We start from the raw sequence: 57,007 nt of genomic DNA, 5'->3' as shown, positions 1-57,007 counted from the left end.
TCCGATGTGGTTCAGTCGCTGGCTGACAAATTCGAACTGACAGAGGACGAGCGATCAGAACTATTGCCATCTGGAAAGCAGACCACTTTTGCAAACCGTGTGCATTGGGCCAAAAGCTATCTGGGCAAGGCTGGACTGGTGGAGTTGACCAAACGAGCACACTTTAAGATTAGTGACCGCGGGCGTGAGGTATTAGCCAATCCTCCTGAAAAGATCGACATTCACTTTCTCGACCAATTTCCGGAGTTCGTGCTGTTCCGGGACGCCGGCAATGGTAGTGACAACGCAGGAAAAGACTCGCCCACAGTCGAAGCAGTCCAAGCGAGCGGCATGACGCCGGACGAAATCATCCGAAAGGCTCACGCAGAGTTGGACGATGAACTCAGTCTTGACTTGGTCGCCCGCGTTATTGCGGCACCGCCGGAGTTTTTCGAGCGCTTAGTGGTCCAGTTATTGTTGGCCATGGGTTACGGGGGTTCTACAAGCGACGCCGGCCGAGCGCTAGGCAAGAGCGGTGACGGCGGCGTTGACGGTGTTATCGATCAGGACGCGTTGGGCTTGGATCGTATCTACGTGCAGGCCAAGCGCTACTCTGACGGCAACAGTGTAGGGTCGGGCGCGATCCGCGACTTCTTCGGGTCACTGGATCGCTTCAAGGCAGCAAAGGGACTTTTTGTCACCACCTCGTCGTTCTCGCCTTCCGCCAGAGAAACGGCTGAATTCCTCAGCAAGCGCATCGTCTTAATTGACGGTCGCCAGCTGGCCAAGCTGATGATTCGGTTCAACGTCGGGTGTCGCGTTGAAGAAACCATTGAGCTAAAAAAGGTGGATGAAGAGTTTTTTGAGTGATCGCAGGACGGCCGCACCGCGGAGCAGGCATTCGGATCGCCGGAGGACCGGAAGGCTCAACGACGCGTTATGGCAGGTGACGCTGCGTGGCTACAAACAGACGCTTAGACGGTGCGACCGCGCTTGCTTACTGCGACGTAAGGCCGACGATCCGACTTTGCGCCGATTGGAACGCGCTGGAATACCCTTCAGCGCCATGAGCCATTCCGTCGGCTCGGATGGTTGAGCCGTCATCCATTCACCTACTGGCGAAGTCCGAAAAGGCCGATGTCTTACCAAATCTAGTCTGAACCTCAATGTCCGGTACCCGATCGTAGCTGCCATCTGAGCGTCTCAGCCACACTCCGCCCGACTGGCTGCTTGATGGCCGAATAGAGCCTATCGCGAACGGTTCCCCGGACACCCACGAAGGACCAAAAAAAACGCGCCCCGAAGGACGCGCTTTTCACCGAGAACGAACCGATCCGCCGCTCAATCTTCCCGACGAAGATGCGGGAACAGAATCACATCGCGGATGCTCGGGCTGTCGGTCAGCAGCATCACCAGACGGTCGATGCCGATGCCGCAGCCGCCCGTCGGCGGCATGCCGTATTCGAGCGCGCGGATATAGTCGGCGTCGAAGTACATGGCTTCTTCGTCGCCCGCGTCTTTCTGGTCGACTTGCTTCTGGAAGCGCGCGGCCTGATCTTCGGGATCGTTCAGCTCGGAGAACCCGTTCGCAATCTCGCGGCCCGTAATGAACAACTCGAAGCGCTCCGTGATGCCCGGCACCGAATCCGACGCCCGCGCGAGCGGCGAGACCTCGATCGGATAATCGACGATATACGTCGGCTCCCACAACTGCGATTCCGCGGTCTCTTCGAAAAGCGCCAACTGCAATGCGCCGATGCCTGCGTTCAGAAAAGCGGGCTGTGTCGTGTCGACGCCGAACTTCTTAAGTTCCGCGCGCAGGAACACGGCGTCGGCAAGCTGCGCGTCGGTGTACTGCGGCGCGTACTTTTGAATCGCCTGATTGATGGTCAGGCGATGGAACGGCTTCGACAAATCCAGCTCGCGCCCCTGATACGTGATGGTCGCCGTGCCGAGCGCATCGACGGCGGCCTGGCGGATCAGTTGTTCGGTGAAGTCCATCAGCCAGCGGTAATCCGTATAGGCCGCGTAGAACTCCATCATCGTGAATTCGGGGTTGTGGCGCGGCGACACGCCTTCGTTCCGGAAATTACGATTGATCTCGAATACGCGCTCGAAGCCGCCGACGATCAACCGCTTCAGATAAAGCTCCGGCGCGATGCGCAGGAACATCTGCATATCCAGCGCGTTGTGATGCGTGACGAAAGGCTTGGCCGCCGCGCCGCCCGGAATGGGATGCAGCATCGGCGTTTCGACTTCCATGAAGTTCGCCTGCGCCATGAAGTTGCGGATCGACGTGACCGCCTTCGTGCGCGCCATGAACGTCTTGCGCGACTCCGGCGTGACGATCAGATCGACGTAACGCTGGCGATAGCGCATTTCCTGATCGGCGAGGCCGTGGAACTTGTCCGGCAGCGGACGCAGCGCCTTCGACAAGAGCCGCAGTTCCGTGCAGCGCACCGACAGTTCGCCCTTGTTCGTGCGAAACAGCACGCCCTTCGCGGCGATGATGTCGCCCAGGTCCCACTTCTTGAATGCCTCGTAGACGTCCGCGCCGACGTCGGCAGGCGTCACGAAGAACTGAATCTGGCCGCTGCCGTCCTGAACCGTCGCGAAGCTCGCCTTGCCCATCACGCGCTTGAGCATCATGCGGCCCGCGAGCGCGACGGGCAGGGGATTCGCTTCCAGCGTCTCCTTGTCGGTCTCGGTGTAGTCGCTTTGCAGCGCGGCCGCCTGATGCGTCGGGCGGAAATCGTTCGGATAGGCGACGCCTTGCTCACGCAGCGAGCGCAGCTTGTCGCGGCGCTCGGCGATGATCTGGTTGTCTTCCAGTTCGGGAGCGGCGCTCGTCTGAGTCGGTTCGGTCATGATGATTCTTGGCTTGTGATGCTGCGGATGTGCGGTAGATGCGCGGCGGATGAAACGAAGGCGGCGCGACCGGAAGCCGCGCCGCTCGAAGACTTAAACGCCTTGTTTCAGGCTCGCGCTGATGAAGTCGTCGAGGTCGCCGTCGAGCACGGCGCGCGTGTTGCTCATTTCGACGTTGGTGCGCAGGTCCTTCACGCGGCTCTGGTCGAGCACGTAGGAGCGGATCTGATGGCCCCAGCCCACGTCTGTCTTGCTCGATTCGAGCTTGTCCTGCTCCGCCTGACGCTTGCGCATTTCGAATTCGTACAGACGCGCCTTCAGCATCTGCATGGCTTCGGCGCGGTTGCGGTGCTGCGAGCGGTCGTTCTGGCACTGCACGACAATCCCGGTCGGCGCGTGCGTAAGACGCACGGCAGAGTCCGTCTTGTTGATGTGCTGGCCGCCCGCGCCCGATGCGCGATAGGTGTCCGTGCGGATATCGGCCGGATTGATCTCGATCTCGATGGAATCGTCGATTTCCGGATACACGAACACCGACGAGAACGACGTGTGCCGGCCGCCCGACGAATCGAACGGCGACTTGCGCACGAGCCGGTGAATTCCGGTTTCGGTGCGCAGATAGCCGTACGCGTACTCGCCTTCGACCTTGATGGTCGCGCTCTTGATGCCCGCGACGTCGCCTTCGGATTCTTCGAGCACTTCGGTCTTGAAGCCTTTGCGCTCGCAATAACGCAGATATTGGCGCAGCAGCATGGACGCCCAGTCGCACGCCTCGGTGCCGCCCGCGCCCGCCTGAATGTCGATGAAGCAGTTGTTCGGATCGGCCGGGTTCGAGAACATCCGGCGGAATTCCATGTCTTCGACGCGCGCTTTCAGTGCGCCGGCGTCGGATTCGCAGGCGACGAGCGTGTCTTCGTCGCCTTCCTCGCGCGCCATCTCGAAGAGTTCTTCGGCGTCGCGCAGATCGTTGTCGAGGGCGGAGAGCGTCGACACCACGCCGTCGAGCAGTTTCTTTTCACGACCGAGCGCCTGCGCGTTCTTCGAGTCGTTCCAGACGTTCGGGTCTTCGAGTTCCTTGTTGACTTCGGCTAGACGCGCGGACTTGGCGTCGTAGTCAAAGATACCCCCGTAGCTCGCCCGCGCGGCGGCGCAGGTCGGCCAGAAGGCTTTCGATCGCGTTGAGACGTTCTGCTTCCATTGTCGATCTTCGGCTTCGTAAAAAGGTCAAATTATAGCCGATCGACACGCTTTTCCCGCGCGGGCGGCGCACGCGGACGCACGCCGCTACACGCGAAGCGGGGCGCTTTGTCGTCCGCGCGCAGGCGCTTCGCGCAGGGCTTCGGTGTTCGTTGCCAGCGGGAACGCCGGCCGTAATTGCGCGACCGTATTGGCGCAGCCGGCGATCAGCGGATGTTGTGCCGGCGGATGCCGAACCCGCTCAAGCCGCGTGCTCGACGATCAGCTGCACGCGCGCCACGCCGTTCCACGAATCGCTGACGAGCCGGTACGCGACGGTCGCGCGCGGCGGCAGCGGATCGACGTGGTTGAACCAGATCGCGTTGAAGCGCTGACGGCCGCGCATCAGTTGCAGCTTCAAGTGCTTGTCTTTCACGAGCGATTGCGACGCGACGTCGAACTCGCCCGAGAACGTCGGCGCCGGAAAGCCCTGTCCCCAGACCGCCGCGTCCAGCAGTTCGATGAATTGCGGCGTGAAGTACGCGTCTTCCAGTTCGCCGTCCGTCTCGATGGTCCGCGAGAGCGCGTCGGCCGTCAGCCATTCGCGGCCGACTGCTTCGAACGCGTCGGTGAAGCGCGGGATGTCGGCGGTGGCGAGCGTGAGGCCCGCCGCCATCGCGTGGCCGCCGAACTTGTGGATGAGACCGGGCTCGCGCTTGCTGATGAGATCGACGGCATCGCGAAGATGGAAGCCGGGAATCGAACGGCCGGAGCCTTTCGAGAGCGTGCCGGCGTCATCGGCGTGCGCGAACGTGAACGACGGCCGGTGAAAGCGCTCCTTCAGCCGTCCCGCGACGATGCCGATCACGCCCTGATGCCAGCTCGCGTCGTAGAGCGTGAGCGTCGCGCGTTCGCCGGCATCGAACGATTGCAGTTCGGCGAGCGCCTGCTGCTGCATGCCGGCTTCGATCTCGCGCCGCTCGCGGTTCATCGCGTCGAGCTGCTGCGCGAGTTCGCATGCGCGGCCGATGTCGTCGGTCGTCAAGCATTCGATGCCGAGCGACATGTCCGACAGCCGTCCCGCCGCGTTCAGGCGCGGCCCGAGCGCGAAGCCGAGATCGAAGCCCGACGCGGCGCGCGCGTCGCGGCCCGCCGCGCGGAACAACGCGGCGATGCCCGGCTGCATACGGCCCGCGCGGATGCGCTTCAAACCCTGCGCGACGAGAATCCGGTTGTTGCAGTCGAGCTTCACGACGTCGGCCACGGTGCCGAGCGCGACGAGATCGAGCAAGCCGTCCAGGCGCGGCTCCGGCGTGCTCTCGTACGCGCCGCGCCGGCGCAGTTCGGCACGCAGCGCCAGCAGCACGTAGAACATCACGCCGACGCCCGCGATGCATTTGCTCGGAAAGCCGCAGCCCGGCTGATTCGGATTGACGATCGCGCGGGCGGCGGGCAGTTCGTCGCCGGGCAGGTGATGATCGGTCACGACGACGTCGATGCCGAGCGCGTTGGCCGCCGCGACGCCTTCGACGCTCGCGATGCCGTTATCGACCGTAATCAGCAAGTCGGGCGCGCCGAGGGGCGAGCGTGCGGCCAGTTCGACGATTTCCGGCGTCAGCCCGTAGCCGTATTCGAAGCGGTTCGGCACGAGATAGTCGATCGTCGCGCCGAACATGCGCAGGCCGCGCACGGCCACCGCGCAGGCGGTCGCGCCGTCGCAGTCGTAGTCCGCGACGACGAGCATGCGCTTGCCCGCCGCGAGCGCATCGGCGAGCACGGCGGCGGCGGCGTCGCAGCCCTTCAGGCCGACGGGCGCGTGCAGGCGCTTCAACTCGGTTTCGACTTCGTCGGGCGACGTGACGCCGCGCGCCGCGTAGAGCCGCGCGATCACGGGATGCAGGCCGTGGCGCATCAGGGCTTCGGCGTCGGCGGGGGACGAGGCGCGGGTAACGATTCGCGTCATGCGGAAAGCCTTTATTCGATGAGAAGCGCCGCGATCGGCCGGCGGCGCCAGAACTTGCGCAAGTCGCCGCGCGTGACCGATAGCGTGACCGAGCCGGTATCGCCGCACAGCGTGAGACGAAGGCGCTTGAGCGAACCGCTCGATAGCGCATCGAGCGCCGGCGCGAACCACGCGTCTTCGAGCGTCTTCAGCGCGGCGTTCCAGCGCGCCCAGTCCTGCTCGATGAACGGCGCCGAGAACGGGTCCAGTTCGACGAGCGTCGCGCCTTCCCCGCCGTCTTTCGCGAGCGCTGCGAACGACTCCGGCGGCGTCGACGGCTTCACGCCCGAAGCGAGCGAGAGGCCGCGCGTGGCGGCGGCATCGGACATCACGGCGGCGAACGGGCGCGTGACCGGGCGCATCGCGCCTTGTCCGTGCAGCCAGATCGAATTGATCGGCGGCAGTCCGCGCGACTCGCGCTCCACGTTCAGCGGGTGCTCGAACCATGCCATCTGCACTTCGTTCTGCAGCTTCATCCACGGGCGCGAGCGTTCGCCGGTGCGGGCTTCGTGCGGCAGCCAGATTTCGATGTTGCGTCCCGCCGCGCGCAATGGCGACGCGCCCGCGAGCGCGCCGAGCGCATCGCCTGATACGTACCAGCGCAGCGGCGTTGGCGCCTGCACCGCGATGCCGAGGTCCTCGATGACCGGCCGCGCGGTGTCCAGCAGCGCGCGCGCTTCTTCGGTGCGCACGCCGAGCGTGGCGGGATCGATCAACACGAGATGATCGTGCGCGATGCGGACATGAACCGGCTCGATGCAGGCCCAAAGGGCGGCGTTGCCAGCATCGGGCGCGCCGGGATCGCCGCCATCGGCGAGCAGCATGAAGGGCGCGAGCGGGGCGTCGTCGGCATAACGTTGGCCCGCGTTCGGCGCAACGATGCCGAAGCGTTGCGCGATCCACCGCTCGTGCGGCAGCGTGCGCTGAAAGTCTTCGCCGATCACGCGTTCTTCAAGCGTCGCGCGGGCGAGCAGCGTGTCGAGCGCCGCGCTTTCCAGTCCGTGCAGCGCGGTTGCGGCGTCCGCCGCCGAGGGCAGGGCGAACGGCAGCAGAAGGTGAAGGTCGGGAACGGGCATGATGGTCGGCATTGTAGGCGAAAGCGGCAGGCGTCATCGGCGCAGGCGCGATGCGCCAAGCGCTGCGCGACCCGCGCTTGTTACGGCGCCGACCTGAGGTGTGGCAAACTTTCGCAAATTTCGCGGCGAATGGACCTGTCATACGCCGCCATATCGGGGCGAATTACCGCGGCATTCGTCATGCGCCGTCGTACAGCAACGCAGCAACACCAGACACAAGGATTCGCTTGAAACTTCCGTACGAATGGCAGATCGGCTGGCGCTACACGCGCGCCAGCAAACGCACCACAGGCAACGGCTTCATCTCATTCATCGCGCTCGTGTCGATGGCGGGCATCGCGCTCGGCGTCGCCGCGCTGATCGTCGTGCTCTCGGTCATGAACGGCTTTCAGAAGGAAGTGCGCGACCGCATGCTCTCGGTGCTCGCGCACGTCGAAATCTTCTCGCCGACGGGGTCGATGCCCAACTGGCAACTCACCGCGCAGGAAGCCAAGCGCAATCCCGAAGTGATTGGCGCGGCACCCTATGTCGAAGCGCAGGCGCTGCTGACGCGGCAAGGCGCGGTGAGCGGCGTCGCGCTGCGCGGCGTGGAACCGTCGCTGGAGCCGGAAGTGTCGGATATCGGCAAGGAGATGCGCGCAGGCAAGCTCGCGGACCTGGTTCCCGGTGAATTCGGCATCGTGCTCGGCGCCGATCTGGCGACCAACCTTGGCGTCATGACCGGCGACAAGATCACGCTCGTCGCGCCCGAAGGCACCATCACGCCTGCGGGCATGATGCCGCGCCTGAAGCAGTTCACGGTCGTCGGCATTTTCGAATCCGGTCACTACGAATACGATTCGACGCTTGCGCTCATTTCGATCCGCGACGCGCAGGCGCTCTTTCGCCTGCCCGCGCCGACCGGCGTGCGCCTGCGCCTGAAAGACATGCAGCGCGCGCCCGAAGTCGCGCGGCAACTGTCGCACACGCTTTCCGGCGAACTCTATATCCGCGACTGGACGCAGCAGAACAAGACGTGGTTCTCCGCCGTGCAGATCGAAAAGCGGATGATGTTCATCATTCTCACGCTGATCATCGCGGTGGCGGCGTTCAATCTCGTGTCGTCGCTCGTGATGACCGTCACCGACAAGCAGGCCGATATCGCCATCCTGCGCACGCTCGGCGCGCAGCCCGGCTCGATCATGAAGATATTCGTGGTGCAGGGCGTGACCATTGGCTTTATCGGCACGGCGCTCGGCGTGTCGCTGGGCTGCCTGATTGCGTGGAGCATTCCGTGGCTCGTGCCGATGATCGAGCATCTGCTCGGCGTGCAGTTCCTGCCGCCTTCGGTGTATTTCATCAGCGAGCTGCCGTCCGAACTCGTGCCGGGGGATGTCATGAAGATCGGCGTCATCGCGTTCTTGTTGTCGTCGCTTGCGACGCTCTATCCGAGCTGGCGCGGCGCGAAGGTTCGTCCGGCGGAGGCGCTGCGCTATGAGTGACCTGATTCCGGCAAACAACCTCGTGCTGCAGGCTTCGGCGATTTCGAAGACTTTTGTGCAGGGCGGCTCGAACGTGCAGGTGCTCGACAACGCGCAACTCGATGTCTATCGCGGCGAGAAGCTCGCGATCGTCGGCGCGTCGGGTTCCGGCAAGAGCACGCTTCTGCATGTGCTCGGCGGCCTCGACGAGCCGAGCGCGGGCAAGGTGTCGCTGCTCGGCAAGCCGTTCACCGAACTGAAAGAGAAGGAGCGCAACGAACTGCGTAATCGCGCGCTCGGCTTCGTGTACCAGTTTCATCATCTGCTGCCCGAATTCACCGCGCTCGATAACGTCGCGATGCCGCTGCGCATTCGCCGCATGAGCGAGGACGCCGCGCGCAAGGAAGCGATGGGCATGCTGGAGCGCGTCGGCATCGGGCATCGCGCGAAGCATCGGCCGGGCGCATTGTCGGGCGGCGAGCGGCAACGCGTTGCGATTGCGCGCGCGCTCGTCACGCGTCCGGCGTGCGTGCTCGCCGACGAGCCCACCGGCAACCTCGACGGCGGCACCGCCGACACGGTCTTCAACCTGATGCTGGAGCTTTCGCAGACACTGGAGACGAGCTTCGTGATCGTCACGCACGATCCCGATCTCGCCGCGCGCTGCGACCGCATCATGCGTCTGCGCGACGGCGTGCTGCACGAAGAGCCGCCGGTGCCGGTCTAAGCGCCGCGCCTCGGAGGACGCCATGTGGATCGACACGCACTGTCACCTCGATGCGTCAGAGTTCGACGCGGACCGCGACACCGTGGCCCGCGCGGCCCTCGATGCGGCAGTAACGCGCATCGTGATTCCGGGCGTCGAGCGGTCGAACTTCGATACGGTGCGCGCGCTGGCGCATCGCATCGAAGGCGGCGCGTATGCGCTCGGCATCCATCCGCTTTTCACGCCGCGCGCCACCGACGATGATCTGCGCGTGCTGCGCGAAGAGATCGCTGCGAGCATGGATGATCCGCGCTTCGTCGGCATCGGCGAGATCGGGCTGGATTACTTCGTGCCGACGCTCGACGACGCGCGCCAGCAGTTCTTCTACTACGAGCAACTGAAGCTCGCCCGCGAGTTCCAACTGCCGGTGATTTGCCACGTGCGCAAGTCGCAAGACAAGGTGCTGAAGGGCCTGCGCGTGCACGACATTCATTGCGGCATCGCGCATGCGTTCAACGGCAGCTTCCAGCAGGCCGAGGCGTTCATCGCGCAGGGCATGCGGCTCGGTTTCGGCGGCAATCTGACGTTCGAGCGGGCGCGGCAGATCAGACGGCTTGCGGCCGATCTTCCGCTCGATGCCATCGTGCTCGAAACCGATGCGCCCGACATTGCGCCCGCCTGGCGCTACAAGGGCCGCAATACGCCGGATCAGGTCGCGGGCATCGCGAAGGTGCTCGCGCAACTGCGCGGCATCGGCGAAGACGCGCTTTCACTAGGCACAACGGCTAACGCGCACGCCGCGCTGCCCCGGCTCGCGCTCGCGGCTTCATAATCGTTCACGGTTGCATTTGCTTCGGATCGCTGACTTTTGATCCGGGCGGATGCGTTTTGCGTGACGATAGAAGAGAGCGTAGGCGTGCGGGCGGTGTTGCTGTGTTTTGCATTGGGCGTCGCGTGGTTGCAGCAACAGGCGGCGTTGCCGGGCGTCGGCGGCTGGGCGGCTTGCTTCGCACTTGCTTGCGTGGCGGCGTACGTCGGTTGTGCGCTGCGCGGGCGGCGGCGCATCGCGGCTTTCGCCGTTGCGGCCGCTGCAATCGGCTTCGCGTATGCCGCCGTGCGCGCCGAAATGCGCTTGCAGCAGCACTTGCCGGTCGAGTTCGAGCAGCGCGATATTGAACTGACCGGCTTCGTGCGCGGTCTGCCGGAGCCGCAAGCGGAAGGCACGCGCTTTCTCTTCGAAGTGGAGTCGAACGGCGCGGGCTTGCGCAATTTCCCGCGTATCGTGAGGCTGCTTTCGATGGACTCGGCACTGCCCGCGCTGATTGCCGGTCAACGCTGGACGCTGACCGCGCGGCTCAAGCGCGCGCATGCCAACGCAAACTTCGCGTTGCGCGATGGAGAAGTGAGCTTGCTCGAACGCGGCATTCGCGCGACCGGCTCGGTGTCCGCCAGCCGGCCCGCGCGACGCCTTCGCGGCGATGCGATCGGACCGTGGCTCGCCATCGACCGATGGCGCGCGCGCATCCGGCAGCGCATCGAAACCGTGCTCGCGGATGCGCCGCATCGCGGGATCGTCGTCGCGCTGGCGGTGGGCGCGCAGGATTCTGTGAGCGATGCCGATTGGGCCGTTCTGCGCGCGACCGGCACGAGCCATCTCGTCGCCATCTCCGGCCTGCATATCGGCTTCGTCGCGGGGCTTGCGGCTTTCACCTGCGGCTTCGTATGGAAGCGCATCCGCTTGCGTGGCGTGCCCGCGCCGCTCGTCGTGGCAGCGCCGAAAGTGGCGGCACTCGGCGCGGCGTCGTTTGCGGCGTTCTATGCCGCGCTCGCCGGCTTCAACGTGCCCACGCAGCGTACGTTGTGGACGCTCGCCGTGTTCGCCGTCGCGTTCGTCGGCGGGCGGCGGCCGGCGGCGTCGGTCGTGCTCGCGTGGGCGCTCGCGTTGGTGTTGATCGTCGACCCGTGGGCGGTGACGTCGCCGGGGTTCTGGCTCTCGTTCGTCGCGGTAGCGGCGATTTTGCATGGCATTGCGGCGTACGGCAGGCACGCCAAGAAAGCGCCGTCCGATGACACCGACGACTGGCTCGCGGGCATGGAGGCGCGTGATCCGCTGCTGCCGGATGAAGTGGCGTCGGGGCAAGCCGTCGCCGATGCGCCGTCGCGTAAGCCCTCGCGCTCGCTGACAAGCGCGTGCCACCGCGCCGCTGACAAGATACGCGGGCATCTGGCATCGAGCGCACGCGTGCAATACGCCGTCACGCTGTCGCTCGCGCCGTTGACCGCCTACTGGTTCTCGCAAATCCCGCTCGTCGGCCCGCTCGCCAATGCGTTCGCCATTCCGTGGATCAGCTTCGTCGTGACGCCCGCGACGCTTTTCGCGCTGATCCTTCCGGCTCCGCTCGATGTACCGATGCTTCACCTAGCGCACGGCGCACTATGCATCCTCTTCGACGCGCTCGAACGGTTAGCCGACGCAGGCCCCGCATCGTCGCTCTGGCGCTTGCCGCAGCCCGGCATGTTCGCGCTCGCCGCGTCGCTTGCGGGCGCGGCGTGGGCGCTCGCGCCGCGCGGCTGGCCGCTGCGCTTCGCCGTGCCGCTCACGTGGCTGCCGCTTTTGGTACCCGCGTCGAGCGGCGTGCCACAAGGCGCGCTTCGCGTGACCGCGCTCGATATCGGACAAGGCTCGGCGCTCGTCGTCGAGACAGCGCGACACACACTGCTCTTCGACGCCGGCCCGGGCCCCGAGTCGACGCACGCGGGCGAGCGCATCGTCGCGCCGTATCTCATCGCGACGGGCGTGCGTTCGCTGGATGCGCTCGTCATCAGCCATTCCGATTCGGATCACGCGGGCGGCGCGCCCGCGGTGCTGCAGGCGGTCCCGGTGCGGCAACTGCTGGCGTCGCTGCCCGCGAGCCATCCGCTCTGGTCCGATGCCGGAAAGCGCGGCGGCGACAGGCTGCGTTGCGTCGCCGGTCAGCACTGGATATGGGACCGCGTGGACTTCCGCGTGCTGTGGCCGGACCCCGGGCCGCTCACCGGCACGCCGAATCATCAGGCGTGCGTGCTGAAGGTGACGAACGCGGCGGGGCGGGCCGCGCTTTTCACGGCGGATATCGAAGCGGACGTCGAACGCACGCTGCTCGCGCGCGATCCCGCCTCGCTGCGCGCCGACGTGCTGATCGTGCCGCATCACGGCAGCCGCACGTCGTCCACCGAGCCTTTCCTCGATTCGGTCGGGCCGCTCGCCGCGGTATTTCAGGTAGGCTATCGCAACCGCTTTCACCATCCGAATCCCACGGTGTACGCGCGCTACCGGTTGCGCGACATCGCGCTTACGCGCAGCGACGAGGACGGCGCGGCGCGCATCGACATGGGTGAGGAGATCGTGCTCGATCGCTACCGGCAAACGCACGCGCGTTACTGGATGGGGCGCTGAAAACAATACGACAAGAACGAGGAGCCGCTTGAAGGACATCATCCATTTCTCGCATGCGAACGGCTTTCCGGCGCCCACTTACCGCACCATGTTCGCCGAACTCGCGGACGACTACGAGATCCGCAGCATCGAACGATATGGCCACGATCCGCGCTTTCCGGTCACGCAGGGCTGGCCGCGTCTCGCGGATCAACTGATCGAGGACATGAGCCGCTACCGGCAAGACGCGCATCCGAAGGTGTGGCTCGTCGGGCATTCGCTCGGCGGCTATCTTTCGCTGATGGCAGCGCAGAAGCGCCCGCAGTGGGTGAAGGGCGTGGTGATGCTGGATTCGCCGATCATCGCGGGATGGCGCAGCGGCCTGCTGCGCGCGACGCAATGGACCGGACTCGACGAGCGCCTCTCGCCCGCGTCCGCGACGAAAAAGCGCCGCACGCACTGGGCGAGCCGCGACGAAGCGTGGCGGCATTTTCGCGCGAAGCCCGCGTTCGCGCGCTGGGACGAGCGCATGCTGGCCGACTACATCGACTTCGGCATTCCGCAGACGCAGGCCGACGGCACGCGCACGCTCGCGTTCGACCGGCACGTCGAATACCTGATCTATCGCACGCTGCCGCACACGCTCGGCGCGCGCTTCGGGCACGGCGCGCCGGTGCCGGTCGGCTTCGTCGCGGGCACGCATTCCACCGAAGTGCGGCAGGTCGGACTGCGCATGACGCGGCGCATCGCGGGCGGGCATTTCGAATGGATCGAAGGCAGCCATCTCTTTCCGATGGAGCGGCCCATCGAGACGGCGCGCGCCATTCGGCGGCTGCTTCACGCGATGAGTTGATGGCGCTCGAAAGGGCGCAAGCGTGCAGGAAATTGGTGCGCGCAAACAGCGCTCAAAAGGGATCGACGCGAGGCGTTGGGGCGCGTCGGCCGCTGGGTCACGGACGGCCTTTACGGTATAATCCGTTTTTCCCGCGAGCATCTAGCGATGACCAAATATGTATTCGTCACCGGCGGCGTAGTTTCTTCCCTCGGCAAGGGTATTGCCGCCGCCTCCCTCGCCGCGATCCTCGAATCGCGCGGTCTGAAAGTCACCCTCCTCAAGCTCGATCCCTACATCAACGTCGACCCCGGCACGATGTCCCCGTTTCAGCACGGCGAAGTGTTCGTGACGGAAGACGGCGCGGAGACGGACCTCGACCTCGGCCACTACGAGCGCTTTATCAGCACGAAGATGCGCAAGGCCAACAACTTCACCACGGGCCAGATCTACGAATCGGTGATCCGCAAGGAACGCCGCGGCGAGTATCTCGGCAAGACGGTGCAGGTCATTCCGCATATCACCAACGAAATTCAGGCGTTCGTCGAGCGCGGCGCGGCTGCGGCCACGTGCGGCCAGCCGGATGTCGCGATCGTCGAGATAGGCGGCACGGTGGGCGACATCGAATCGCTGCCGTTCCTGGAAGCCGCGCGTCAGATGAGCCTGCGCATGGGCCGCCACAGCGCGTGCTTCGTGCACCTGACGCTCGTGCCGTTCATCGCCACCGCGGGCGAACTCAAGACGAAGCCGACGCAGCACAGCGTGCAGAAGCTGCGCGAAATCGGTATCTATCCGAACGTGCTCTTGTGCCGCGCGGATCGCCCGATTCCGGACGACGAGCGCCAGAAGATTTCGCTGTTCTCGAACGTGCATGAGGAAGCGGTCATTTCGGTGTGGGATGTGGACAGCATCTACAAGATTCCGCAGATGCTCAACGACCAGGGCCTCGACGAAATCGTCTGCAACGAACTGAAGCTCTCGCCGAAGCCCGCCGACCTGAAGATGTGGTCGGACCTCGTCGAGAAGCTCGAGAATCCGAAGCACGAAGTGACCATCGGCATGGTCGGCAAGTATGTCGAACTCACCGAGTCGTACAAGTCGCTGATCGAAGCGCTGCGTCACGCGGCCATTCACACGTCGACCAAGGTCAACATCGAATATATCGATTCCGAGCAGATCGAAGCCGAAGGCGCCGATGGCCTGAAGCACCTCGACGCCGTGCTCGTGCCGGGCGGTTTCGGCCGTCGCGGCACCGAAGGCAAGATCAAGGCGATCCGCTATGCGCGCGAATCGAAGACGCCGTATCTCGGCATCTGCCTCGGCATGCAGCTCGCGGTCATCGAGTTCGCGCGCGACGTCGCCGGCCTCGCGGACGCGAACAGCACCGAGTTCGATTCCAGCACCACGAATCCGGTCGTCGCGCTCATCACCGAATGGTACGACCGCGCGGGGCGCATCGAAAAGCGCAGCGAAGAGTCGGATCTCGGCGGCACCATGCGCCTCGGCTCGCAGAAATGCCCGATCAAGCCCGGCACGATGGCCGAGCGCATCTACGGCACGGATGTGAACGAGCGTCATCGTCACCGTTATGAAGTCAATAACCGTTTCGTGCCCCAGCTCGAAGCGGGCGGCCTTATCATCAGCGCCCGTACGCCGAGCGAGGATCTGCCCGAGATGATGGAGTTGCCGCAGTCGATGCATCCGTGGTTCGTCGGCGTGCAGTTCCACCCCGAGTTCACCTCGACGCCGCGCGACGGGCATCCGCTCTTCAAGGCGTTCGTCGAAGCGGCGCGCACACACAGCCTCGCGGCGGGCGGCGAGAAGGCTGCGCCGGTCGCGGCAACGGCGGGAGCACAGGCATGAAGCTCTGTCACTTCGAAGCGGGACTCGACCAGCCGTTCTTCCTGATCGCGGGCACGTGCGTCGTCGAATCGGAGCAAATGACGATCGACGTCGCGGGCCAGCTCAAAGAAATCACGCAGAAGCTCGGCATCCCGTTCATCTACAAGTCCTCGTACGACAAGGCGAACCGCAGCTCGGGCAAGTCGTTTCGCGGCCTCGGCATGGACGAAGGCTTGCGCATTCTCGGCGAAGTGAAGAAGCAACTCGGCGTGCCCGTTCTCACGGACGTTCACGCCGAGCATGAGATCGAAGCGGTCGCATCGGTCGTGGACGTGTTGCAGACGCCCGCGTTCCTGTGCCGTCAGACCGACTTCATCCACGCGTGCGCGCGCTCCGGCAAGCCTGTGAATATCAAGAAGGGCCAGTTCCTCGCGCCGCACGACATGAAGAACGTGATCGACAAGGCGCGCGACGCGGCGCGCGAGGCGGGGCTCTCGGAAGACCGCTTCATGGCGTGCGAGCGCGGCGTGTCGTTCGGCTATAACAATCTGGTGTCGGACATGCGGTCGCTCGCGATCATGCGCGAAACCAACGCGCCGGTCGTGTTCGACGCCACGCACTCGGTGCAGTTGCCGGGCGGGCAGGGCACGAGTTCGGGCGGCCAGCGCGAGTTCGTGCCGGTGCTGGCGCGCGCGGCGGTCGCCACGGGCGTCGCCGGGCTGTTCATGGAGACGCATCCTGATCCGGCCTGCGCGAAGTCGGATGGTCCGAACGCGGTGCCGCTCGCGCGCATGGAATCGCTGCTGACGACGCTCATCGCGCTCGATCGTGCGGTAAAAAGCGGACCGTTTCTCGAAAACGACTTCAACTAGAGCCTGCGCAGGCTGTTCGGGCTGCGTCACAGGGCGAACGAGCCGCAGTGAACCGGCCGCGCGCCGGAAGGTCTGAGCCAGGCCAACGAAGCGAGGCCAGCGCAGCAGAGCAGTAAAGCCAGCGCTGGCCGCTTCGATCGTGACTGACAGAATTCATCGTCAATTTGAGGAAACCATGAGTGCTATCGTAGATATCATCGGCCGCGAGATTCTCGATTCGCGAGGCAATCCGACCGTCGAATGCGACGTGTTGCTCGAATCGGGCACGATGGGCCGGGCCGCAGTGCCGTCGGGCGCATCCACGGGTTCGCGCGAGGCCATCGAACTTCGCGACGGCGAAGCCGGCCGCTACGGCGGCAAGGGCGTGCTGAAGGCAGTCGAACACATCAACACCGAGATCTCCGAAGCCATCATGGGCCTCGACGCCTCGGAGCAAGCTTTCCTCGACAAGACGCTGCTGGAGCTCGACGGCACCGAGAACAAGTCGCGCCTCGGCGCCAACGCGCTGCTCGCGGTGTCGATGGCCGTCGCCAAGGCCGCCGCCGAGGAAGCCGGCTTGCCGCTGTATCGCTATTTCGGCGGCTCCGGCGCCATGCAACTGCCCGTGCCGATGATGAACATCGTCAACGGCGGCGCGCACGCGAACAACAGCCTGGACATTCAGGAATTCATGATCGTGCCGGTCAGCCAGCCGACGTTCCGCGAAGCGCTGCGTTGCGGCGCGGAAGTGTTCCATGCGCTGAAGAAAATCCTGTCGGATCGCGGCATGAGCACGGCAGTGGGCGACGAAGGCGGCTTCGCGCCGAACTTCGGCAGCAACGACGAGTGCCTGTCGACCATTCTGCAAGCTATCGAGAAAGCCGGTTATCGCGCGGGCGAAGACGTGCTGCTCGCGCTCGACTGCGCGGCGAGCGAGTTCTACCACGACGGCAAGTACCAGCTTGCCGGCGAGGGCTTGCAACTGTCGTCGGGCGAATTCACCGACTATCTCGCGACGCTCGCCGACAAGTTCCCGATCGTCTCTATCGAAGACGGCATGCACGAAAGCGACTGGGACGGCTGGAAGACGCTGACCGAGCGCCTCGGCAAGAAGGTGCAGCTCGTCGGCGACGATCTGTTCGTCACCAACACGCGCATCCTGAAGGAAGGTATCGAGCGGGGCATCGCGAATTCGATTCTGATCAAGATCAACCAGATCGGCACGCTGACGGAAACCTTCGCCGCGATCGAAATGGCCAAGCGCGCGGGTTACACGGCGGTCATCTCGCACCGCTCGGGCGAGACGGAAGATTCGACCATCGCGGATATCGCGGTCGGTCTGAACGCCGGCCAGATCAAGACCGGTTCGCTGTCGCGCAGCGACCGCATCTCGAAGTACAACCAGTTGCTGCGTATCGAAGAAGACCTCGGCGATATCGCGAGCTACCCCGGCAAGTCGGCGTTTTATAACTTGCGTTAAAAGTCCTCGCTAAAGCTTTTGCCGCTTTAGTCGATAAGGACGTTGATCTTATCTTCTGCCCGCCGCCCCGGCCTCGTGTCGAACGAGACCGAAGGGCGGCGCTTATTTCGGCTACTTGAATGCGGCTCGTAACTGTCGTTCTGGTCTTGTTGCTGGCGCTGATCCAGTACCCGCTCTGGTGGGGACACGGCGGCTGGCTGCGCGTGCATGAATTACAGCAGCAACTCGCGCAGCAGACGGACAAGAACACGAACCTGAAGCTGCGCAACGAACGCGTGCAAGGCGAAGTGCAGGACCTGCAAAGCGGCACCGCCGCCGTGGAAGAGCGGGCGCGCTACGAAATGGGCATGGTGAAGGACAGCGAGGTCTTCGTGCAGTTCGTCGCGCCCAATTCGACTGCGCCTGTGAATTCGGCGAACGTGCCGGGCATGAACGGCTCGACGCGCGGGCAGGTATCCGCCGCGCCGTTGCGCGTGGTGCCGAACCCGGTGTCGCGTTCGAAGCAGGAGTTGCGCGATCTGGATCGCAAGGCGCGCAAGGACAAGGCCGCCGAAGCCAAGAAAAAGCAGGGCGCGGGCGGGTGACCTAAAGCACTCAGCGGGCACTCATCGGGCAAATAAAAATGGCGCAGTCGTGATCGACTGCGCCATTTTTTTCGGTTCGCGCGAGCGGCCTACCACCACGTCCCGATGCCGACGCCCGTGCCCCAGTAAGGACCGCCCCAGCCGCCGCTCGAATACCCGCCGTACACGCTGATGGGCGGCGTGTAGTAGCCGGACATCATCTTCGCGTTGTTGCCGGCAGTCGCGGCTTGCTGCGATTCGCTCAGCGCCTGCTTGTCGATCTCGTTGTAGCGCTGCATCTGCTCCTCGGGCGTGAGCGTCTGCTGCGCCGTCGTCGGCGTATTCGGCAGCCGGCTGTAGATCGGCGACGGGCCCGGCGGGTCCATCATGCAGCCGGTGACAAGCAGCGCGGCGGCGGCACACGACGAAAGTTTCAACAGTGACGATGCGGTTTTCATTTGCGACCTCCAGCCGGTCGGACAACTCATCAAGCGTCAATCATAGCGCGCGGTGCGTGCTGCGAAACCCGCTCGCCGCGCGGTCGCTCTGGCCGTCCGGCGCATGTCCGGCGCGCGCAGAGGCCCGCCGGACAAGGCATCGAGCCGATCAGTGCCGCTGATCCGATGCCGGACTCACGCCCTGCGACAGCTCTTTTGCGACAAAAAGTTGCGCAACGTCGACCGGGTCGAACTCGTAGCGTTGATTGCAGAACTCGCAGTGCACTTCCACGCTGCCGCGTTCTTCGATCACGCTGTCCACCTCTTCGCGCCCGAGCATCTTCAGCATGCCGCCCACTTTCTCGCGCGAGCAGGTGCACTGGAAGCGCGCCGGCGCGGGTTCGAAGTGCTGCACGTTTTCCTGCCAGAAGAGCCGCCGGAACACGGTTTCGGGATCTTCCTTCAGCAGTTCTTCGTTCGACAGCGTGCTGCCGAGATGGCAGACGCGCTGCCACGTATCGGCGTCGTGCTCGCCCGGATGCGGGACGATGCCGCCATCCCCCGGCAGCTTCTGCAACAGCATGCCGACGGCGCGGTCCGTATTCGCGGCGAGCCACAGGCGCGTGTCGAGCTGCTCGGAATGATGCATGTACTGTTCCAGCACCTCGGCCATCGACGCGAGCGGTCCGTGCTCGCCGGACAGCGGCACGATGCCCTGATACGGCTGCTGGCCGGGCTTCTTGTCGGACGGATCGAGCGTGATGACGCAGCGGCCGTGACCGTTGCGGTTGAGCAATTCCGCGAGCGGCATGTCGTCGCGAAGCGTGCTTTCCGCGCCTTCTGCGAGCTTGGCCGTCGCGCGCAGCGTCAGCGCCGAGCTGCATTGCACGACCAGCATCTTCACCGGACCGTCGCCGTAGATTTGCATGATGAGCGTGCCGTCGAACTTGAGGTTCGCGGAGAGCAGGGCGCACGCGGCCATCATCTCGCCGAGCACGTTGCGCACGGCGGTCGGGTACGCGCGGCGCGCGAGCACTTCCTGCCACGTATTGCGCAGCGAAACGATCTCGCCGCGCACCGGCGCCGCGTTGAACATGAATTTCTGCAACTGGTCGTTCACAACTCTTCCTTGGGTGTTGAGGCGGAACGTGCTGCGCTGCGTCTCGCGCAGCGCCGCCGTTCAGCCGATGCGCACGAGCTGCGCCTTAAAGTATTCGCGCCGGTCGGCGTAACTCGCCGTGGCCGCGCGCATGCGGGCGATGTCCGCCTCGCCGATTTCACGCACCGCCTTCGCGGGCGCGCCGAGAATCAGCGTGTTGTCGGGAAACACCTTGCCTTCGGTGACGATCGCGCCCGCGCCAACCAGACAGTTGCGGCCGATCACCGCGCCATTCAAGACCACCGCCTGAATCCCGATCAGCGAGCCTTCGCCGATGGTGCAGCCGTGCAGCATCGCCTGATGGCCGACGGTGACGTTCGCCGCAATCGTCAGCGGAAAGCCGGGGTCGGCGTGCAAAACCGCGCCTTCCTGCACGTTGCTGCCGCGGCCGACGACGATCGGCTCGTTGTCGCCGCGCAGCGCCGCGCCGAACCAGACGCTCGCGCTTTCTTCGAGCGTGACGCGGCCGATAATGGTCGCGGTATCCGCGAGGAACACGCTTTCGTGAATGGTGGGGGCGTCGTCGCCGAGTTTGTAGATCGCCACGGTGTCTCCTCTGGCTTGCGTCTTCGATGATTGGATGCCGGCCGCGCGGCGCTAGAATGCGCGTCTTTGCTCGACGCTGCGCCGGCCGGCGCTATAGTTGCGCGGTGTTTTGCCCTGCCGGATCATCATTTTAGCCGGTTGCGGCATTTCGCCTCTGGGCCACCATTCTCGATTAGCCGCTGTCATGCCGAATCTCTCGCCGCCTACCGCTTTCAAGCCGGATGCCGACGACTCCTGCGCCCGCCGCACGGCGCTCGCAATCCTGCGCGAGCGCGAGCCGATCGCGAAGGCGGAACGGGCGCGTGCGCTCTTCGAAGGCGTGCGCGCGGGCGCGTTGCCAGTCGATCCGGCGCTCGCGCTCGACGATCCCGGCGATCTGCCGGGCCGCCCGGCGCGGCCCGAACTCGTCGAGCCGTCGTCGCTGAAGCGCCGCGGCATGCAGTCGGAAGCCGGGCGCGCGGTGCTGCTGCATGCGCTTGCGCATATCGAATTCAACGCGATCAACCTCGCGCTCGACGCCGTGTGGCGCTTTCCCTCGATGCCCACCGATTTTTACGTCGACTGGCTCAAGGTCGCCGCAGAAGAAGCGCATCACTTTTCGCTGCTGCGCGCGCGTCTCGCCGAATTCGGGCACGCTTACGGCGACTTCCCGGCGCACGACGGACTCTGGGAAATGGCGGAGCGCACGCGCGGCGACGTGCTCGCGCGCATGGCGCTCGTGCCGCGCACGCTGGAGGCACGCGGGCTCGACGCGTCGCCGCCCATCCGCAAGCGGCTCGCGCAGGCGGGCGATCACGCGTCGGCAGCCATTCTCGACGTAATCCTGCGCGACGAGATCGGGCATGTGCTGATCGGCAATCGCTGGTTCCGCTTTCTCTGCGACAACGCGGCGCTCGATCCGCACGTCACCTACGAACGCCTCGCCAAGCAGTATCACGCGCCGAAGCTGCGCGGCCCGTTCAACTTCGAAGCGCGCCGCGACGCCGGTTTCGACGAGGCCGAGCTCCGCGCGCTGGCCGGACTCGACGCATCGGCATAGCCGCTATACTGAACGGTCATCCTTTTTCACGAATTTCCCGAGGCGGACCATGAAAGAATCGCGCTCCGAGTTCGTCGATGCGCGCGGCGTGCGCCTGCACGTGCGCCGCTGGGGCTCGCCCGACGCGCCCATGCTGTTCATGCTCCACGGCTGGATGGACGTCGCGGCGTCGTTCCAGTTCGTGGTCGACGCGCTCGCGGGCGACTGGCAAGTGCTGGCTCCCGATGCGCGCGGCTTCGGCCTGTCGGACTGGCCGGTCGCGCAAAAGGGCGGCGGGCACTACTACTTTCCCGACTATCTCGGCGACCTCGACGCGCTTCTCGACCATTACGCGCCCACGGACCAAGTCGATCTGGTCGGCCACAGCATGGGCGCGAACGTCGCGCTGCTCTACGCGGGCGCGCGGCCGGCGCGCGTGCGGCGCGTGGTCGATCTCGAAGGCTTCGGACTGCCCGCGACGCGTCCCTCGCAGGCGCCGGGCGCGCTTACGCGATGGCTCGACGATCTGCGCGCGCCGCCGCCGCTGCGCCCCTATGCGAGCCTCGACGAAGTCGCCGACCGGCTGATCCGCACAAATCCGCGTCTCGCCCGGTCGCGCGCGCGTTTTCTCGCGCAGCACTGGTCGCGGCACGAAGCGGACGGCGCGTTTCATCTGCTCGCGGACCCGGCACACAAGCTGCGTAGCCCTGTGTTGTATCGCCTCGACGAGGTGATGGCCGTCTGGTCGCGCGTGCAGGCGAAAGTGCTGCACGTGGAGGCGGAAGGGTCGCCGACGCTCGCGAGCTTCGCGGGCGACATGCCCATCGCCGAATTCAAGACGCGCTTTGCCGCGTTCCCCGACTGGCGCGAGGAGATCGTCGGCGATGCGGGGCACATGATCCATCATGACCAGCCGGAGCGCGTCGCCGCGCTGATCGAGTCGTTCTGCGCTTGACGGCTGGGCCTTGGCTGGCCGCGGCGCGGTCATCGGGGTAAGCGTTGTTCCATGCCGTTCAAGTAAAATGACATTCCATGAAGCCGACCATTAACGCCGATCTGCATTGCCACTCCACCGTCTCGGACGGCCAGCTTTCGCCCGCCGAAGTGGCGGCGCGCGCGCATGCGGGCGGCGTTCAGGTGTGGTCGCTGACCGACCACGATCAGCTAGGCGGACAACGCGAGGCGCGCGCGGCGGCCGAGGCGCTCGGCATGCGCTATCTGCCGGGCGTCGAGATTTCGGTGACGTGGGCGTCGCGCACGGTGCATGTGGTCGGCATGAACGTCGATCCGGAGAATCAGGCGCTCGTCAACGGCCTCGCTTCGACGCGCAACGGACGCGCCGCGCGAGGCGTGGCCATCGGCGAGGCGCTCGCGGCGGTGGGCATTCCGAACGCGTACGAGGGCGCGCTGCGTTATACCGACGACCCCGACATGATCTCGCGCACGCATTTCGCGCGCTTTCTCGTCGACGAAGGCTACGCCGAGACGACCTCCGACGTGTTCGCGCGCTATCTGGGCGACGGCAAGCCGGGCTTCGTCGGCCACCGCTGGGCGAAGCTCGCGGATGCGATGCAGTGGATTCGCGACGCAGGCGGCGAGCCGATCATCGCGCATCCGGGCCGCTACGACTACACGCCGGTCCAGTTCGCCGCGCTCTTCGACGAGTTCATCCAGTTAGGCGGCAAGGCCATCGAAGTCGTGACCGGCAGTCATACGCCCGACCAGTACCGCGAGTACGCTGATGTCGCGCGCCGTTACGGCTTCGAGGCGTCGCGCGGTTCGGACTTTCACGGGCCGGGGGAAGGGCGCGTCGATCTGGGCCGGCTTCCGCCGCTGCCCGAGGACCTCACGCCCGTCTGGGCGCGCTGGCTGTAACGCCTCGGCGCGTGCCTTGCGCGCACGCGCACGGTCCTTGCCTCACGGCATCTATCGCACGCACGGTTTGGCCGAAGCGTCGCGCTCGCGCACTCACGCGTGAGGCCGACGCGTCCACGGGCAAGAACGACACAACAAGGCGTCCCATGTCCCAATTCTTTCGCATTCATCCGGATAATCCGCAGCCGCGTCTGATCAATCAGGCGGTGCAAATCATCAAGGACGGCGGCATTGTCGCGCTGCCGACCGATTCGAGCTACGCGCTCGCCTGCCATCTGGACGACAAGACTGCGGTGGAGCGGCTGCGGCGCATTCGCGGCATCGACGACAAGCAACTGCTGTCGCTGCTCGTACGCGATCTGTCCGAGCTCGCCAACTTCGCGATGGTCGACAACCGGCAGTATCGGCTGATCAAATCGGTCACGCCGGGGCCGTACGTGTTCGTGCTGCAGGCGACGAAGGAAGTGCCGCGCAGGCTGTCGCATCCGTCGCGCAAGACCATCGGGCTGCGCGTGCCGGATCACGAGATCACGCTCGCGCTGCTCGGCGCGCTCGGCGAGCCGCTGCTCGCCTCCACCCTGATCCTGCCGGGCGAGACCGAGCCGCTCAACGACGCCGAGGAAATCCGCGAGCGGCTGGAAAAGCAGATCGAGCTCGTGATCGATGCGGGCGCATGCCCGGCCGAGCCGTCCACGGTGATCGACCTGACGGGCGGCGAGCCGGTGCTGGTGCGCGCGGGCCGGGGCAGCCTGGAGCCGTTCGGCCTGGCGGCGTGAGCGAGGCCTTCCGGCTGCGCATTTCCGAAGCCAGAAACGCCGCGCGCAAGCCGCGCCGCGCCTGCCGACGCCTGCCCGCTTGATACAATAGCGCCCTATGGATCCTTCCCTGATACAAACCATCGCGGTCTACGCGCTCCCGGTGATCTTCGCGATCACGCTGCACGAGGCCGCGCATGGCTATGCCGCGCGCCTGCTCGGCGACAACACGGCTTACGTGCTCGGCCGCGTTTCCATGAATCCGATGCGCCATATCGACCCGATCGGGACTATCGTCATTCCCATCGTGCTGTACTTCGTGACGAGCGGCGCGTTCATGTTCGGCTACGCGAAGCCGGTTCCCGTCGCGTTCGGCAATCTGCGCAATCCCCGCTGGGGCGGCCTGTGGGTCGCGGCGGCGGGTCCGGGCAGCAACTTCGTGCAGGCGCTCCTCTGGGGCGTGCTCGCGGTGCTGCTCGCCGCCTTTCATGTCGATGAACCGTTCTTCACGCGCATGGCGGCAGCCGGCGTCGGCGTGAATCTGGTGTTCGGCGTGCTCAATCTCTTTCCGCTGCTGCCGCTCGACGGCGGGCGCATTCTGTCGGCGCTCTTGCCGGTGCGCGCGTCGCTTGCTTTTCAGAAGATCGAGCCGTACGGTTTCTGGATCGTGATGGCGCTCATCATGACCAACGCGCTGACGCGCTTCTGGCTCGGCCCGCTCGTGAACGTGGGCTACGCGGCGGTGTCGGCCATTCTGAATCCCTTCGCTTCACTCTTTCCCTAAGATCATGTTCCCTGACCGTATCTTCTCCGGCATGCGGCCCACCGGGTCGCTGCACCTCGGCCACTATCACGGCGTGCTGAAAAACTGGGTGCGGCTGCAGTCCGAATATCCGTGCTTCTTCGCGGTCGTGGACTGGCACGCGCTCACCACGCACTACGAGACGCCCGAGGTCATCGAGAAAAACGTCTGGGAAGTGCTGATCGACTGGCTCGCTTCCGGCATCGATCCGGCGCAGGCCACGCTCTTCATCCAGAGCCGCGTGCCTGAACACGCGGAATTGTCGCTGCTGCTCGGCATGGGCACGCCGCTCGGCTGGCTCGAACGCGTGCCGACCTACAAGGAGCAGATCGAGAAGCTGAAGGAGAAGGACCTGTCCACGTACGGTTTCCTCGGCTATCCCGTGCTGATGGCGGCCGACATTCTGCTGTATCGCGCGTCGCTGGTGCCGGTTGGCGAAGATCAGGTGCCGCACGTCGAAATGACGCGCGAGATCGCGCGCCGCTTCAACTATCTCTACGGCAAGGAGCCGGACTTCGAAGAGAAGGCGCTCGAAGCCGCGAAGAAGCTCGGCGGCAAGCGCGCGAAGCTGTATCACGAACTGCGCGTCGCGTATCAGCAGGAAGGCGACGACGAGGCGCTCGAACAAGCCCGCGCGATGCTGCAGGAATCGCAGAGCCTGTCGATGAGCGACCGCGAACGCCTGTTCGGCTATCTGGAAGGCGCGCGCAAGCTGATTCTCGTCGAGCCGCAAGTGCTCTTGACGGAAGCGTCGCGCATGCCGGGCCTCGACGGGCAGAAGATGTCGAAGTCCTATGGCAACACCATCGGCCTGCGCGAAGACGCGGAAACCATCACGAAGAAAGTGCGCACCATGCCGACCGATCCGGCGCGCGTGCGCCGCACCGATCCGGGCGATCCGGACAAGTGCCCGGTGTGGCAACTGCATCAGGTCTACACCGACGAAGAGACGCACAAGTGGGTGCAGCAGGGCTGCCGGAGCGCGGGCATCGGTTGCCTGGACTGCAAGCAGCCGGTGATCGAAGGCATTCTGCGCGAGCAGCAGCCGATGCTCGAACGCGCGCAGAAGTACATGGACGATCCGTCGCTGCTGCGCGCGATCGTCGCCGATGGCTGCGACAAGGCGCGCAAGTTCGCGACGGAGACCATGCGCGACGTGCGCGAAGCCATGGGCCTGTCGTACAACTGATGGATGCCGGCACGCCGAGCGGCTGGGTCACGCGCTGGGCGCATCTCGTTGCGCGCGGCGCCGAAGTGCTCGATGTCGCGTCGGGCAGCGGACGCCACGCGCGCTGGTTCGCCGGGCGCGGTCACGCGGTGCTCGCGGTCGATCGTGACGTCGAGGCGCTTGCGTCGATGTCCGCTTGCGAAGGCGTCACGACGCTCGCCGCCGATCTCGAAGGCGCGCCGTGGCCGCTTTCGGCCGACCGCCGGTTCGGCGCGGTGGTCGTCACGAACTATCTGCATCGGCCGCTGTTCGGTCATCTGATCGACTCGCTCGCGCCCGGCGGCGTGCTCATCTATGAGACGTTCGCGGCGGGCAACGAGCGCATCGGCAAGCCATCGAATCCCGCGTTTCTGCTCGCGCCCGGCGAATTGCTCGACGCAGTGCGCGGCCGGCTTCGCGTGATCGCGTACGAGGATGGTTTCGTCGAACGTCCGCGTGCTGCCTATGTGCAGCGAATTTGCGCGGTCCGCGAGTTGCAGGCAACGAATAGCGTGCCGTCCGGCGCAGAAAAACTGCTCACGGTTGGTAACACGTCTTCGGGTTCGCCTCGTTACGATTTGGCGGGCTAATCCGCTACAATCGCGTAATATCGCTTTTTGCGATTAAATTCACGATTAAATTCATAGAGTTTCATGACTAACGGAATGAACGGCGGAACTAACGGCGGAATGGACGGCGGAACCGGCGGCGGCCTCCGGATTCGCGGCAGCATCCCTGCCATCGTCACACCGATGCACGAGGACGGTAGTCTCGATCTGCCGGCGTTTCGTAAGCTGATCGACTGGCATGTCGAGCAGGGCTCGAACGGGCTCGTCGTCGTGGGCACGAGCGGCGAGTCGGCCACGTTGTCGGTCGAAGAGCACGTTCTGATGGTGCAGACGGCAGTCGAGCACGCGGCCAAGCGGTTCCCGATCATCGCGGGCGCGGGCGGCAATTCGACGGCGGAAGCCATCGAACTCTCCAAGCAGGCCAAGAAAGTCGGCGCGGATGCCACGCTGCAAGTCGTGCCGTACTACAACAAGCCGACGCAAGAGGGCATGTACCGGCACTTTCGCGCGATTGCGGAAGCCGTCGATCTTCCCGTGATTCTCTATAACGTGCCGGGCCGCACCGTTGCCGACATGAGCAACGAGACGATCCTGCGTCTCGCCGACGTGCCGGGCATCATCGGCGTGAAGGAAGCGACCGGCAACATCGATCGCGCGGCGCATCTCATCAAGCATGCGCCGGCCGATTTCGCCATCTTCAGCGGCGACGATCCCACGGCCATCGCGCTGATGCTGCTCGGCGGCCACGGCAACATTTCGGTGACGGCCAACGTCGCGCCGAAGCAGATGAGCGAGCTGTGCCGCGCCGCGCTCGCAGGCGACGCGATCACTGCGCGCCGCATCCATCTGAGCCTGTTGGAACTGCACAAGCAACTGTTCTGCGAATCCAACCCGATTCCGGCGAAATGGGCGCTGCAAGCGCTCGGCCGCATGGAAGGCGGCATCCGCCTGCCGCTCACGCCGCTCGACGCGCGCTTTCACGACATCGTGCGTGGGGCGCTGCAAAGCGCCGGGCTGCTCTCTTGACCGAAGCGCGGCGGCGCACTCGCGATATCGACGACACATCGAAATCGACGGCGCCGCGCAATGTGATCGAAGCGATCGCGACCCGTCATCAACCGCCGCTCATCGGCCTCGCTTGCCCGCGTTCGCACGCGCGACCGGCGTGAGGCCATGCGTAACAGCACGTCATCTGCAGCAAAGAAGGACCTCATGAACCATTCCACTCTTCTTACCCAAGCCAAACGCCTGAGCGTGCTGTCGCTTGGCGCCGGCGTCGTCTTCGCGCTGGCGGGTTGCGACACGCTGAACGACTGGCTCGCGCCCGATCGCGTGAATTACAAGGCTGCTGAAACCGCGCCGTCGCTCAACGTGCCGTCCGATCTCAGCACGGCCGACATCAGCCAGCGTTACGCGGCGCCGCCGCCGATCAACACGCTCGGCGGCACCGCGCAGCGCAACGCGACGCCCGCGGGCAACCTGACGCTCGGCGTGCCGAATGCACAGGACCCCTACGGCATGCACGTCGAGAGCGACGGCGATCGCCGCTGGCTCGTCGTGGATGGCCGTTCGCCGGATCAGGTCTGGCCGCAGTTGCAGGAGTTCTGGACCGAGAACGGCTTCACGCTGAAGACCGATTCGCCGCAGACCGGCATCATGGCAACCGACTGGGCCGAGAATCGCGCGAACATTCCGAACGACTGGTTCCGCAACAGCGTCGGCAAGCTGCTCGATTTCGCGTATTCGTCGGGCACGCGCGACATGTTCCGCACGCAAGTGGATCGCGCGTCGGACGGCTCGACCGATATCTCCGTCACGCATAGCGCGATGGAAGAAGTGCTGACGGGTCAGGACAAGACGTCGTCGCGCTGGGAAACGCGTCCGCGCAATCCGGCGCTCGAAGCCGCGTTTCTCGCGAAGATGATGCAGAAGTTCGGCCTGACCGAAGATCAATCGAAGCAGTTGATCGCGCAGGCGCGTCCTGCAGGCGCGAAGGTGGCCGTCGAGCAGACGGCGGGCACCTCGACGCTGGATCTCGCGGAGCCGTTCGACCGCGCTTGGTTGCGCGTCGGCCTCGCGTTGGATCGCACGAACTTCACGGTCGACAATCGCGACCGCGAGAAGGGCATCTACTACGTGCACTATTCCGATTCAATGGCAGAGCTGAAGAAGGAAGGCATTCTCGGCAAGCTGTTCTCCAGCAATTCGCCGAAGCCCACGCGTCAGTTCCTCGTGAACGTTCGTCCGAAGGCGGACGCGCTCACGCAGGTCGCCGTCGTCGATGCGAACGGCCAGCCGGACAACTCGTCCGATGCCCAGCGCATCGTGTCGCTGCTTCACGCGCAACTCAATTAAGCCCGGGCGCGAAGCGATTGTGAGATTCGCCAGTCTGGGTAGCGGCAGTGAAGGCAACGCGTTGCTCGTCGAGTCGACGAGCGGCACGACCACCACGCGCGTGCTGCTCGATTGCGGTTTTTCCGCGAAGGAAGTAGAGCGCCGGCTCGCGCGGCTCGGGTGCACTGCGGCGCAACTCGATGCCATCGTCATCACGCACGAGCACACGGACCATATCGGCAGCGCGCTGACCCTGGCGCGCAAGTGGTCCATTCCGCTGTATATGAGTTGGGGCACCGCGCGGGCGGTCGGCGCAGACGAAGCGAAGGTCGATCTACGCGTGCTGTGGGGCGACGAGAGCGTTGCCATCGGCGATGTCAGCCTGCTGCCGTACACCGTGCCGCACGACGCGCGCGAGCCGCTGCAATATGTCTTTTCGGATGGCGCGAGCCGTCTCGGTGTCCTGACTGATGTCGGCGTGGCGACGCCGCATATCACGAGCGTTCTGAGCGGTTGCGACGCGCTCGTGCTCGAATCCAACCATGATCTCGCGATGCTTGCCGCAAGCCGTTATCCGGCGTCGCTGAAGGCGCGCATCGGCGGGACGCATGGACACCTGAATAACGATGCCGCCGCCGCGATTCTCGCATCGCTCGATCGTTCCAAAATGCGGCATCTGGTGGCCGCGCATCTGAGTCAGCAAAACAATCTGCCGCATCTCGCGCAGGCCGCGCTCGCGGCGGTGCTCGGCGGGTCGGCGGAGGATGTCGTAGTGGCATCGCAAGCGGATGGCTTCGACTGGTTGACGCTGTAGACCGCGAACCCGCGAGCACCAACAAAAAAACCGGCGTAAGCCGGTTTTTTTGTATGGGCCGCTTCAAGCGGCCCTGCCAGGCGTCATGCGCTGGCGTAAAGCCTGATGGCCTTACTGGCTCGCGCCCGAAGCCGGAGCAGCCGACGAAGCAGCAGCGTCCGAAGCAGCGCCAGCTGCCGAAGCTGCGTCGCTTGCAGCGGCCGATGCGCTCGATGCAGCAGCGTTTGCGTCCGAAGCGGCAGCAGCCGGAGCCGAAGCAGCCGACGAATCGCTTGCAGCGCTCGGAGCAGCCGTATCGCTAGACTTGTTGCATGCAGCCAGGGCAACAGCAGCCAACAGGGATGCTACGAGGAGGGATTTCTTCATGATCACGTCCTTTTATGGTTAAAGGTAAGCAACAGCGCAAAGTACCGGTAATGTGTGCTCCAACACCGACCTGGGCCGCTGTGGAGCCTCACAATTCTTTTTGTGTGAGACCTACACGGCTTGGCCGGAAATTATAGGCACTTTCGTCACGACCGTCGATAAATGCGGGGACGGTACGTTGTCTTTCTCATACAAACTTTCGTATTGCGGAACAGCAAAACCAGGGCCTTCGCTGAATCGCGCGACGCTTTCGCGCCAAGCGTTTCAGGCCGGCGGGTCCGTCTGAATCCAGCCCGCACGATACCACTCGTGCAGCAGGGATGTCATTGCCGAATCGTCTGTAAGTGTTACAAAGCGTTTCGCTTCCAGACGCCGTTTGTCAGCCAACTCCGGCAGCCACTTTTTAGCCTTTGCGGATAACGCGGCCGCTTCGCCATTAACGAAATACGAGTGCGTGTTGTAGAGCAAATTCGTCTTTCTATCTAGTCGTATCCCTGTCTTTTTCGCCCGCTCAACAAATTTTTGCTCATTAAGCGCGCGAGACGGCGGATCGAATACGACATTGGCTTTCGGCTCACTCAGATAACTTCCGAGAAACTCAGCGACGTCCTTTTCATTCCAGGTGAGCTTCGCAAGGATCGCGCCAACACGTTCGACGAGAAGCGCCGGTAATTCGCCCGGCTTCGCGACCGGCGGCTGCGCGGGATCGCGATAGCGCACATCGGCTTTGCCTGCGTTCGATTCATCTCCCGCGCGCTCTGCAAGGTGATAGAGAAACTGCGCGGTGAGCTCACGAGCCGAGGGCGCGCGAAAGCCGATGGAGCACGTCATGCATTCACCTTCGGCGATACCGTCGTGCGCGATATGCGGCGGCAGATACAGCATGTCGCCCGGCTCCAGCACCCATTCTTCTCCAGGCTCGAAGTGCTGTAAAACTTTCAACGGCAGACCGGGTTTTAGCGAGAGATCGCGCTGCGCGCCTATGCGCCAGCGCCGCTTGCCGTGCACTTGCAGCAGGAACACGTCGTAAGAGTCGAAGTGCGGGCCGACGCCGCCGCCGTCGGTAGCATAAGAGATCATGAGGTCGTCGAGACGCGCGTCAGGAATGAAGCGGAAACGGTTCATCAGCGCATGCGCTCGCTCGTCGTGCAGGTTCACGCCTTGCACGAGCAATGTCCATTCGCGTTTTCTGACGGAAGGCAGTTCGTCCGGCGCGAACGGGCCGTGCTCGAGATTCCACGTATTGCGAAAATGCGTGATGAGGCGCGATTCCACGTCGTCGAGATCGGCGAGTTCGAACAGGTCGTCGCGCGGAATGGGCGCGGACATGCCGGGGATCGCCTGACGGATCAGAAGCGGTTTTTTCTGCCAGTAACGCCGCATGAACTGTCGCGGCGTGCGGTTGCCCAACAACGGTGTGATTTCGTCGGGAAGCGGCGCGCCGGAGGGCTCGGAAAGGCTGGGAAGGGGTAAGGTGGGAACGTCTGAGGGCCGCTGGCGCATCGTATAATCGAGGCTTGTATCTTGGAGGATTCAATGAAAATTGCGAAAGACACTGTCGTTTCGGTCGCCTACAAGCTATCGGATGCCCAAGGCAATCTGATCGAGGAGAGCGACGAGCCGATGGTCTATCTGCACGGCGGCTATGATGGCACGTTCCCCAAGATCGAGGAAGCGCTGGACGGTCGCGAGCCTGGTTATGAAACGCTCATCCAGCTCGAGCCGCAAGATGCGTTCGGCGAATACGATCCCGAGCTCGTCAAGATCGAAGAGCGCAGCCGTTTCCCGGAACCGCTGGAAGTGGGCATGCAGTTCGAAGGCACGCCCGAAGACAGCGACGACGATCTCGACTCGCTCATCTATACGGTGACGGATGTCGCGGAAGACAAAGTGGTGCTCGACGGCAATCATCCGCTTGCCGGCATGGCGCTGCGCTTTGCGCTGTCGGTGCAGGAAGTGCGCACCGCGACGGAAGACGAGGTGAAACATCAGCACGCGCATGGCGTAGACGGCCTCGAAGTGCTGGATGAAGACGAAGACGACGACGAGCCGCGCACGGACTCCGGCCCGACGCTGCACTAAGCGCATCTGGGTTTCCGGGCGTCGTCGCTAAGCGCAGCTTCGGCTGCGCTTTTTTATTGCGCGGTGCCGTTGCCGGACACGCCCGACGCGGGCACCGGGAGAATAGGCGGCAACGCTTGCGGCGGCGTGAGAATGGGCGGCAAGCCCGACGCCGGCTGCATGAGCGAAGGCGGCGCGGGCAACTGCGCAGGCAGATCGTTGCGCGGCAGCGCGGGCGGTGTCGAAGCGGGCGCAGCGGGCATGTAATCGGAATATGAGCCGTAAGGCGCGCTCGACGGCGCGGACTGCGCGGGCGTCTCTGGTTTCGGCTCTGTCGCATCGTGCTTGCGGGAGTCCTGCGCGTTCCGCACGTCGCGCACGTCGCGTATATCGCGCACGCGCAACCGAAACGGCGGATGCCATCGCGGGTCGCTGACTACTTCGAGCCATTGCGACTGCGGTCGCTTTAGCGAAAGCGCGACGCGCGTCAGATTCGTCACGGTCAGCCCCTTGTCGTTACGCAGCGGCTGGTCGATATGAAAACCGTTCGGCTCGGACGCTTCGGTTCGATGAATGACGATCACCGGTCCGCGAAACGTCTCCGCCGCTTTCACGAGCGAGCGTTTCAGTTCGAGGAACCCATCGCGCGGCTCGTTGGCCCGCGAAAAGCGCAGCCACGCGAAACGGTCGCGCCGTTCGTAACGCGCGAAATCGGGATCGCCCTGCAACACGATGACGAGCGCGCGCATGCCCGCGCGCCGCGCCGATTCGGCAGCGTGATCGAGCCAGAACGTCGTCGCGACCGTGCGATCCTCGAACTCGCCGTTGCGCCCGCCTGCCGTCAGATAATGGTTGTTCGGACTCGGCGCATTCAGGCCGATGAACGCAATGCCTTCGGCCTGCCAGCGCACGTTTTCACGAAACGGGCGAAAGCGCGCAACCTCGCTTTCGCGTGTGAGCGTGAGCGGATTCTGTCCCAGCGAACTGGCATCCACGAAGAAAAGCTGCCGAACGAAGTCGAGCCGCTCGACGGGATCGTACGCGCCGCCATGCGTCAGCCCGCAATCGGCCCAGTCGTGCTGGCCGAGCAGGAGCACCACCGGCGTTCGCGATGCATCCAGCAGATCGCGCCGCGACTGATAGATGCTGTCGCGGCACGGCTCGGTCGCGCCTTTCACGTTGCCGTCGTAGACGATGAAACTGACGCTGCGATCCCGCGCGATGGCATCGAGCATTTGACGCACGGGCGCTTCGTCGGCAGGGCGGGTGAGCGCGTCCGAGATCACAGCGAACGTCAGCGGATCGCCATTTTGCGCGTGTGCCTGCGCGAACGCGCCCGCCAAGAGCGCCGTTACGAACGCGCCATTGCAAAGCCGAGCGGCCGCGCGCAAAAGATGCGACGCGCCCGCGCCGGCGATAGGCTCAGTGCGACGCATCCGGCGCTTGATTCGCCAGTTCATGCAGTTCGTACAGCAAATCAAGCGCATCGCGCGGACGCAGGTCGTTCGGATCGAGCGCGCGCAGTTTGTCGAGCACCGGATGATCGGGCGCGGGTTGCGCGGCGGGTTCGCTATCCGGCTCGTCGTCGAACGCGTACGGCGGGCTCGCGAAGAGATCGAACTGCGCGGTCGGCTGCCCGATGGACTGCTGCTCCAGATGCACGAGATGCTTGCGCGCGGCACGGATCACCGCCGACGGAACGCCCGCGAGTTGCGCGACCTGCAAGCCGTAGCTCTGGTTCGCCGGCCCTTCGTTGACCGAATGCAGGAACACGATGCCGTGATCGTGTTCGACCGCCGACAAATGCACGTTCGCCGCCTGCGCGAACTCGGTGGGCAACTGCGTCAATTCGAAATAATGCGTCGCGAATAGCGTATAGCAGTGGTTGTGCGACAGCAGATGCCGCGCGATGGCCCACGCGAGCGCGAGGCCGTCGAACGTCGAGGTGCCGCGGCCAATCTCGTCCATGAGGACGAGGCTAGACGACGTGGCGTCGTTGAGAATGGCGGCGGCTTCGGTCATCTCGACCATGAACGTGGACCGGCCGCCCGCGAGATCGTCGGCCGCGCCGATGCGCGTGAAGATGCGGTCGAGCGCGCCGAAACGCGCGCGCTTGGCCGGCACGTAGCTGCCGACATACGCCATCAGCGCAATCAGCGCTGTCTGCCGCATGAACGTCGATTTACCGCCCATGTTGGGGCCGGTGATCAGCAACAGCTTGCGGTCGTCGTTCAGGCAGCAATCGTTCGCGATGAACTGCTCGACCTGCGCCTCGACGACCGGGTGCCGTCCCTGTTCGATATCGATGCCGGCGTCCGCCGCGAACTCCGGCGCGACCCAGTCGAGCGCGCGGGCCCGCTCGGCGAACGCGCCGAGCAAGTCCAGTTCGGCGAGCGCGCTCGCGACGCGCTGACAATCTTCGAGAAACGGCAACAGGTTTTGCAGCAGCGCTTCATAGAGCGCGCGTTCGCGGGCGAGCGCCCGTTCCTGCGCCGACAGCGCCTTGTCCTCGAATGCCTTGAGCTCGGGCGTGATGTACCGCTCCGCGTTCTTGAGCGTCTGACGGCGGCGGTAATCGTCCGGCACCTTGTCGGTCTGGCCGCGCGTCACTTCGATATAAAAGCCATGCACGCGGTTGTATTCGACGCGCAGGTTGCCAATGCCCGTGCGCGTGCGCTCGCGCGCTTCGAGATCGATCAGGAATTGATCGCAGTTCTCCGAAATATCGCGCAGTTCGTCGAGATCGGCGTCGTAGCCGCGCGCGATCACGCCGCCGTCGCGAATCAGCGCGGCCGGCTCGGGCGCGATGGCGCTGGCAAGCAGATCGAGGCATTCGTGCGGCGGTTCGAGCGCCGCGCCGATGCGCGCGAGCGCCGCCGCCCGCGCGGGCAACGCGGCGACGAGCGTCTGAAGCTCGGGCAGCGCGGCAAACGTGTCGCGCAGGCAGGACAGATCGCGCGGACGCGCCGACAGCAGCGCGAGCCGTCCCGTGATGCGCTCGATGTCCGAGATCTTGCGAAGCGCCGTTCGCAGCGCGTCGAGACCGCTCGCAGCCGGCGCGTCGAGCAGCGCGCCGATCGCATGCTGGCGAGCCTGCGCGACGGACGCATCGCGCGGCGGATGATGCAGCCAGTGACGCAACAGGCGGCTGCCCATGCTCGTACAGCAGGTATCGAGCAGCGAGCAGAGCGTCGGCGATTCGGTGCCGCGCAGCGTTTCCGTCAGTTCGAGATTGCGGCGCGTCGCCGGGTCGAGCCCGATGTACTCCGACTCATGCTCGACCTTGAGGCTTCGCACATGGCGCAACTGCTGCCCTTGCGTCGCGGCGGCGTAGAGCAAGAGCGCGCCCGCCGCGCCGCACGCGCAGGTGAGCGTTTCGCCGCCGAAGCCGTCGAGGCTCGCGACGTTCAGTTGCTCGCGAAGGCGCTGCGTGCCGGAGCCGACATCGAAGTGCCAGGCGGGCACGCGCGTCGGCGCGGCGAGATTCGCGACGCCGAAAGTCGGCTGCATGTCTGTGACGGTATCGGCGATGAGCGTCTCCGACGGACGGATGCGTTCCAGCGCCGCTGCCACTTGCTCGGGCGCGACTTCCGCGAGCCGCAGCGCGCCGCTCGCCAGATTGAGCCACGCGAGGCCGACGCTCGTCACCACGCCGCGCCGGTTGTGCGCGGGGCAGAGCGCGAGCAGATAGACATCGCTTTTATCGGACAACAGCGCCGCGTCGGTGAGCGTGCCGGGCGTGACCACGCGCACGACCTTGCGCTCGACCGGCCCTTTCGACGTCGCCGGATCGCCGATCTGTTCGCAAATGGCGACCGACTCGCCGAGCTTCACCAGCTTGGCCAGATATTGCTCGCACGCGTGATGCGGCACGCCCGCCATGCGAATGGGGTTGCCACCGGACGCGCCGCGTTGCGTGAGCGTGAGATCGAGCAGGCGCGCGGCTTTCCCGGCATCGTCGAAGAAGAGCTCGTAGAAATCGCCCATGCGATAGAAGACGAGCGTGCCGGGATGCTCCGCCTTGATGCGAAGGTACTGCTGCATCATCGGCGTATGCTGCGCGAAATCGGCCGGAAGCGCCGCGGGAAGCGCCGCCGGAAGCGCGGCGGCGGCCGGTGCGGAAGGAGAGTCGGGAGTTGCCGTGTGATTGCCCATCTTGCATGCGGTAAGAGCCAACGGGCGGAACGCAACGCGCGCTCAGCCGCGATTCAGCCGATAGTGCAAGAGTTTAACCCGTCGTGATCAGACGACGGAGACGGCCGAAAGGCATAGGCCGCGCGACGGGAGATGCAAAAGCAAGCGGGGCCACCCTGCGGCGGCCCCGGTGTCACAGGCAAAGCAGGCGCGATGCTTCAGGAGCGTCCCGCCAGAAAGCCGACGAGCAGCGCGAGACCCGCGACCGCGCCGAGCGTGTGCCACGGCTTGTCATGGACGAAGTCGTCCGCGTAGCCCGCTGCGTCGCCGAGCCTGTCGGTGATGGCCGAGCTCGCGCCGTCCATCTGCGAGCGCGCGAACTTCAGCTTCGATTGCAGTTGCTTGCGCAGGCGGTCGGCGTCGATATCCTTCGCGCCCTGAAGCGAGCTTTCCAGATCGTCGAGCAGGCTGCGCAGCTGGTCGGTCGCCGAATCGACGACATCGCCCGCACCGCGCACGGCGCGCTGGCCGACATCGGCTGCGCCATTGATCTTGCTGTCGAGCGTCGAACGTGAAAACAGTCCCATTTCATTGCTCCTTTATTTGACGTGCCGGAGAATGGCTGCGCGCGAGCTATGACATGATCCGGCCCGCGCGGCCTCTTGCGCTGATGCGCGTTCCTGCTGTTACGACTCAAACCGTGCGCCGTCGTTTCCTCCCTTGGTCAGACGGCGACGCATGCAGCCGGATTCAACGGACAAGCAAGGTTCATTCCTCGACGAGCGCGCCCAGATCCACTTCCCGTTCGTTGCGCGTATGGCGGCGCATCGCGAGCGCCATCATCCCGCAGACGAAGACGCCGAACACGACGATGATCCATTGCACCGGCACCTTCTCGGTCAGGAGCAGCGCATACGCGCCGAGCATCGCGAGCACGGCGAGATTCTGGTTGAAATTCTGCACGGCGATCGAATGGCCCGCCGAAAGCAGCGTCGCGCCGCGATGTTGCAGTATCGCGTTCATCGGCACGATGAAAAAGCCCGACAAGCCGCCGAGCGCGATCATCAGCGGATAGGCCATCAGAATGTAGGCCGGCGCGAAGAACGGACCGACGTGCACGCCCGCGCCCGCCGGAAAGAGGTCCTTGTTGTAGAACGCCATCGCGATCGCCACCGCGCCGATCAGCACGCCGACCGGCAGCACCTTCAGCGACTGCCGCAGCGCGATCCACGCGGACGCCGCCGCCGCGCCGAGCGCAATGCCGACGCCCGTGATGCCTTGGAGAACCGCCGCCTTCGAGAGCGACAAGCCGAGGTTCGCATCGGCCCACTTCAGCACGAGCAGTTGCAGCGTGACGGCCGCGCCCCACAGGAGCGTCGTGACCCAAAGCGCGATCTGCGCGAGCTTGTCGCTCCACAGGACCTTGAAGCAGCGCGAAAAGTCGTGCACGAGGCGCGTCGGCTGCGTCAGCAGATTCGGATAACGCGCGCCGGTATCGGGGATGAACGCGTTGATGACGGCCGCCGATGCGTAAATCAGCATCACGGCGAACATCGCGGCGTGGGCGGCGCTCGTGACGAGCGGCACATGCGCGTGCGACACCCAGCGTTCGACGACCTGACTCACGAGCGCGCCGCCGATCACAGTGCCGATGATGGTCGAGCCGACCGTCGCCGATTCGAGCCACGCGTTGGCCGCGATCAGCTTTTGCGGCGGCAGCAGTTCGGTGAGGATGCCGTACTTGGCCGGCGAGTACGCGGCCGCGCCGAGGCCGACGACGCCGTACGCGATCATCGGATGCACGCCCGCGATCATCAGCGCGCAGCCGCCTGCCTTCAGCGCGTTCGAGATGAACATGACGTGGCGCTTTTGCAGGGCATCGGCGAATGCGCCGACGAAAGGCGCGAGCACCACGTACGAAACGGTGAAGAAGATCTGCAAGAGCGGCGTGACCCATGGCGCGGAGCGCACGACGGCGAGCATCGCGATGGCGGCGATCAGAAGCGCGTTGTCCGCCAGCGACGAGACGAACTGCGCGGCGATGATCGTATAGAAGCCTTTTTTCATGGGTGCGGGCGACCGGGGCGCGTGGCGCCGTAAACGGAAACTGAAACGGAAATGAAAATGAAGGGGAGAAAGCGCGCCCCGCTGAACGCGAAGCAAAAGATTGCACTCTAGCCGAGCGCGACGTTCATTGCAGAGCACGCGGCGCGCCCGTCAGGCTAATGGAAACGGAGCGCGGCGGCGCGCGCTCCGGCAAAGCGATTGCTTCGCGCGTGTCGGCTTATTCGCCCGTCAGACGCGTGCGCGAATACATGTCGAGAATCTTGACCATCTGCGCGTACACCTTCGGGTTCGCGGCGACGATCTCGTTCTGAAACAGGAAGTCCGATTCGCCCGTGTAGTTGCCGACGAGCCCGCCCGCTTCGGTCACGATCAGGCTGCCCGCGGCGACGTCCCACGGATGAATGCCCTGCTCGAAGAAGCCGTCGAGGCGTCCGGCCGCGACGTTCGCGAGATCGAGCGCCGCCGCGCCCGGACGGCGCAGCCCCGCGCACGACATCGTCATTTCGCTGAACAGACGCGTGTAGGCGTTCAGGCCCTGACCGTCGCGGAACGGAAAGCCCGTGCCGATGAGCGCGTCGGAGAGGCGGTCTAGCTTGCCGACGCGAATGCGCCGCTCGTTCAGATACGCGCCGCCGCCGCGCGAGGCGGTGAACAGATCGTTGCGCGTCGGATCGTAGACGACGGCTTGCGTGACCGTGCCCTTGTGTGCGAGCGCGATCGACACGCAGTAGTACTGGAAGCCGTGGATGAAGTTGGTGGTGCCGTCGAGCGGATCGATGATCCACTGATAGTCCGATTCGCGATCGTCCTGGCCGGACTCTTCCGCGAGAATCGAATGATCGGGATAGGCGTTGCGCAGCGTCTCGATGATGGCCGCTTCCGACGCCTTGTCGACTTCCGTCACGAAGTCGTTGTGCTGCTTCTTGCTGACGAGGAGGCGGTCCAGGTCCAGCGACGCGCGGTTGATGATCTGTCCGGCGCGGCGCGCGGCCTTGACAGCGATGTTGAGCATCGGATGCATGAGCGAAATCCTTTGACCGCCGCGCGTTGCACTCACGTGCGCGGGCGATGGGTTGCAAGAAGTGTTGGCGACAACGACTGAGGTCGACGAAAGACGAATTGAATAAGAGCGGGGCGCCCGCAGACGTTCACGAAGCGCGAAGGGGCCATTTTACCCGAATGCGGCCGCGCGCAGCGAGGGCGGCCGAGCGGGGCAATCGGCGATAACATACCGGGTTAATTCCGCACTTATCAGCAACCCCATCTGCAACTCAGAGCACGAACCGCGCCTTGGAATCCAACGATCTATCTCTCCCCGCCGGTGGCTTCACGTCCACGCGATTCATCCTCGTCGAGCCGAGTCATCCGGGCAATGTCGGCGCCGCCGCCCGCGCGCTCAAGACGATGGGCTTCGCGCGCCTCGTGCTGGTCGCGCCGCGCGTCGCCGACGTGAAGAACGACCCCGAAGCCATCGCGATGGCGAGCGGCGCGGACGACGTGCTCGCGTCTGCGCATGTCGTCGATACGCTCGCGGATGCGCTCGTCGGCGTGCACTGGTCCGTTGCGCTCACCGCCCGCACGCGCGAGTACGGTCCGCCGCACATGCCGCCGCGTGTCGTGGGCGAGCGCGCGCGCGAGCTCACGCATCACGGCGACATTGCGCTCGTCTTCGGCAACGAGCGCACCGGGCTTTCCAACGCAGATGTCGAGCGATGCAGCGCGCTCGCGCATATTCCGGCGAACCCCGCGTACAGCTCGCTCAATCTCGCGCAGGCGGTCCAGGTGCTCGCCTACGAACTGCGGCTCGCGTTTCATCAGGCCGCGCCCGTTGCGACGCCCGGCGAAACCGTGGTGCAGCTCGCACCGAGCGATGAAATCGAAGGCATGTACGCGCACCTCGAAGAGGCATTGATCGCGCTATCGTTCCTCGATCCGGCCAATCCGAAGAAGCTGATGTCGCGCGTGCGGCGTCTTTTTGCGCGAGCCGGTCTCGAACGTGAGGAAGTGAACATTCTTCGAGGCATTGCAAAGCATATTCTTCTGCGTGGTAAGCCGTGAGCGCGACCGCGTTGTCATCGGGGGCTTCGGGCGCGTCCTGCAACGGCGGCGCGCTCGTCCTACAATCGGCACAAAACGGCTCGCCGTCATAAGCTTTGCGCGTTTTCAGCAAAGCAGAGCGTGACACAGTGCGACCCGGCGCGATCCAGCGCCATCCTTCCCCCGACCGAGACCACCGCCATGTTCGACCGATTTCGCGAAGACATCGCCGCCATTCGTGAGCGCGATCCCGCCGCTCGCAGCGTCTTTGAAGTCGTCACGTGTTATCCGGGCCTGCATGCCATCGTCCTGCATCGTTTCGCGCACGGCTGCTGGAACCGCGGCTGGCGCTGGCTCGGGCGCTTCGTGTCGCAGATCGCGCGGTTTCTGACCGGCATCGAGATTCATCCGGGCGCGACGCTCGGGCGGCGCGTGTTCATCGATCACGGCATGGGCGTGGTGATCGGCGAGACGGCTATCGTCGGCGACGACTGCACCATCTATCAGGGCGTGACGCTCGGCGGCACGTCGCTCTCGCGCGGCGCGAAGCGGCACCCGACGCTCGAGCAAGGCGTGATTGTCGGCGCGGGCGCGAAAGTGCTCGGCAGCTTCACCGTCGGCGCGCAGGCGAAGATCGGTTCGAACGCGGTCGTCGTGAAGCCGGTGCCGGCGGGCGGCACGGCGGTGGGCAATCCGGCGCGCGTGGTGATGCCGGCCGTCGCGAAAAAGCCCGATGCGCGCGAGAACGCGAGCGCCGCGTTCTGCGCGTACGGCATCACGCCTAACGCGGACGATCCGGTGTCGCTCGCCATTCACGGCCTGATCGATCACGCATCGACGCAGGCGCAGCGCACCGACGAGATCGTCGCGGCGCTGGAGCGGCTCGGCGCGCGCGTCGAGGCGCTGCACGGCGTGGACGGCGCGGCGCTGCTCGACCTGAAGCGCCTCTCAAAAGTGATCGAAGGCGAGGCGCGCAGCGCCGAACGTCACTTATAGCGGAAGCGCGCGCACGCCGCCGGCATCCAGACGTAGATAGCCGCCGCGCGGCGCGTCGATATCCAGTTCCCAATCGGGCAGCACCCAGCGCACGCCTTCCACTTCGCGATGCATCGCCGGACGGTGCGTATGGCCGTGAATCAGCGTATGCGTGCGGCTTCGGATGAAGAGCTCCGACACGGCCTTGCGCGTCACGTCGTATTTGGCCGATACGCCGTTCATGCGCGCGCCTTCGCTCTTGCTTCGCATGCGTTCGCCGATGGCGAGCCGCGCGCCCAGCGGCAGCGCAAGAAAAGCGCGTTGCGCGTAGGAGTTGCGCGCGAAGCGGCGAAAGTACTGATACGCGCGATCCGCGGTGCACAGCGCGTCGCCGTGCGCGAGCACGATGCGCGTGCCGAACGCGGTCATCGCGTACGGATCGGGCAGCAGCATGGCGCCGGCTTCGCGCATGAAGCGCTTGCCGAGCAGAAAGTCGCGATTGCCGTGCATCACAAAGAGCCCGATGCCGCGCTCCGAGAGCGTGTGCATGAGCTTCGTCATGCGCCGCGCGAAGCGTGCGCGCTCGTGGTCGACGGCGGGATCGAGCACGTCGTCGCCGACCCAGAACTCGAACAGGTCGCCGAGAATGAAAACGGAGTCCGCCTCGCTGGCCGTGACTTCGATGAAATGCTCGAACGCGGCGACCGTCTTCGGTATCGCCTCGCTCAGGTGCAGGTCCGAAATGAAAAACAGCGGACGCGCGACGTGCGCGCTGCCCGCTGCTTCGTGTTTCGCTTCGCGACCGAAAGACTTCGTATCGATCATGCGATGAACGGTCAGACCACCACGGCCTTCTCGATGATCACGTCATCGACCGGCACGTCCTGGTGGAAGCCCTTCGAGCCCGTCTTGACCTTCTTGATCTTCTCGACGACATCCAGACCTTCGACGACGCGGCCGAACACGGTATAGCCCCAGCCTTGCGGCGTCGGCGACGAGTGGTTCAGGAAGTCGTTGTCCTTCACGTTGATGAAGAACTGCGCGGTGGCCGAGTGCGGATCGTTGGTGCGCGCCATCGCGACCGTGCCGGTGTCGTTCGTGAGGCCGTTGTTGGCTTCGTTCTGGATCGGCGCGTCGGTCGGCTTCTGCTTCATGCCCGGCTCGAAGCCGCCGCCCTGAATCATGAAGCCGTCGATCACGCGATGGAACACCGTGTTGTCGTAGTGGCCTTTCTTCACGTAGTTGAGGAAGTTCTCAACGGTCTTCGGCGCTTTTTCCGCGTCGAGTTCGATCTTGATGACGCCGTGGTTCGTATGCAGTTCGACCATGTTCTTTCTCCGGTGTGTTGAATGAGCGCAATGCGCGGCGCGCGACCATCGCGCGCCGCCGCAAGTGTTCGTGTTACTGGGACACCACGGTGGCCGACTCGATGACGGTCGGCTTCTGCGGCACGTCCGCCATCGGCCCGCGCGTGGTGGTCGGGCTGCCTTCGATCTTCTTCACGACATCCATGCCCGAGACCACTTTGCCGAACACGGCATAGCCGTTGCCGTCCGGGTTCGGATAGTCGAGGCCGGCATTATCGACCGTATTGATGAAGAACTGCGCCGTTGCCGAGTTCGGATCGCTCGTGCGCGCCATCGCGATGGTGCCGGTCGCGTTCTTCAGGCCGTTACGGCTTTCGAGCGGAATCGGCGCGCGCGTGGGCTTCTCAGCAAAGCTCGTGCTATAGCCGCCGCCCTGAATCATGAAGCCGGGAATCACGCGATGAAAGATCGTGCCGCTGTATTGACCGGACTTCACGTAGGCAAGAAAGTTCTCGACCGTCTTGGGCGCCTTCTCCGGATACAGCTCGACGCGGATGTCGCCTTGCGACGTCTTGAAGAGCACGTTCGGATGCGCGGCCTGCGCGGGCTGAGCAAAGGCGGGGGCTGTCGCGATCAGGGCGGCGCCGGACAGCGCCAACATCAGCAATTTCATGAAGGTCCAATCCTCGATTATGGATGCAAAGCGTCGTGCAATCGCGCGGCGCAGGTCGACAGCTTACCGCCTGCGCGCGCGGGTTCTCTCGTTACGGCTGCCCGTCGGGCGCGACATAAGGCGACGTGGGCAGCGGGCCGCTCGGTCCGCCGAACGGCGAGTAGCTGTCGGGCGAGGGCATCGTGGTGAAATCGGAGCCCGGCGCGGGCGTCCACAAATCCGATGCCGCGCGCGGCGCCGACGCCGCCTGCGCGCCGGAAGCCGCAGCCGCTCCGCGCTTTCTCGGCGGCGGCGTGATGATGTTCTGGATGGCGGTCACGCGCTGGCGCGTGACCGGGCTCGTCGAGCCGAGCGACTGCGCGCGTTTATACGATTCGCTCGCGAGCCGCAAATACAGATCGCCGAGATTGTCGTAGGCGAGGGCATAGCCGGGATTCGCTTTCACGGCCGTTTCCAGCGCGACGCGCGCATCTTCGTAGCGGCCTTTCTTCGCGTACAGCGCCGCGAGATTGTTGTACGGCTCGGGCAACTCGGGGTAAGCCTGCGTGAGCTCGGTGAACGCGGTGATGGCTTCATCGTCGCGATTCAGACGGGCCAGCACCGTCGCGCGCTTGAACTTCGCCTGCACGTCGCGCGGATGCGTGGCCAGGCGTGCGTCCAGTTGCGTGAGCGCGGCGTTCCAGTCCTTGTTGGCGATGGAAGCGTCGATCTGCGGCGTATCGTCCGCCGTGGCCGTCGATACCTGCGCGAGCGCCGCGCTCGACCAGCCGAAGCATGCGGCGACGCCGAAGACGGCGACAGCGGCGGTGCGCGCAAGCGTCGCGGCAAAGCGTGAGCGGAAACGGAAAAGGAAGCGATCGGCCGCGGGCCGGCGAGAGAATTGCAGAGGCATGCGCGCGTGGGCGTGAGTCACTTGAATATGGGTCAAGGAAGGAGGCGGGAAGAAAGCGAAGAACCCGGAAGCTCGGCTGTGAACGATTCGGAAAGCGACTGCCGGGCGACGCGCGAAACACCATGAACGGCGGGGCCGAAAGCGAAGCACGAAGCACGCGTTACATTGCCCGCCGCGCGGCCGCCTGGAGGTTTCATGGGCTCAAATCCGGGTGTTATACTCCGACCCATTCTAACAAAAGGTCCGGACGTTCCGCGCACGCGTCTTGCACACGACATACGCTCGTGCTCACGCGCTGCCGACATCGGACTGTCTTCGCCACTCGTGGCCGTCTCCGTCCTGGTCGCATGACCGTCGTGTTCGCGCTCGCGTGTGCGTCTTCTTCGCCCCGCAAGATCGAGCACGCCGTTTGCGACTCCACGCACGGTTGGTTCCGGCTCACGCACTGTCCTCTATGAATTCGCTGCGCATCTACAACACGCTCGCGCGTGACAAGCAACCCTTCACGCCGCTTCGCCCCGGCGAGGTACGCATGTACGTCTGCGGAATGACGGTCTATGACTATTGTCATATCGGTCATGCGCGCGTGATGGTGGTGTTCGATGTCGTGCAGCGGTGGCTGCGCACGCTCGGCTACAAGGTCACGCACGTTCAGAACATCACGGACATCGACGACAAGATCATCCGTCGCGCGGTCGAGAACAACGAGCCGATCAAGTCGCTCACGCAGCGCTTCATCACGGCGATGCACGAAGACGCCGCCGCGCTCGGCGTCGCGCGCCCGGACATCGAGCCGCGCGCCACCGACTTCATCCCGCAGATGCTCGGCTTGATCGATGCGTTGGAAGCGAACGGCTACGCGTATCACGCGAAGGACGGCGACGTGAACTACGCGGTGCGCAAGTTCGCGGGCTACGGCAAGCTGTCGGGCAAGTCGCTCGAAGACTTGCGCGCAGGCGAGCGCGTCGCGGCCAACGACGCGAAGGAAGATCCGCTCGACTTCGTGTTGTGGAAGCGCGCGAAGGAAGGCGAGCCCGCGGACTCGGGCTGGGACTCGAAGTGGGGACGCGGCCGTCCGGGCTGGCATATCGAATGTTCGGCCATGGCGTGCAAACTGCTCGGCGAACACTTCGACATTCACGGCGGCGGGCAGGACTTGCAGTTCCCGCATCACGAGAACGAGATCGCGCAAAGCGAAGGCGCGACCGGCCAGACCTTCGTGAACTACTGGATGCATAACGGCTTCGTGCAGATCGACAGCGAGAAGATGTCGAAGTCGCTCGGCAACTTCTTCACGATTCGCGAAGTGCTCGAAAAATTCGATGCCGAAGTGGTGCGCTTCTTTATTGCGCGGGCACACTATCGGTCGCCGCTGAACTACAGCGACGTGCATCTCGACGATGCAAGGAACGCACTGACGCGTCTATATACGGCGTTGAAGGATGTCGAGCCGGACAATCAGCAACTTGACTGGGACGAGGCGAACGCGCAGCGTTTCCAGTCTGCGATGAACGACGACTTCAACACGCCGGTGGCCGTGTCCGTGCTGTTCGATCTCGCAAGCGAAGTGAACCGCACGCGCGATGCCGCGCTCGCGCGCCAGTTGAAGGGCCTGGGCCAGGTGCTCGGTTTCTTCGGCCGCGAGCCGCGCGCCTTCCTGCAGCAAGCAGGCGGTACCGCTGCCGCAGAGGGCCTCTCGCCGCAAGAGATTGAAGCGAAGATCGCCGAGCGCATCGCCGCGAAGCAGGCGAAGAACTATGCCGAAGCAGACCGGATTCGCGCCCAGTTGCTCGAAGCCGGGATTGCGCTTGAAGACAAACCGGGTGGGTCGACCGAATGGCGTCGCGTTTGAGCGCGACCCTTCGAACCCTCTGATCGACTCGCCAGGCAGGAGGCAAGATGGCAACGGCCAGGAAGACGCCGGTCAAACGACCCGCGTCAGGAAGTGCCGCGTCGCCCGCAACGAAGCGGACGCGCGGTGCGCAATTGAACGCAAGCACGCAGACAGAGAGTGCCTCTACCGCAGCGCCGCGCAAGACCGCGCTCAAGCGGGCATCGAAGGACACGCCAGGCGCGCACGTGAACGGCGCGCGCCGCGTCAACGGCGACGATGTCTCCGCGCGAACGTCGAAGACCGACATCGTGCCCGCGCCCGCGCCGCGCGCGAAGGGCAACGGCCGCGCATCCGCGAGCGATGCCGCGAACGCGCAATCGCTCGTCGCGGACAAGGAGCCAGGTGAAGTCGTGCGCAAGTCGCGCGTGGTCACGGCCGATGCCGCCGTGCCCGCGCAAGTGGGCGGCCTCACGCGCGAGATCGAGCGTCCCGATTACTGGGACAAAGCCTGCGCCGATCTCATGAAGCGCGACCGCATTCTCAAGAAGCTGATCCCGAAGTTCGGGCAGATGCACCTCGTCAATCTCGGCGATCCGTTCTCGACGCTCGCGCGTTCGGTTGCCGGACAGCAGATTTCGGTGAAGGCCGCGCAAGCCATCTGGGAGCGCGTGAAGACCGCGTGTCCGACCATCCTGCCGGCGGATTTCATCGCGCTCGGCGCGGAGAAGCTGCAAGCGTGCGGCCTCTCGAAGCGCAAGACCGAGTACATCCTGGATCTCGCGCAGCACTTCGTCTCGGGGGCGCTGCACGTGGATACGTGGGCGTCGATGGACGACGAAGCCGTGATCGCCGAGCTCACGCAGATTCGCGGCATCGGCCGATGGACGGCGGAGATGTTCCTCATCTTCAACCTGTCGCGCCCGAACGTGCTGCCGCTCGACGACCTCGGCCTCATTCAGGCGATCAGCGTGAATTACTTCAGCGGCGAGCCGGTCACGCGCAGCGAAGCGCGGGAGGTCGCGGCTAACTGGGAGCCGTGGCGAACCGTCGCGACGTGGTACATGTGGCGCAGCCTGAACCCGGTTCCCGCAGACCACTGATTCGCAAGCGCATTTGCCGGGCTATCGTTGATTTATAATTGATAGTTCCCGCGCGTTTTTAACAGGGACGGAGGCGGTTAGAATAGACGCCCTTGCGCCCCTGCCCGTTGTTCAAGGACTCGAACACATGAAGACCACGTTTCTGGATTTCGAGCAGCCGATCGCTGAACTCGAAGCGAAGATCGAAGAACTCCGCTTCGTTCAGGACGATTCCGCTGTCGACATCTCGGAAGAAATCGAGCGGCTGTCGAAGAAGAGCCAGCAGCTCACCAAGGATTTGTACGCCAACCTGTCGCCGTGGCAGGTGTCGCAAATCGCGCGTCATCCGCAGCGTCCGTACACGCTCGACTACGTGAACGAACTGTTCACCGACTTTCACGAACTGCATGGCGACCGCTCTTTCGCGGACGACCTCGCTATCGTCGGCGGCTTCGCGCGTTTCAACGGCCAGCCGTGCATGGTGATCGGCCATCAGAAGGGCCGCGACACGAAGGAGCGCGCGCTGCGCAACTTCGGCATGCCGCGTCCGGAAGGCTATCGCAAGGCCGAGCGGCTCATGCGCCTGGCCGAAAAGTTCAGCATGCCCATCTTCACGTTCGTCGATACGCCGGGCGCGTATCCGGGCATCGGCGCGGAAGAGCGCGGGCAGTCCGAAGCCATCGGCCGCAATCTGTTCGTCATGGCCGAGCTCAAGACGCCGATCATCACGACGATCATCGGCGAAGGCGGCTCGGGCGGCGCGCTGGCCATTGCCGTCGCGGACACGGTGATGATGCTGCAATTCTCCACGTACTCGGTCATCTCGCCGGAAGGCTGCGCGTCGATTCTGTGGAAGAGCGCGGCGAAGGCGCCCGAAGCGGCCGAGGCGCTCGGTTTGACCGCGCATCGGCTGAAGGCGCTCGGACTCATCGACAAGATCGTGAACGAGCCGCTCGGCGGCGCGCATCGCGATCCGAAGGGCATGGCCGCGCTCCTGCGCCGCGCGCTCGCGGATTCGCTGCGTCAGTTCCAGGGCATGAGCATGCAAGACTTGCGCGATCGCCGCTTCGACAAGATCATGGCCTACGGCAAGTTCAAGGAATCGCTGCCCGGCGCATGATCGCGCCGTCCTAACGTTTTCTTCCTCCTTCTCTTCACGATTCTCGTGACATCCGACAGCGAAACCACGGCGGGCCGCCTCGTGCTCGAGGCGGTCCGCGCGGCAGTGGCCGATGCCGGACTCGCCGCTGATTCGCTGCTTGCCGTCGCACTGAGCGGCGGCCTCGATTCCACCGTTTTGCTCGATGCCGCCGTGCGCGTGTTCGGCGCGGCGCGCGTCGTCGCGTTCCATGTGCATCACGGGCTGAGTCCGAACGCCGATGCGTGGGCCGCGCACTGCCAGTCGTTCGCCGCGTCGGTCGGCGTGCGTTACGCGGCGCGCCATGTCGACGTCATGCGCGCGGGCGGCGAGAGCCTCGAAGCGGCCGCGCGCGATGCGCGTTATCGCGCGCTCGACGAACTCTGCGACGGGCACGGCGCGGCGGCGCTCTTGATCGCGCATCACGCCGACGATCAGGCGGAGACTGTGCTGCTGCAATTGTTGCGCGGCGCGGGCGTCGCCGGGCTCGCCGCGATGGCGCCGCAGCGGCTCGACGGCGCGAACGTGCCGCGCCTGCGGCCGTTGTTGCGGCTCTTGCGGGCGCAACTCGAGCAGTACGCGCACGAGCGCGACTTAAGCTGGATCGACGACGAATCGAACGCCGATACCCGCTACGCGCGCAACGCGTTGCGCCACGACGTGCTGCCGGTGCTCGCCGTGCATTTCCCCGGCTTTCGCGATGCGCTCGCGCGCACGGCGTCGCATGCGGCATCGGCGCAGCGGCTGCTCGACGATCTGGCGCGTCTCGACATGGACACCGCGCAGAGCGAAGAGGAGGGCGCGCTCGCACTCGACGCGCTGCTCGCGCTCGACGACGAACGCGCCGTCAATGTGCTGCGCTACTGGATGCGCACGCGCGACTTGCCGGCTGCATCGACGGCGCGCGTCGCGGATATGCTGCGCCAGCTTCGGCATGCGGCGAACGCGCGCGACGGTCATGCGTTGCGCGTCGATCATGCGGGGCGGTGTCTGCGCGTGTATCGCAATGCGCTCTTCTGGGAAACCGGCGACAGCGCGGATGCGCCTGACCTCGATCAGGGCGCGGCAGTGCCGAAGGCGCCGAGCGAATTGCACTGGCAGGGCGACGAGGTCTGGCGGCTGCCGCAGTGGCGCGGCTCGTTCGTGTTCGAGCCCGCCGCGCTGCCCGGTGTCGATGTCGTCGCGGAGGGGTTATTGCGCGCGGCGCCCATCGTCGCGCGCTCGCGTGCCGGCGGCGAGCGCATGCGCCTTTTCGCCGATGCACCGAGCCGCACGCTCAAGAACCTGTTCCAGGAGCGCGGCGTGCCGGCGTGGAAGCGCGACGTGCCGCTGCTTTTCATTCGCGATGCGCTTCTCTTCGTGCCGCTCGTCGGCGTGAATCGCGAAGTGGCGCCGGAGACGGCGAATGCGCCGTTGCGCCGCATCGTCTGGCGGCCGGATTTGCTGCTGGCCTGACTGACGCGCGCCATCAAGGCGTGCTGCAGGAAGCCGGTAAAATAGGGCGCGCCGCCGTCCAATCTTGAAATTTCGGCCTCGATCGGGTACCGTAACTCGTTTGCCCGCCACGCGCTTTGCGCGGCATCTCCGTTCAAAAGACGCGAATTTCGCCCGTGATGCGCCGCTTGCGCCCCCTTGCGCGCATTAGTCACTCTACGAGTGCGACTCCCCAGGCGGGCATGCGGCGGCACGCGCGTATCGTTGCTGGCTTTCCCTATCCGCGAAGCCGTCGAGCGCAACGCCATAGCAACACGAGCAGCACGCTTCGAGCGCGTCAGCGCGGTTTTCCCTTCAGTTCAAAACGACAATGGCACTCATCGTACACAAATACGGCGGCACTTCGATGGGCTCGGTCGAGCGCATCAAGAACGTCGCCAAGCGCGTCGCCAAATGGCATAAGGCCGGCCACCGAATGGTCGTCGTGCCCTCGGCGATGTCCGGCGAAACCAACCGCCTGCTCGGTCTTGCAAAAGACATCACGGCGAATCCGGACCCGCGCGAACTCGACATGATTGCCTCCACGGGCGAGCAGGTGAGCGTGGGACTCCTCGCCATCGCGCTGCACGCCGAAGGCCTCGACGCCGTGAGCTATGCCGGCTGGCAGGTGCCGATTAAGACGGACAGCGCGTTCACGAAAGCGCGCATCAGCGAAATCGACGGCGAACGCGTGCTGAAAGACCTCGACGCGGGCAAGGTCGTGGTCATCACGGGCTTTCAGGGCGTCGATCCGGAAGGCCATATCGCCACGCTCGGGCGCGGCGGCTCGGACACGTCGGCGGTCGCGATCGCGGCGGCGCTGAAGGCCGACGAGTGCCTGATCTATACCGACGTCGACGGCGTCTACACGACCGACCCGCGCGTCGTCGAAGAAGCGCGCCGGCTGGATCGCGTGACCTTCGAGGAGATGCTGGAAATGGCGAGCCTGGGCTCGAAGGTCCTGCAGATCCGCTCGGTGGAATTCGCCGGCAAGTACCAGGTGAAGACGCGGGTGCTGTCCAGCCTGACCGATCCGCTCATGCCGCTCGAGGCCGAGATGCACTCGGGCACCCTGATTACTTTTGAAGAAGACGAGAACATGGAAAAGGCAGTTATCTCCGGCATCGCGTTCCAGCGCGACGAAGCGCGCATCGCGGTCATGGGCGTGCCCGACAAGCCGGGCGTCGCGTATCAGATTCTCGGTCCGGTGGCCGATGCGAACATCGACATCGACATGATCATTCAGAACCAGAGCGTGAACGGCAAGACCGACTTCACGTTCACGGTCGGCCGCGGCGACTATCAGCGCGCGCTTGAGATCCTGAACGGCCAGGTAAAGGGCCACGTGAACGCGGAAACCGTGCTGGGTGATCCGAAGGTGTCGAAGGTGTCGGTCGTGGGCGTGGGCATGCGCTCGCACGTGGGCATTGCGAGCACGATGTTCCGCACGTTGTCGGAAGAGGGCATCAACATCCAGATGATCTCGACGTCCGAAATCAAGATTTCCGTGCTGATCGACGAGAAGTACACCGAGCTTGCCGTTCGCGCGCTGCACAAGGCGTTCGAGCTGGATCGCGGCTGAGCGGCCGAGCGGCTGGGCAGGCGGCTTCGTACTCTTGGCACTGTTGCGGTTCGGCTGTCGGCGAGATTCGAATTTGATCGATTGGAAAAAATCGTCATGCGAATTTGACCGCTGCGGCTGAACAGGCTATTATCTCGATCTCGTTGCACTGCACTCCCGGTGCAACGAAAAGTTTGGGAGACGTGGCCGAGAGGTCGAAGGCACTCCCCTGCTAAGGGAGCATCTGGCTAAAAACTGGATCGAGGGTTCGAATCCCTCCGTCTCCGCCAGTGGTAGGAGAAAAGCCCCGCAAGTCGGAAGACTTGTGGGGCTTTTTGTTTTGTGCGTCCGGCAGCGCGCGGCTGGTTCGAATTGTTTCGTGTCAGTCGTCTAGTGCTGCATGCCGCAGTTAGCCGAGTGCTCGAAGTCCCGAGAGCGCGACTGGCTGCCGCGTTAATATGACGCGAGCATGCGCCAATTCCCCAGAACACGACAGCGTCCCGCCCACGCGATATTCTGTGGCCGTCAAAGTTTGTCGATTAGCGGCTTCGTTGCTGGCGATTCATTGCGATTGTCGGATGGACTCTTATGCTAGAACGCCACGTAATCCAGATGGCGGCCTTCGGCTCTTAGACATAGGCCAAACATCAAGCATAACGAAATAACGCGCGTGTCGAGCGAACGGCCTCGGGGACAACATGACCGACCGACTCGTAGCAAAAGGTGACCGGACCACCACGAAGGGGCGCGTGCTAGGCGGCTAGCCGCAGGCCGCACAGGCATCATTGAAAATTTTCACGCTACTGGACGCGCGACGGAGAGCGCGCGGATAACGCAAGTGGCGGGCATATTGATCTTTGGAACGGCAACAAGCTAACGTCACCTAGTGTCCAAGGGGCAATCAGTGGTTTCAAACGAGCTGAAAACCCTTCGTCGCGGGCGTTGGCGGTGTTGCTACTGACTTTAGGTACAGTTTGCTTCTATCGGTTCTACTACGCTGCTGTGTGGCATTGACTGATTTGTTCCGAATGCGCCGCACATGCGCACGTCGGCGATCGCAGCAACGAAAAAAAGCCCGCGGTGCGATGCATCAGCACCCACATCTGACCCAGGCACCGCGGACTCATCACTTAGTGGCTCGCGCAATCCTGCTCCCGCTCAACCGCGCCAGCCCCAACGTCACTTCGCCGCAAGCCTCTCCTCGATATGCTTCGCGCGCGACGGCGACGACGGGTGCGAACTCAGCATGCTCGACTTCCCGCCATCCAGCGCCGCGAGCTTCTGGAATGCAGTAACGAGCCCCGCCGGGCTGTAGCCCTTCTTCTTCTGCATATCGAACGAATAATCGTCGGCGGCGCTTTCCTGCGACTGCGAGAACTGCGCGTTGACGAACTTCTCCGAAAGATCGCCGAGCTGCGATGCCGACAGGCTGCCGACCACGCCGCCCGCCGACGACGCCACCGAGCGCGCCGCCGACGTCGCGTAGGCCACCTGCATCGCCTTCTTCGTGTGGCCGAGCGCCACGTGGCCCATCTCATGGCCGACCACGCCGCGCACTTCGTCGTCGTTCATCATGTCCATTAGGCCGCTATAGACGCGCACGCAGCCGTTGGCCATCGCCCACGCATTGACATCTTTCGTGATGTATACCTTGTAGTTCACCGGCACGCCGTTGATGTTGTCGCCGAGCTGCTTCGCGATGCGGTTCAGGCGCTGCGTGTACGCGCTCGACGCCGGCGCGATCTTGCTTTGCGCATCCATCTCCGAGCACGACTTGTCGGAGAGCTGGCGCACGTCGGCGTCGCTGAGCGTGAAGGCCTGCGTGGCCATCTGGCCGGATTGCAGCAGCGTGTCCGGGCTCAGATTGGCGACGCTTCCACAGGAAGCGAGCGCGAAAGCTGCGGATGCCGCGGAGGCTGCAATTGCAATGCGTACGTGTTTCATGGTCTGCCTTATGAGTTGTTGTGATCGATCCGCGCGATTCGCGGATGGAGCGCAATGCTCACGGGCGAGCGCGTCGTAAGCTATCCGACAATTCCTATTTTCTGACGGCTCAATGACGAATCGCCGACAGACCGCGCAGATTCATGCATCGGCGCGGCGGCATGCCGCGCGCACGCGCGCCGCAATCGATGACACCGGCGACGCGTCCATCGCAATTGCCGGTGCATCAGGCAGGGCTTCCGCGAGAAGCTGGGTGAGCGTGCGGCCGGGCGGCATTTCGACGAACACGTTCGCGCCGCGCTCGGCGAGTGCGATCGTCGAATCGTGCCAGCGCACCGGATAACGCAGGTTGGTCGCGAGGTCTTCGCGGATCGCATCGGCGCGCACGAGGGCGCGCGCGCCGCGATTGCCGACATACGCGATCCGCGGCGCGACGAAGCGCACCTTGTCGGCTGCTTCGGCGAGGCGCACGGCTGCGTCGTCGAGCAATACGCAATGCGACGGCACGCTCACCGCGAGCCGCTCCGCCTTGCGCGCGCCGCGTGCGAGGGCGGCTTCGCGCACGGCGTCGAGCGATTGATCGCTGCCCGATACGACGATTTGCCGCGGCGCATTCAGATTGCCGAGGTAGGCATCGGCGCGCGCCTCGTCGCGAACCTTCTCGATCACGCTCGCGACCTCGCGTTCGTTCAGGCCGAGTATCGCGAGCATGCCGTAGCCGCGCGGATACGCGTCCTGCATGAGCGTGGCGCGCAGGCGCACGAGCCGCAATGCATCGTCGAAAGCAATCGCGCCGCAGGCGACGGCCGCGCCATAAGCGCCCACGGACAAGCCCGCGACCGCGTGCGGTTCGATGCCTTCTTCGGCCAGCGCCCGCGCGGCCGCCACGCCCGCGACGGTCAGCGCGATCTGCACCGCGACGGTCGATGCGAGCGCGTTCGCGTCATCGAGCGATAGAACGTCTTCGCCGAGAATGGCCGACGCCTCGGCGAGCGTTCGCGCGATAGCCGGATGCGGCTTCTCGCCGCCGAGGCGATGCAGGAAGCCAGGCGTCTGCGCGCCTTGTCCCGGGAACAGATAGGCGATCACGGCACGGCCCACGGATCGGCGGCGAGGCTCGGGCCGTCCGCGTGACGGAGCAGCACGCGGACGTTTTGCCCGGCGTATTCGGCGAGCGAGAAGGCGGCGTCGGTGGTTTCGATTTGCACGTCGATGCGCGTGCCGACGCAGCGCGCTTCGTGCGAGAGCGCATCCAAGAGACGCGACGCATCGGCGCGCGAGAGCGGCTCGGGCGCTCGCACGATGACGTCGAGATCGCTGGTTGGCGTGACCGTCGGCTGGCCGCTCGCCAGTTCGAAGCCCGTGCTCCCGGCGGGGCCCCAGGCGAGTCCGGAAGCGTCGAAGATCGGCGCGACGGCGCGCAGCAGCGCGAAGGCGGGCATGTTTCTGCGCGATGCGGCGGGCTCACGCAGCCTCAATGCTTCGGGCGTCAGCACGCACTCGATGTCACGCGCCTCGACCCACGTGCCGAATCGCTCGCTGCGCGTGGCCCCGCGTATGCCGACGGCGATTGCGCTACCCATGCGCGGCGCGCGTCGCACGACGACGAACGGCGCGCGCGCGAGCGATGCGTCGACCCACGCGGGGGCGTCGGCGAACGGCGGGGCTGCCGGGGACAATGCGAGCAAGTCGTGCGGGCGCGGTTCGGGCGGCAGGAGGGTCATCGCGCGGTCAACTCCCTATACGACGGTTGGGCGGCGCGGCAGGCCGAGCGAGAGACCGGGCTTGCGAGAGGCGCGATTGTTGACCTGGGAGAGTCGTCCGCCGCGCATCGTTGATTGCGCTCGAGGATTCGGGCTGACGGGTCCGCGCACAATCGCGACATCGCGCGGTGCGGGCAAGGTGCTTCCATTGACGCGCAGAAAAGCATAGGTCCGAGCGATTGCGCCATCCGCACACGCGATGCAAACCCAGCGGCGCAGCGCGCGCGGGAAGTCCCGCGCCGTGCGTGAGCCGCGTATCGCACTCGATGCGCCGAAGGCGTCCCGTGCGTAGCGAAGCTGTCGCTCGGACGGCGCGAGCGTGCGGAACGCGCCGCGATTGCCGCACTGGACCGCATGGACGTGCCGAACGCGCCTAGTGAAGCGGATGGGCGCCGCACAGCGCAGCTTGAACGCGCGCAATGCGCCGCAAGCACCGACCGCGCCGAGAACGCCCAAAGAGCCGAATGCGCCGAATGCGCCGAACACGCCGAACACGCCGAACACGCCGAACACGCCGAACACGCCGAACACGCCGAACCCGCCGAACACGCCGAACACGCCGAACGCGCCCAACGGTCAGAACGCACGAAACGCCCCAACTCCTCGGGCATCACCCCTCCCACTGCTCGCGCATCCGCCGTCGCACTTCCACCGACGCCGCCCGCGTGCGCTTCGAATCCGCCGACGTCAATCGGTTTGACAAATCGCGCGGTCCGCCACGCGCATCTACAACGGCCGCAACCAGCGATGCCTTCACGCGCTCGATATCCGCCTGCGAAGGCGCATCCGCATTCACGCCTTCGATCAATTCGTGCAGTAACCCGAGCTTCGCATACGCGCTCATCTTGTACGACATCGGCAGGACGGTATCGCCGAGCGCATCGAGGCTCTCGACGCTGCGCCGCGTGACGCGCGCCGCCGCTTCCTTGCCCATGGCGTGCACCGCCGTGCCGGACGCATCGAGAGCGACGATCCGGTTCGCCTGATAGCCGTGCGCGAGATACGCGCCCGACATCGCCGGCCCGACGATCAGCGCGATCACCGGATGCCCGGCGAGCCGCGCGCTCGCGTAGGCATCCACCGCGGCGGCGCACGCGAGATGAATGCCGAGCAACTCCTCGCGCCGTCCATACGCCTGGCTCTTCACATCGACGATCGCGACGATGGGCCGCTTCGACTCGGCGTCGCGGTCGGCGTCGATCACCTCGCGCACCGCGCGGGCGAGCAGCCAGCCCTGTTCGAGTCCGACCACGTTGTCGGTCGCGCGAGGGAAGCGGTTGTGCGGGTCGGGCACCACGGCGATGAAGCGCGCCGCCGCGCCATTCAGTTCGCCGTCGCGCGCGCGAACCGGGCCGCTTTCGGCGTCGGCAGGTGCCGACGTCAGCGCATCCAGCCAGCACGCGCCGCGCGAAGTCATGGCGTTGATCGTGCTCATCGTTGCGATCCTCCAGTCTGGTTCCACAGCGCGCGCAGCGTGTCGGGATCGATCGCGTCGGGATTCACGCGCGCAAGGCGTTCAACGAAACCGTCCACGTCCTCGCTGCGATGCCGCGCCGGCACGCCGTGCGCGAACGCAGCAAGCACCGCGTCGCGGACCTGCGCCGTATCGTCGTCGACGAGCGTATCCGCCAGCCCGACCGCCACGCGCTCTTCGCCGCCGATCATCGACCAGATGAGCCGGCGATCACCCGCGTCGAGTTCCTCGATTCCTGCTTCCTGCTCGATCACTTCCGGCCCGTTCATGCCGAGCCGCGCCTGCCGCGTCATCACGAGTTCCGTGCACAAGGCCGCAGCCAGCGACATGCCGCCGAAGCAGCCGACCATCCCGCCGATCACGCCGACCACCGGCACGTGCCGCCGCAGCGCGACGATAGCCGCCTGAATCTCCGCGATCGCCGCGAGGCCGAGGTTCGCCTCCTGCAAGCGCACGCCGCCCG

General features: G+C 65.0%; 52 protein-coding genes, 1 tRNA gene and 1 pseudogene (2 of these 54 cut by a window edge). 30 read left to right on the top strand and 24 right to left on the bottom strand.

Translation table 11 applies throughout. The features are described 5' to 3' along the window. Positions 1 to 849, top strand: the 3' portion of a protein-coding gene (locus HWX53_RS20230; RefSeq protein WP_175944231.1) for a restriction endonuclease. It extends 72 nt beyond the left edge of the window; only the last 849 of its 921 coding nucleotides appear in the window; its start codon lies beyond the left edge, outside the window; its stop codon occupies positions 847 to 849. Between the two features lie 471 nt (positions 850 to 1,320). Here the strand turns inward: HWX53_RS20230 and lysS are convergent, their stop codons facing one another. The 4 genes from lysS to HWX53_RS20210 all read right to left on the bottom strand — a co-directional run bounded on the left by lysS (position 1,321) and on the right by HWX53_RS20210 (position 7,113). Further along, a complete protein-coding gene (gene lysS / locus HWX53_RS20225; protein WP_175944230.1) occupies positions 1,321 to 2,847 on the bottom strand; it encodes a lysine--tRNA ligase in 1,527 nt (508 codons plus the stop codon). A 93-nt stretch (positions 2,848 to 2,940) separates the two neighbouring features. Beyond that, a protein-coding gene (prfB, locus tag HWX53_RS20220; protein ID WP_175944228.1) for a peptide chain release factor 2 occupies positions 2,941 to 4,045 on the bottom strand; the annotation gives its coding sequence in 2 pieces (ribosomal slippage) (positions 2,941 to 3,963 and positions 3,965 to 4,045; 1,104 coding nt in all). A 240-nt stretch (positions 4,046 to 4,285) separates the two neighbouring features. After that, positions 4,286 to 5,986: a single-stranded-DNA-specific exonuclease RecJ gene (gene recJ, locus HWX53_RS20215; RefSeq protein ID WP_175944227.1), complete on the bottom strand. Its 1,701-nt coding sequence runs from the start codon at positions 5,984 to 5,986 to the stop codon at positions 4,286 to 4,288. An 11-nt stretch (positions 5,987 to 5,997) separates the two neighbouring features. Then, positions 5,998 to 7,113 (bottom strand): regulator, encoded by a 1,116-nt coding sequence (locus tag HWX53_RS20210; RefSeq protein WP_175944225.1) that lies wholly within the window; start codon positions 7,111 to 7,113, stop codon positions 5,998 to 6,000. Positions 7,114 to 7,328: 215 nt separating this feature from the next. Between HWX53_RS20210 and HWX53_RS20205 the strand changes: the two genes are divergently transcribed. From HWX53_RS20205 to ftsB, 9 genes are all read left to right on the top strand, one after another. Next, entirely contained in the window at positions 7,329 to 8,582 is a 1,254-nt protein-coding gene (locus HWX53_RS20205) for a lipoprotein-releasing ABC transporter permease subunit (RefSeq protein ID WP_175944223.1), read from the top strand. After that, entirely contained in the window at positions 8,575 to 9,288 is a 714-nt protein-coding gene (gene lolD / locus HWX53_RS20200; RefSeq protein ID WP_175944221.1) for a lipoprotein-releasing ABC transporter ATP-binding protein LolD, read from the top strand. Before HWX53_RS20205 ends, lolD begins: the two co-directional genes overlap by 8 nt. 22 nt (positions 9,289 to 9,310) lie before the next feature. Next, positions 9,311 to 10,099 carry a TatD family hydrolase gene (locus HWX53_RS20195; protein WP_175944219.1) on the top strand — a complete coding sequence of 263 codons (789 nt, stop codon included), beginning with the start codon at positions 9,311 to 9,313 and terminating at the stop codon, positions 10,097 to 10,099. Positions 10,100 to 10,183: 84 nt separating this feature from the next. After that, positions 10,184 to 12,703 carry a ComEC/Rec2 family competence protein gene (locus tag HWX53_RS20190; protein ID WP_175945226.1) on the top strand — a complete coding sequence of 840 codons (2,520 nt, stop codon included), beginning with the start codon at positions 10,184 to 10,186 and terminating at the stop codon, positions 12,701 to 12,703. A 28-nt stretch (positions 12,704 to 12,731) separates the two neighbouring features. Beyond that, on the top strand, positions 12,732 to 13,535 hold the full coding sequence (locus tag HWX53_RS20185; protein WP_175944217.1) for an alpha/beta hydrolase: 804 nt from the start codon (positions 12,732 to 12,734) through the stop codon (positions 13,533 to 13,535). Between the two features lie 147 nt (positions 13,536 to 13,682). After that, positions 13,683 to 15,377 (top strand): CTP synthase, encoded by a 1,695-nt coding sequence (locus HWX53_RS20180; RefSeq protein ID WP_175944215.1) that lies wholly within the window; start codon positions 13,683 to 13,685, stop codon positions 15,375 to 15,377. Continuing rightward, positions 15,374 to 16,228 carry a 3-deoxy-8-phosphooctulonate synthase gene (gene kdsA, locus HWX53_RS20175; protein ID WP_175944213.1) on the top strand — a complete coding sequence of 285 codons (855 nt, stop codon included), beginning with the start codon at positions 15,374 to 15,376 and terminating at the stop codon, positions 16,226 to 16,228. The genes HWX53_RS20180 and kdsA overlap by 4 nt, the downstream gene beginning before the upstream one ends. Positions 16,229 to 16,403: 175 nt before the next feature. Then, positions 16,404 to 17,687 carry a phosphopyruvate hydratase gene (eno, locus tag HWX53_RS20170; protein ID WP_175944211.1) on the top strand — a complete coding sequence of 428 codons (1,284 nt, stop codon included), beginning with the start codon at positions 16,404 to 16,406 and terminating at the stop codon, positions 17,685 to 17,687. A 119-nt stretch (positions 17,688 to 17,806) separates the two neighbouring features. Continuing rightward, entirely contained in the window at positions 17,807 to 18,271 is a 465-nt protein-coding gene (ftsB, locus tag HWX53_RS20165) for a cell division protein FtsB (RefSeq protein ID WP_175944209.1), read from the top strand. An 89-nt stretch (positions 18,272 to 18,360) separates the two neighbouring features. On the opposite strand, the gene HWX53_RS20160 is transcribed toward ftsB, so the two are convergent. The 3 genes from HWX53_RS20160 to HWX53_RS20150 all read right to left on the bottom strand — a co-directional run bounded on the left by HWX53_RS20160 (position 18,361) and on the right by HWX53_RS20150 (position 20,392). Beyond that, positions 18,361 to 18,708, bottom strand: a complete 348-nt coding sequence (locus HWX53_RS20160) for a hypothetical protein (protein ID WP_175944207.1) — start codon at positions 18,706 to 18,708, stop codon at positions 18,361 to 18,363. A gap of 148 nt (positions 18,709 to 18,856) precedes the next feature. After that, a complete protein-coding gene (gene hslO, locus HWX53_RS20155) occupies positions 18,857 to 19,807 on the bottom strand; it encodes an Hsp33 family molecular chaperone HslO (RefSeq protein ID WP_175944205.1) in 951 nt (316 codons plus the stop codon). Between the two features lie 60 nt (positions 19,808 to 19,867). Further along, positions 19,868 to 20,392: a gamma carbonic anhydrase family protein gene (locus HWX53_RS20150; RefSeq protein ID WP_175944203.1), complete on the bottom strand. Its 525-nt coding sequence runs from the start codon at positions 20,390 to 20,392 to the stop codon at positions 19,868 to 19,870. A gap of 184 nt (positions 20,393 to 20,576) precedes the next feature. Here HWX53_RS20150 and HWX53_RS20145 point away from each other — a divergent pair, with 184 nt between their 5' ends. The 10 genes from HWX53_RS20145 to HWX53_RS20100 all read left to right on the top strand — a co-directional run bounded on the left by HWX53_RS20145 (position 20,577) and on the right by HWX53_RS20100 (position 29,766). After that, positions 20,577 to 21,431, top strand: coding sequence for a ferritin-like domain-containing protein (locus HWX53_RS20145; RefSeq protein WP_175944201.1), 855 nt, complete (start codon positions 20,577 to 20,579; stop codon positions 21,429 to 21,431). Positions 21,432 to 21,480: 49 nt separating this feature from the next. Continuing rightward, a complete protein-coding gene (locus tag HWX53_RS20140) occupies positions 21,481 to 22,365 on the top strand; it encodes an alpha/beta hydrolase (RefSeq protein ID WP_175944199.1) in 885 nt (294 codons plus the stop codon). A gap of 89 nt (positions 22,366 to 22,454) precedes the next feature. Then, positions 22,455 to 23,285, top strand: coding sequence for a 3',5'-nucleoside bisphosphate phosphatase (locus tag HWX53_RS20135; RefSeq protein WP_175945223.1), 831 nt, complete (start codon positions 22,455 to 22,457; stop codon positions 23,283 to 23,285). Positions 23,286 to 23,431: 146 nt separating this feature from the next. Further along, positions 23,432 to 24,061, top strand: a complete 630-nt coding sequence (locus tag HWX53_RS20130) for an L-threonylcarbamoyladenylate synthase (protein ID WP_175944197.1) — start codon at positions 23,432 to 23,434, stop codon at positions 24,059 to 24,061. Between the two features lie 97 nt (positions 24,062 to 24,158). After that, a complete protein-coding gene (locus tag HWX53_RS20125; protein WP_159836517.1) occupies positions 24,159 to 24,824 on the top strand; it encodes a site-2 protease family protein in 666 nt (221 codons plus the stop codon). A 4-nt stretch (positions 24,825 to 24,828) separates the two neighbouring features. After that, a complete protein-coding gene (locus HWX53_RS20120) occupies positions 24,829 to 26,031 on the top strand; it encodes a tryptophan--tRNA ligase (protein WP_175944195.1) in 1,203 nt (400 codons plus the stop codon). Next, on the top strand, positions 26,031 to 26,639 hold the full coding sequence (locus HWX53_RS20115; protein WP_175944193.1) for a class I SAM-dependent methyltransferase: 609 nt from the start codon (positions 26,031 to 26,033) through the stop codon (positions 26,637 to 26,639). The genes HWX53_RS20120 and HWX53_RS20115 overlap by 1 nt, the downstream gene beginning before the upstream one ends. Before the next feature lie 99 nt (positions 26,640 to 26,738). Beyond that, complete coding sequence (dapA, locus tag HWX53_RS20110; protein WP_175945221.1) at positions 26,739 to 27,644, top strand: 4-hydroxy-tetrahydrodipicolinate synthase; 906 nt, start codon at positions 26,739 to 26,741, stop codon at positions 27,642 to 27,644. 186 nt (positions 27,645 to 27,830) lie between these two features. Next, positions 27,831 to 28,973 carry an outer membrane protein assembly factor BamC gene (gene bamC, locus HWX53_RS20105; RefSeq protein ID WP_175944191.1) on the top strand — a complete coding sequence of 381 codons (1,143 nt, stop codon included), beginning with the start codon at positions 27,831 to 27,833 and terminating at the stop codon, positions 28,971 to 28,973. 19 nt (positions 28,974 to 28,992) lie between these two features. Beyond that, the gene (locus tag HWX53_RS20100) at positions 28,993 to 29,766 is read left to right on the top strand and encodes an MBL fold metallo-hydrolase (RefSeq protein ID WP_175944189.1); all 774 of its coding nucleotides are present in this window, start codon (positions 28,993 to 28,995) and stop codon (positions 29,764 to 29,766) included. Positions 29,767 to 29,877: 111 nt separating this feature from the next. On the opposite strand, the gene HWX53_RS27765 is transcribed toward HWX53_RS20100, so the two are convergent. After that, positions 29,878 to 30,132 carry a hypothetical protein gene (locus tag HWX53_RS27765; protein ID WP_236572749.1) on the bottom strand — a complete coding sequence of 85 codons (255 nt, stop codon included), beginning with the start codon at positions 30,130 to 30,132 and terminating at the stop codon, positions 29,878 to 29,880. A gap of 264 nt (positions 30,133 to 30,396) precedes the next feature. After that, complete coding sequence (locus HWX53_RS20095) at positions 30,397 to 31,635, bottom strand: cupin domain-containing protein (protein WP_175944187.1); 1,239 nt, start codon at positions 31,633 to 31,635, stop codon at positions 30,397 to 30,399. A 33-nt stretch (positions 31,636 to 31,668) separates the two neighbouring features. On the opposite strand from HWX53_RS20095, the gene HWX53_RS20090 reads away from it, so the two are divergent. After that, the gene (locus tag HWX53_RS20090) at positions 31,669 to 32,214 is read left to right on the top strand and encodes a peptidylprolyl isomerase (protein ID WP_175944186.1); all 546 of its coding nucleotides are present in this window, start codon (positions 31,669 to 31,671) and stop codon (positions 32,212 to 32,214) included. Between the two features lie 53 nt (positions 32,215 to 32,267). On the opposite strand, the gene HWX53_RS20085 is transcribed toward HWX53_RS20090, so the two are convergent. From HWX53_RS20085 to HWX53_RS20065, 5 genes are all read right to left on the bottom strand, one after another. Further along, a complete protein-coding gene (locus HWX53_RS20085) occupies positions 32,268 to 33,653 on the bottom strand; it encodes a hypothetical protein (RefSeq protein WP_244140205.1) in 1,386 nt (461 codons plus the stop codon). Continuing rightward, positions 33,616 to 36,240, bottom strand: coding sequence for a DNA mismatch repair protein MutS (mutS, locus tag HWX53_RS20080; RefSeq protein ID WP_175945218.1), 2,625 nt, complete (start codon positions 36,238 to 36,240; stop codon positions 33,616 to 33,618). Before mutS ends, HWX53_RS20085 begins: the two co-directional genes overlap by 38 nt. A gap of 305 nt (positions 36,241 to 36,545) precedes the next feature. Then, on the bottom strand, positions 36,546 to 36,914 hold the full coding sequence (locus HWX53_RS20075; RefSeq protein WP_175944184.1) for a DUF883 family protein: 369 nt from the start codon (positions 36,912 to 36,914) through the stop codon (positions 36,546 to 36,548). Between the two features lie 181 nt (positions 36,915 to 37,095). After that, complete coding sequence (gene lplT / locus HWX53_RS20070) at positions 37,096 to 38,394, bottom strand: lysophospholipid transporter LplT (RefSeq protein WP_175944182.1); 1,299 nt, start codon at positions 38,392 to 38,394, stop codon at positions 37,096 to 37,098. Between the two features lie 217 nt (positions 38,395 to 38,611). After that, entirely contained in the window at positions 38,612 to 39,415 is an 804-nt protein-coding gene (locus HWX53_RS20065) for an inositol monophosphatase family protein (RefSeq protein ID WP_175944180.1), read from the bottom strand. Between the two features lie 269 nt (positions 39,416 to 39,684). On the opposite strand from HWX53_RS20065, the gene HWX53_RS20060 reads away from it, so the two are divergent. Both HWX53_RS20060 and cysE read left to right on the top strand, forming a co-directional pair. Further along, positions 39,685 to 40,452 (top strand): RNA methyltransferase, encoded by a 768-nt coding sequence (locus HWX53_RS20060; protein ID WP_241269781.1) that lies wholly within the window; start codon positions 39,685 to 39,687, stop codon positions 40,450 to 40,452. A gap of 180 nt (positions 40,453 to 40,632) precedes the next feature. Beyond that, complete coding sequence (cysE, locus tag HWX53_RS20055) at positions 40,633 to 41,427, top strand: serine O-acetyltransferase (RefSeq protein ID WP_175944178.1); 795 nt, start codon at positions 40,633 to 40,635, stop codon at positions 41,425 to 41,427. Here cysE and HWX53_RS20050 read toward each other — a convergent pair. From HWX53_RS20050 to HWX53_RS20035, 4 genes are all read right to left on the bottom strand, one after another. Next, positions 41,422 to 42,231 (bottom strand): UDP-2,3-diacylglucosamine diphosphatase, encoded by an 810-nt coding sequence (locus HWX53_RS20050; protein ID WP_175944176.1) that lies wholly within the window; start codon positions 42,229 to 42,231, stop codon positions 41,422 to 41,424. The genes cysE and HWX53_RS20050 overlap by 6 nt on opposite strands. Positions 42,232 to 42,242: 11 nt before the next feature. Beyond that, positions 42,243 to 42,734, bottom strand: a complete 492-nt coding sequence (locus tag HWX53_RS20045; protein WP_175944174.1) for a peptidylprolyl isomerase — start codon at positions 42,732 to 42,734, stop codon at positions 42,243 to 42,245. A 73-nt stretch (positions 42,735 to 42,807) separates the two neighbouring features. Further along, positions 42,808 to 43,386, bottom strand: a complete 579-nt coding sequence (locus HWX53_RS20040) for a peptidylprolyl isomerase (protein WP_175944172.1) — start codon at positions 43,384 to 43,386, stop codon at positions 42,808 to 42,810. Positions 43,387 to 43,477: 91 nt separating this feature from the next. After that, positions 43,478 to 44,278 (bottom strand): tetratricopeptide repeat protein, encoded by an 801-nt coding sequence (locus HWX53_RS20035; RefSeq protein WP_175944171.1) that lies wholly within the window; start codon positions 44,276 to 44,278, stop codon positions 43,478 to 43,480. A 454-nt stretch (positions 44,279 to 44,732) separates the two neighbouring features. Between HWX53_RS20035 and cysS the strand changes: the two genes are divergently transcribed. The 7 genes and pseudogenes from cysS to HWX53_RS27760 form a co-directional block, all read left to right on the top strand. Continuing rightward, on the top strand, positions 44,733 to 46,130 hold the full coding sequence (cysS, locus tag HWX53_RS20030; protein WP_175944169.1) for a cysteine--tRNA ligase: 1,398 nt from the start codon (positions 44,733 to 44,735) through the stop codon (positions 46,128 to 46,130). 47 nt (positions 46,131 to 46,177) lie between these two features. Next, complete coding sequence (locus HWX53_RS20025) at positions 46,178 to 47,212, top strand: DNA-3-methyladenine glycosylase (protein ID WP_175944167.1); 1,035 nt, start codon at positions 46,178 to 46,180, stop codon at positions 47,210 to 47,212. Positions 47,213 to 47,339: 127 nt separating this feature from the next. Then, entirely contained in the window at positions 47,340 to 48,311 is a 972-nt protein-coding gene (locus tag HWX53_RS20020) for an acetyl-CoA carboxylase carboxyltransferase subunit alpha (protein ID WP_175944164.1), read from the top strand. Positions 48,312 to 48,356: 45 nt separating this feature from the next. After that, positions 48,357 to 49,784 (top strand): tRNA lysidine(34) synthetase TilS, encoded by a 1,428-nt coding sequence (tilS, locus tag HWX53_RS20015; protein ID WP_175944162.1) that lies wholly within the window; start codon positions 48,357 to 48,359, stop codon positions 49,782 to 49,784. 349 nt (positions 49,785 to 50,133) lie between these two features. Then, positions 50,134 to 51,384, top strand: a complete 1,251-nt coding sequence (locus tag HWX53_RS20010; protein WP_175944160.1) for an aspartate kinase — start codon at positions 50,134 to 50,136, stop codon at positions 51,382 to 51,384. 176 nt (positions 51,385 to 51,560) lie between these two features. Next, a tRNA-Ser gene (locus HWX53_RS20005) sits at positions 51,561 to 51,653 on the top strand. A 479-nt stretch (positions 51,654 to 52,132) separates the two neighbouring features. Beyond that, positions 52,133 to 52,377, top strand: a pseudogene (locus HWX53_RS27760) (T6SS effector amidase Tae4 family protein); the annotation flags it as partial. A gap of 165 nt (positions 52,378 to 52,542) precedes the next feature. Here HWX53_RS27760 and HWX53_RS20000 read toward each other — a convergent pair. The 6 genes from HWX53_RS20000 to HWX53_RS19975 form a co-directional block, all read right to left on the bottom strand. Then, positions 52,543 to 53,307: a M48 family metalloprotease gene (locus HWX53_RS20000; RefSeq protein WP_175944158.1), complete on the bottom strand. Its 765-nt coding sequence runs from the start codon at positions 53,305 to 53,307 to the stop codon at positions 52,543 to 52,545. Positions 53,308 to 53,448: 141 nt separating this feature from the next. Next, positions 53,449 to 54,396, bottom strand: coding sequence for a malonate decarboxylase subunit epsilon (gene mdcH, locus HWX53_RS19995; RefSeq protein WP_175944156.1), 948 nt, complete (start codon positions 54,394 to 54,396; stop codon positions 53,449 to 53,451). Continuing rightward, positions 54,393 to 55,031 (bottom strand): malonate decarboxylase holo-ACP synthase, encoded by a 639-nt coding sequence (locus HWX53_RS19990; RefSeq protein ID WP_175944154.1) that lies wholly within the window; start codon positions 55,029 to 55,031, stop codon positions 54,393 to 54,395. The genes mdcH and HWX53_RS19990 overlap by 4 nt, the downstream gene beginning before the upstream one ends. Positions 55,032 to 55,046: 15 nt before the next feature. Further along, positions 55,047 to 55,628: a hypothetical protein gene (locus HWX53_RS19985; protein WP_175944153.1), complete on the bottom strand. Its 582-nt coding sequence runs from the start codon at positions 55,626 to 55,628 to the stop codon at positions 55,047 to 55,049. Positions 55,629 to 55,680: 52 nt separating this feature from the next. Further along, a complete protein-coding gene (gene mdcE, locus HWX53_RS19980; protein ID WP_175944151.1) occupies positions 55,681 to 56,505 on the bottom strand; it encodes a biotin-independent malonate decarboxylase subunit gamma in 825 nt (274 codons plus the stop codon). After that, on the bottom strand, positions 56,502 to 57,007 hold the 3' portion of the coding sequence (locus HWX53_RS19975) for a biotin-independent malonate decarboxylase subunit beta (RefSeq protein WP_175944149.1). The gene runs 352 nt beyond the window's last position; only the last 506 of its 858 coding nucleotides appear in the window; the start codon falls outside the window, past its right edge; it ends in the stop codon at positions 56,502 to 56,504. Before HWX53_RS19975 ends, mdcE begins: the two co-directional genes overlap by 4 nt.

This window comes from Caballeronia sp. BCC1704, assembly GCF_902833455.1.
In the GTDB taxonomy this organism is placed as follows: Bacteria; Pseudomonadota; Gammaproteobacteria; order Burkholderiales; family Burkholderiaceae; genus Caballeronia.
This window is presented reverse-complemented; position numbering and strand designations above follow the sequence as displayed.

Excerpts from the sequence above, each read along its gene's own strand:
- HWX53_RS20045 (WP_175944174.1), bottom strand. The coding sequence starts at position 42,734 with ATGGTCGAACTGCATACGAACCACGGCGTCATCAAGATCGAACTCGAC.
- HWX53_RS20195 (WP_175944219.1), top strand. The coding sequence starts at position 9,311 with ATGTGGATCGACACGCACTGTCACCTCGATGCGTCAGAGTTCGACGCG.
- HWX53_RS19990 (WP_175944154.1), bottom strand. The coding sequence starts at position 55,031 with ATGACCCTCCTGCCGCCCGAACCGCGCCCGCACGACTTGCTCGCATTG.
- HWX53_RS20020 (WP_175944164.1), top strand. The coding sequence starts at position 47,340 with ATGAAGACCACGTTTCTGGATTTCGAGCAGCCGATCGCTGAACTCGAA.
- HWX53_RS20075 (WP_175944184.1), bottom strand. The coding sequence starts at position 36,914 with ATGGGACTGTTTTCACGTTCGACGCTCGACAGCAAGATCAATGGCGCA.
- HWX53_RS20130 (WP_175944197.1), top strand. The coding sequence starts at position 23,432 with ATGTCCCAATTCTTTCGCATTCATCCGGATAATCCGCAGCCGCGTCTG.
- HWX53_RS20035 (WP_175944171.1), bottom strand. The coding sequence starts at position 44,278 with ATGCCTCTGCAATTCTCTCGCCGGCCCGCGGCCGATCGCTTCCTTTTC.
- mdcE (WP_175944151.1), bottom strand. The coding sequence starts at position 56,505 with ATGAGCACGATCAACGCCATGACTTCGCGCGGCGCGTGCTGGCTGGAT.
- lysS (WP_175944230.1), bottom strand. The coding sequence starts at position 2,847 with ATGACCGAACCGACTCAGACGAGCGCCGCTCCCGAACTGGAAGACAAC.
- HWX53_RS20040 (WP_175944172.1), bottom strand. The coding sequence starts at position 43,386 with ATGAAATTGCTGATGTTGGCGCTGTCCGGCGCCGCCCTGATCGCGACA.
- ftsB (WP_175944209.1), top strand. The coding sequence starts at position 17,807 with ATGCGGCTCGTAACTGTCGTTCTGGTCTTGTTGCTGGCGCTGATCCAG.
- eno (WP_175944211.1), top strand. The coding sequence starts at position 16,404 with ATGAGTGCTATCGTAGATATCATCGGCCGCGAGATTCTCGATTCGCGA.
- mutS (WP_175945218.1), bottom strand. The coding sequence starts at position 36,240 with ATGATGCAGCAGTACCTTCGCATCAAGGCGGAGCATCCCGGCACGCTC.
- HWX53_RS20180 (WP_175944215.1), top strand. The coding sequence starts at position 13,683 with ATGACCAAATATGTATTCGTCACCGGCGGCGTAGTTTCTTCCCTCGGC.
- HWX53_RS20160 (WP_175944207.1), bottom strand. The coding sequence starts at position 18,708 with ATGAAAACCGCATCGTCACTGTTGAAACTTTCGTCGTGTGCCGCCGCC.
- HWX53_RS20120 (WP_175944195.1), top strand. The coding sequence starts at position 24,829 with ATGTTCCCTGACCGTATCTTCTCCGGCATGCGGCCCACCGGGTCGCTG.
- kdsA (WP_175944213.1), top strand. The coding sequence starts at position 15,374 with ATGAAGCTCTGTCACTTCGAAGCGGGACTCGACCAGCCGTTCTTCCTG.
- HWX53_RS20140 (WP_175944199.1), top strand. The coding sequence starts at position 21,481 with ATGAAAGAATCGCGCTCCGAGTTCGTCGATGCGCGCGGCGTGCGCCTG.
- HWX53_RS27765 (WP_236572749.1), bottom strand. The coding sequence starts at position 30,132 with ATGAAGAAATCCCTCCTCGTAGCATCCCTGTTGGCTGCTGTTGCCCTG.
- cysS (WP_175944169.1), top strand. The coding sequence starts at position 44,733 with ATGAATTCGCTGCGCATCTACAACACGCTCGCGCGTGACAAGCAACCC.
- bamC (WP_175944191.1), top strand. The coding sequence starts at position 27,831 with ATGAACCATTCCACTCTTCTTACCCAAGCCAAACGCCTGAGCGTGCTG.
- recJ (WP_175944227.1), bottom strand. The coding sequence starts at position 5,986 with ATGACGCGAATCGTTACCCGCGCCTCGTCCCCCGCCGACGCCGAAGCC.
- HWX53_RS20025 (WP_175944167.1), top strand. The coding sequence starts at position 46,178 with ATGGCAACGGCCAGGAAGACGCCGGTCAAACGACCCGCGTCAGGAAGT.
- HWX53_RS20095 (WP_175944187.1), bottom strand. The coding sequence starts at position 31,635 with ATGCGCCAGCGGCCCTCAGACGTTCCCACCTTACCCCTTCCCAGCCTT.
- HWX53_RS20125 (WP_159836517.1), top strand. The coding sequence starts at position 24,159 with ATGGATCCTTCCCTGATACAAACCATCGCGGTCTACGCGCTCCCGGTG.
- HWX53_RS20010 (WP_175944160.1), top strand. The coding sequence starts at position 50,134 with ATGGCACTCATCGTACACAAATACGGCGGCACTTCGATGGGCTCGGTC.
- HWX53_RS20050 (WP_175944176.1), bottom strand. The coding sequence starts at position 42,231 with ATGATCGATACGAAGTCTTTCGGTCGCGAAGCGAAACACGAAGCAGCG.
- dapA (WP_175945221.1), top strand. The coding sequence starts at position 26,739 with ATGGACGGCGGAACCGGCGGCGGCCTCCGGATTCGCGGCAGCATCCCT.
- HWX53_RS20000 (WP_175944158.1), bottom strand. The coding sequence starts at position 53,307 with ATGAAACACGTACGCATTGCAATTGCAGCCTCCGCGGCATCCGCAGCT.
- lolD (WP_175944221.1), top strand. The coding sequence starts at position 8,575 with ATGAGTGACCTGATTCCGGCAAACAACCTCGTGCTGCAGGCTTCGGCG.
- HWX53_RS20145 (WP_175944201.1), top strand. The coding sequence starts at position 20,577 with ATGCCGAATCTCTCGCCGCCTACCGCTTTCAAGCCGGATGCCGACGAC.
- HWX53_RS20115 (WP_175944193.1), top strand. The coding sequence starts at position 26,031 with ATGGATGCCGGCACGCCGAGCGGCTGGGTCACGCGCTGGGCGCATCTC.
- lplT (WP_175944182.1), bottom strand. The coding sequence starts at position 38,394 with ATGAAAAAAGGCTTCTATACGATCATCGCCGCGCAGTTCGTCTCGTCG.
- HWX53_RS20210 (WP_175944225.1), bottom strand. The coding sequence starts at position 7,113 with ATGCCGACCATCATGCCCGTTCCCGACCTTCACCTTCTGCTGCCGTTC.
- HWX53_RS20085 (WP_244140205.1), bottom strand. The coding sequence starts at position 33,653 with ATGAACTGGCGAATCAAGCGCCGGATGCGTCGCACTGAGCCTATCGCC.
- cysE (WP_175944178.1), top strand. The coding sequence starts at position 40,633 with ATGTTCGACCGATTTCGCGAAGACATCGCCGCCATTCGTGAGCGCGAT.
- HWX53_RS20090 (WP_175944186.1), top strand. The coding sequence starts at position 31,669 with ATGAAAATTGCGAAAGACACTGTCGTTTCGGTCGCCTACAAGCTATCG.
- HWX53_RS20065 (WP_175944180.1), bottom strand. The coding sequence starts at position 39,415 with ATGCATCCGATGCTCAACATCGCTGTCAAGGCCGCGCGCCGCGCCGGA.